At 64.0% G+C, this 57,671-nt stretch carries 48 protein-coding genes (2 of these 48 cut by a window edge); 29 read left to right on the forward strand and 19 right to left on the reverse strand.

Translation table 11 applies throughout. The features are described from left to right. Nucleotides 1-1,521: the 3' portion of an L-arabinose isomerase gene (gene araA, locus IC40_RS0110205; protein WP_042509976.1), read on the forward strand. Its footprint begins 9 nt before the window's first position; 1,521 of the gene's 1,530 nt are visible here — the last part of the coding sequence; its start codon lies off the left edge, out of view; its stop codon occupies nucleotides 1,519-1,521. A gap of 72 nt (nucleotides 1,522-1,593) precedes the next feature. Then, entirely contained in the window at nucleotides 1,594-3,339 is a 1,746-nt protein-coding gene (locus tag IC40_RS0110210; protein WP_030134612.1) for a GMC oxidoreductase, read from the forward strand. A gap of 79 nt (nucleotides 3,340-3,418) precedes the next feature. On the opposite strand, the gene IC40_RS0110215 is transcribed toward IC40_RS0110210, so the two are convergent. Then, nucleotides 3,419-4,885 carry a catalase gene (locus IC40_RS0110215; RefSeq protein WP_042509975.1) on the reverse strand — a complete coding sequence of 489 codons (1,467 nt, stop codon included), beginning with the start codon at nucleotides 4,883-4,885 and terminating at the stop codon, nucleotides 3,419-3,421. 159 nt (nucleotides 4,886-5,044) lie between these two features. Here IC40_RS0110215 and IC40_RS0110220 point away from each other — a divergent pair, with 159 nt between their 5' ends. From IC40_RS0110220 to IC40_RS26485, 5 genes are read left to right on the forward strand one after another with little or no spacing between them, the layout of a single operon-like run. Next, complete coding sequence (locus tag IC40_RS0110220; RefSeq protein ID WP_042509974.1) at nucleotides 5,045-6,319, forward strand: GTP cyclohydrolase II; 1,275 nt, start codon at nucleotides 5,045-5,047, stop codon at nucleotides 6,317-6,319. Next, nucleotides 6,316-7,512, forward strand: a complete 1,197-nt coding sequence (locus tag IC40_RS0110225; RefSeq protein WP_030134615.1) for a URC4/urg3 family protein — start codon at nucleotides 6,316-6,318, stop codon at nucleotides 7,510-7,512. The genes IC40_RS0110220 and IC40_RS0110225 overlap by 4 nt, the downstream gene beginning before the upstream one ends. 19 nt (nucleotides 7,513-7,531) lie before the next feature. After that, the gene (gene upp / locus IC40_RS0110230) at nucleotides 7,532-8,167 is read left to right on the forward strand and encodes a uracil phosphoribosyltransferase (protein WP_030134616.1); all 636 of its coding nucleotides are present in this window, start codon (nucleotides 7,532-7,534) and stop codon (nucleotides 8,165-8,167) included. Between the two features lie 16 nt (nucleotides 8,168-8,183). Beyond that, nucleotides 8,184-9,743 (forward strand): glutamine-hydrolyzing GMP synthase, encoded by a 1,560-nt coding sequence (gene guaA / locus IC40_RS0110235; protein WP_030134617.1) that lies wholly within the window; start codon nucleotides 8,184-8,186, stop codon nucleotides 9,741-9,743. Nucleotides 9,744-9,800: 57 nt separating this feature from the next. Further along, nucleotides 9,801-10,604: a hypothetical protein gene (locus tag IC40_RS26485; protein WP_138158159.1), complete on the forward strand. Its 804-nt coding sequence runs from the start codon at nucleotides 9,801-9,803 to the stop codon at nucleotides 10,602-10,604. Between the two features lies 1 nt (nucleotide 10,605). Here the strand turns inward: IC40_RS26485 and IC40_RS0110245 are convergent, their stop codons facing one another. The 5 genes from IC40_RS0110245 to IC40_RS0110265 all read right to left on the reverse strand — a co-directional run bounded on the left by IC40_RS0110245 (nucleotide 10,606) and on the right by IC40_RS0110265 (nucleotide 16,549). Then, nucleotides 10,606-11,538 (reverse strand): MerR family transcriptional regulator, encoded by a 933-nt coding sequence (locus tag IC40_RS0110245; RefSeq protein ID WP_030134619.1) that lies wholly within the window; start codon nucleotides 11,536-11,538, stop codon nucleotides 10,606-10,608. Between the two features lie 54 nt (nucleotides 11,539-11,592). After that, nucleotides 11,593-12,576 (reverse strand): alpha/beta hydrolase, encoded by a 984-nt coding sequence (locus IC40_RS0110250; protein ID WP_030134620.1) that lies wholly within the window; start codon nucleotides 12,574-12,576, stop codon nucleotides 11,593-11,595. 83 nt (nucleotides 12,577-12,659) lie between these two features. Next, entirely contained in the window at nucleotides 12,660-14,591 is a 1,932-nt protein-coding gene (locus tag IC40_RS0110255) for a DUF2339 domain-containing protein (RefSeq protein ID WP_036469679.1), read from the reverse strand. After that, complete coding sequence (locus IC40_RS0110260) at nucleotides 14,591-16,216, reverse strand: S53 family peptidase (RefSeq protein WP_030134622.1); 1,626 nt, start codon at nucleotides 16,214-16,216, stop codon at nucleotides 14,591-14,593. Before IC40_RS0110260 ends, IC40_RS0110255 begins: the two co-directional genes overlap by 1 nt. Nucleotides 16,217-16,300: 84 nt before the next feature. After that, the gene (locus IC40_RS0110265; RefSeq protein ID WP_030134623.1) at nucleotides 16,301-16,549 is read right to left on the reverse strand and encodes a hypothetical protein; all 249 of its coding nucleotides are present in this window, start codon (nucleotides 16,547-16,549) and stop codon (nucleotides 16,301-16,303) included. Nucleotides 16,550-16,839: 290 nt separating this feature from the next. Here IC40_RS0110265 and IC40_RS0110270 point away from each other — a divergent pair, with 290 nt between their 5' ends. Together IC40_RS0110270 and IC40_RS0110275 are read left to right on the forward strand one after the other, a co-directional pair. Continuing rightward, entirely contained in the window at nucleotides 16,840-17,553 is a 714-nt protein-coding gene (locus IC40_RS0110270) for a DnaE2-dependent mutagenesis accessory factor ImuA' (RefSeq protein WP_081843383.1), read from the forward strand. Between the two features lie 28 nt (nucleotides 17,554-17,581). Next, nucleotides 17,582-19,114, forward strand: coding sequence for a DNA polymerase Y family protein (locus IC40_RS0110275; RefSeq protein WP_030134625.1), 1,533 nt, complete (start codon nucleotides 17,582-17,584; stop codon nucleotides 19,112-19,114). Here the strand turns inward: IC40_RS0110275 and IC40_RS0110280 are convergent. From IC40_RS0110280 to IC40_RS0110300, 5 genes are all read right to left on the reverse strand, one after another. Beyond that, nucleotides 19,105-20,157: a nucleoside hydrolase gene (locus tag IC40_RS0110280; RefSeq protein WP_030134626.1), complete on the reverse strand. Its 1,053-nt coding sequence runs from the start codon at nucleotides 20,155-20,157 to the stop codon at nucleotides 19,105-19,107. The genes IC40_RS0110275 and IC40_RS0110280 overlap by 10 nt on opposite strands. A gap of 23 nt (nucleotides 20,158-20,180) precedes the next feature. Next, complete coding sequence (locus tag IC40_RS0110285) at nucleotides 20,181-22,175, reverse strand: SDR family oxidoreductase (RefSeq protein ID WP_191293496.1); 1,995 nt, start codon at nucleotides 22,173-22,175, stop codon at nucleotides 20,181-20,183. Nucleotides 22,176-22,474: 299 nt separating this feature from the next. Further along, nucleotides 22,475-22,963 (reverse strand): hypothetical protein, encoded by a 489-nt coding sequence (locus tag IC40_RS0110290; protein ID WP_030134628.1) that lies wholly within the window; start codon nucleotides 22,961-22,963, stop codon nucleotides 22,475-22,477. A 136-nt stretch (nucleotides 22,964-23,099) separates the two neighbouring features. Next, nucleotides 23,100-24,743: an alpha/beta hydrolase gene (locus IC40_RS0110295; protein WP_030134629.1), complete on the reverse strand. Its 1,644-nt coding sequence runs from the start codon at nucleotides 24,741-24,743 to the stop codon at nucleotides 23,100-23,102. Nucleotides 24,744-24,754: 11 nt separating this feature from the next. Further along, complete coding sequence (locus tag IC40_RS0110300) at nucleotides 24,755-25,045, reverse strand: hypothetical protein (protein WP_138158158.1); 291 nt, start codon at nucleotides 25,043-25,045, stop codon at nucleotides 24,755-24,757. Between the two features lie 317 nt (nucleotides 25,046-25,362). On the opposite strand from IC40_RS0110300, the gene IC40_RS26850 reads away from it, so the two are divergent. Together IC40_RS26850 and IC40_RS0110310 are read left to right on the forward strand one after the other, a co-directional pair. Continuing rightward, nucleotides 25,363-27,003: an exonuclease domain-containing protein gene (locus tag IC40_RS26850; RefSeq protein ID WP_051644303.1), complete on the forward strand. Its 1,641-nt coding sequence runs from the start codon at nucleotides 25,363-25,365 to the stop codon at nucleotides 27,001-27,003. A gap of 135 nt (nucleotides 27,004-27,138) precedes the next feature. Next, on the forward strand, nucleotides 27,139-29,379 hold the full coding sequence (locus tag IC40_RS0110310; RefSeq protein ID WP_081843386.1) for a KAP family P-loop NTPase fold protein: 2,241 nt from the start codon (nucleotides 27,139-27,141) through the stop codon (nucleotides 29,377-29,379). 133 nt (nucleotides 29,380-29,512) lie between these two features. Here IC40_RS0110310 and IC40_RS26855 read toward each other — a convergent pair whose 3' ends face one another. After that, nucleotides 29,513-30,616: a restriction endonuclease gene (locus IC40_RS26855; RefSeq protein ID WP_138158157.1), complete on the reverse strand. Its 1,104-nt coding sequence runs from the start codon at nucleotides 30,614-30,616 to the stop codon at nucleotides 29,513-29,515. Nucleotides 30,617-30,819: 203 nt separating this feature from the next. On the opposite strand from IC40_RS26855, the gene IC40_RS0110320 reads away from it, so the two are divergent. The 6 genes from IC40_RS0110320 to IC40_RS0110340 all read left to right on the forward strand — a co-directional run bounded on the left by IC40_RS0110320 (nucleotide 30,820) and on the right by IC40_RS0110340 (nucleotide 38,692). Beyond that, nucleotides 30,820-31,269, forward strand: coding sequence for a hypothetical protein (locus IC40_RS0110320; protein WP_138158156.1), 450 nt, complete (start codon nucleotides 30,820-30,822; stop codon nucleotides 31,267-31,269). A gap of 237 nt (nucleotides 31,270-31,506) precedes the next feature. Then, nucleotides 31,507-34,929 (forward strand): anti-phage protein Upx-like protein, encoded by a 3,423-nt coding sequence (locus IC40_RS0110325; protein WP_138158155.1) that lies wholly within the window; start codon nucleotides 31,507-31,509, stop codon nucleotides 34,927-34,929. 63 nt (nucleotides 34,930-34,992) lie between these two features. Further along, nucleotides 34,993-35,760 carry a hypothetical protein gene (locus IC40_RS27825; protein WP_138158154.1) on the forward strand — a complete coding sequence of 256 codons (768 nt, stop codon included), beginning with the start codon at nucleotides 34,993-34,995 and terminating at the stop codon, nucleotides 35,758-35,760. A 468-nt stretch (nucleotides 35,761-36,228) separates the two neighbouring features. Beyond that, on the forward strand, nucleotides 36,229-37,065 hold the full coding sequence (locus tag IC40_RS0110330) for a TIGR04255 family protein (protein ID WP_138158153.1): 837 nt from the start codon (nucleotides 36,229-36,231) through the stop codon (nucleotides 37,063-37,065). 89 nt (nucleotides 37,066-37,154) lie between these two features. Continuing rightward, nucleotides 37,155-37,814, forward strand: coding sequence for a helix-turn-helix domain-containing protein (locus IC40_RS0110335; RefSeq protein WP_138158152.1), 660 nt, complete (start codon nucleotides 37,155-37,157; stop codon nucleotides 37,812-37,814). Then, a complete protein-coding gene (locus IC40_RS0110340; RefSeq protein WP_138158151.1) occupies nucleotides 37,811-38,692 on the forward strand; it encodes a hypothetical protein in 882 nt (293 codons plus the stop codon). Before IC40_RS0110335 ends, IC40_RS0110340 begins: the two co-directional genes overlap by 4 nt. A 443-nt stretch (nucleotides 38,693-39,135) precedes the next feature. On the opposite strand, the gene IC40_RS0110350 is transcribed toward IC40_RS0110340, so the two are convergent. Both IC40_RS0110350 and IC40_RS0110355 read right to left on the reverse strand, forming a co-directional pair. Further along, a complete protein-coding gene (locus IC40_RS0110350; RefSeq protein WP_199900936.1) occupies nucleotides 39,136-40,047 on the reverse strand; it encodes a class I SAM-dependent DNA methyltransferase in 912 nt (303 codons plus the stop codon). 278 nt (nucleotides 40,048-40,325) lie between these two features. Further along, nucleotides 40,326-41,087 carry a MerR family transcriptional regulator gene (locus IC40_RS0110355; RefSeq protein WP_030134640.1) on the reverse strand — a complete coding sequence of 254 codons (762 nt, stop codon included), beginning with the start codon at nucleotides 41,085-41,087 and terminating at the stop codon, nucleotides 40,326-40,328. A gap of 179 nt (nucleotides 41,088-41,266) precedes the next feature. Here IC40_RS0110355 and IC40_RS0110360 point away from each other — a divergent pair, with 179 nt between their 5' ends. The 6 genes from IC40_RS0110360 to IC40_RS0110385 all read left to right on the forward strand — a co-directional run bounded on the left by IC40_RS0110360 (nucleotide 41,267) and on the right by IC40_RS0110385 (nucleotide 47,107). Continuing rightward, on the forward strand, nucleotides 41,267-42,313 hold the full coding sequence (locus IC40_RS0110360) for an ABC transporter substrate-binding protein (RefSeq protein WP_030134641.1): 1,047 nt from the start codon (nucleotides 41,267-41,269) through the stop codon (nucleotides 42,311-42,313). A gap of 11 nt (nucleotides 42,314-42,324) precedes the next feature. Beyond that, on the forward strand, nucleotides 42,325-43,368 hold the full coding sequence (locus IC40_RS0110365; protein WP_030134642.1) for a FecCD family ABC transporter permease: 1,044 nt from the start codon (nucleotides 42,325-42,327) through the stop codon (nucleotides 43,366-43,368). Continuing rightward, nucleotides 43,365-44,141 carry an ABC transporter ATP-binding protein gene (locus IC40_RS0110370; RefSeq protein ID WP_030134643.1) on the forward strand — a complete coding sequence of 259 codons (777 nt, stop codon included), beginning with the start codon at nucleotides 43,365-43,367 and terminating at the stop codon, nucleotides 44,139-44,141. Before IC40_RS0110365 ends, IC40_RS0110370 begins: the two co-directional genes overlap by 4 nt. Continuing rightward, nucleotides 44,138-45,397: an MFS transporter gene (locus IC40_RS0110375; RefSeq protein WP_036469690.1), complete on the forward strand. Its 1,260-nt coding sequence runs from the start codon at nucleotides 44,138-44,140 to the stop codon at nucleotides 45,395-45,397. The genes IC40_RS0110370 and IC40_RS0110375 overlap by 4 nt, the downstream gene beginning before the upstream one ends. 94 nt (nucleotides 45,398-45,491) lie before the next feature. Continuing rightward, on the forward strand, nucleotides 45,492-46,586 hold the full coding sequence (locus IC40_RS0110380) for a catalase family peroxidase (RefSeq protein WP_030134645.1): 1,095 nt from the start codon (nucleotides 45,492-45,494) through the stop codon (nucleotides 46,584-46,586). Then, nucleotides 46,583-47,107, forward strand: coding sequence for a cytochrome b (locus tag IC40_RS0110385; protein WP_081843389.1), 525 nt, complete (start codon nucleotides 46,583-46,585; stop codon nucleotides 47,105-47,107). Before IC40_RS0110380 ends, IC40_RS0110385 begins: the two co-directional genes overlap by 4 nt. Nucleotides 47,108-47,294: 187 nt before the next feature. Here IC40_RS0110385 and IC40_RS0110390 read toward each other — a convergent pair whose 3' ends face one another. Continuing rightward, the gene (locus tag IC40_RS0110390) at nucleotides 47,295-47,912 is read right to left on the reverse strand and encodes a TetR/AcrR family transcriptional regulator (protein ID WP_030134647.1); all 618 of its coding nucleotides are present in this window, start codon (nucleotides 47,910-47,912) and stop codon (nucleotides 47,295-47,297) included. A gap of 135 nt (nucleotides 47,913-48,047) precedes the next feature. Here IC40_RS0110390 and IC40_RS0110395 point away from each other — a divergent pair, with 135 nt between their 5' ends. Both IC40_RS0110395 and IC40_RS0110400 read left to right on the forward strand, forming a co-directional pair. After that, nucleotides 48,048-49,202 (forward strand): serine hydrolase domain-containing protein, encoded by a 1,155-nt coding sequence (locus IC40_RS0110395; RefSeq protein ID WP_030134648.1) that lies wholly within the window; start codon nucleotides 48,048-48,050, stop codon nucleotides 49,200-49,202. A 126-nt stretch (nucleotides 49,203-49,328) separates the two neighbouring features. Then, on the forward strand, nucleotides 49,329-49,703 hold the full coding sequence (locus IC40_RS0110400) for a DoxX family protein (RefSeq protein WP_030134649.1): 375 nt from the start codon (nucleotides 49,329-49,331) through the stop codon (nucleotides 49,701-49,703). 611 nt (nucleotides 49,704-50,314) lie between these two features. On the opposite strand, the gene IC40_RS0110405 is transcribed toward IC40_RS0110400, so the two are convergent. After that, a complete protein-coding gene (locus IC40_RS0110405; RefSeq protein ID WP_036459906.1) occupies nucleotides 50,315-51,529 on the reverse strand; it encodes a serine hydrolase domain-containing protein in 1,215 nt (404 codons plus the stop codon). Nucleotides 51,530-51,988: 459 nt separating this feature from the next. On the opposite strand from IC40_RS0110405, the gene IC40_RS0110410 reads away from it, so the two are divergent. Together IC40_RS0110410 and IC40_RS0110415 are read left to right on the forward strand one after the other, a co-directional pair. Further along, nucleotides 51,989-52,600: a TetR/AcrR family transcriptional regulator gene (locus IC40_RS0110410; protein WP_157837316.1), complete on the forward strand. Its 612-nt coding sequence runs from the start codon at nucleotides 51,989-51,991 to the stop codon at nucleotides 52,598-52,600. 89 nt (nucleotides 52,601-52,689) lie between these two features. Next, complete coding sequence (locus IC40_RS0110415; protein WP_110783499.1) at nucleotides 52,690-53,802, forward strand: hypothetical protein; 1,113 nt, start codon at nucleotides 52,690-52,692, stop codon at nucleotides 53,800-53,802. Between the two features lie 450 nt (nucleotides 53,803-54,252). Here IC40_RS0110415 and IC40_RS0110420 read toward each other — a convergent pair whose 3' ends face one another. Further along, nucleotides 54,253-54,714: a tautomerase family protein gene (locus tag IC40_RS0110420; RefSeq protein ID WP_234411672.1), complete on the reverse strand. Its 462-nt coding sequence runs from the start codon at nucleotides 54,712-54,714 to the stop codon at nucleotides 54,253-54,255. A 58-nt stretch (nucleotides 54,715-54,772) separates the two neighbouring features. Next, nucleotides 54,773-55,678, reverse strand: coding sequence for an alpha/beta hydrolase (locus IC40_RS0110425; protein WP_081843390.1), 906 nt, complete (start codon nucleotides 55,676-55,678; stop codon nucleotides 54,773-54,775). Between the two features lie 129 nt (nucleotides 55,679-55,807). Between IC40_RS0110425 and IC40_RS0110430 the strand changes: the two genes are divergently transcribed. Both IC40_RS0110430 and IC40_RS0110435 read left to right on the forward strand, forming a co-directional pair. Beyond that, complete coding sequence (locus IC40_RS0110430) at nucleotides 55,808-56,689, forward strand: MBL fold metallo-hydrolase (RefSeq protein WP_042509973.1); 882 nt, start codon at nucleotides 55,808-55,810, stop codon at nucleotides 56,687-56,689. Between the two features lie 61 nt (nucleotides 56,690-56,750). Further along, nucleotides 56,751-57,176, forward strand: coding sequence for a winged helix-turn-helix transcriptional regulator (locus tag IC40_RS0110435; protein WP_081843391.1), 426 nt, complete (start codon nucleotides 56,751-56,753; stop codon nucleotides 57,174-57,176). A gap of 114 nt (nucleotides 57,177-57,290) precedes the next feature. Here the strand turns inward: IC40_RS0110435 and IC40_RS27830 are convergent, their stop codons facing one another. Then, nucleotides 57,291-57,671 carry the 3' portion of a TetR/AcrR family transcriptional regulator gene (locus tag IC40_RS27830; protein ID WP_051644307.1) on the reverse strand. Its footprint extends 237 nt past the window's final position, so the window shows 381 of its 618 coding nt (coding positions 238-618); its start codon lies off the right edge, out of view — the gene reads right to left on this strand; the stop codon is at nucleotides 57,291-57,293.

Genomic DNA, 57,671 nt, shown 5'->3' on the forward strand with positions numbered 1-57,671 from the left:
AGCACCACGACACCGATCGCGCCCGCCAGCGTGCGGGAGATCTGGTTCGTCACCGGGAGTCAGTCACTGTACGGTCAGGAGATTCTGGACCAGGTCGCCGAGCAGTCTCGCGCGATCGCCGAGCGTCTCGATGGTTCTTCGGACATGCCGGTTCCGGTGGTATGGAAACCCGTTGTCACCACCGGCGATTCGATCTACCGCCTGCTCAGTGAGGCCAGCGCGGACGAACAGTGTGCCGGTGTCATCGCCTGGATGCACACCTTCTCACCCGCGAAGATGTGGATCCGCGGCCTCAACGCGCTGCGCCGTCCGCTCTTGCACTTCCACACCCAGTCCGGCGTCGAAATCCCCTGGGAAACCATCGATATGGATTTCATGAACCTGAACCAGGCGGCACACGGGGATCGCGAGTTCGGCTATATCCAGACGCGGCTGTCTGTCTCAAGGGCGACCATCGCGGGACATGTCACCGATCCGGACACGACGGGCCGGATCGGTTCCTGGGCGAGGGCGGCCCTGGCCGCGGCGGATCTGCGGGGTCTGCGACTGGCCAGGTTCGGTGACAACATGCGCGATGTCGCCGTGACCGAGGGTGACAAGGTGGAGGCCGAATCCAAGTTCGGCGTCTCGGTCAACTCCTACTCGATCAACGATCTGGTGGCCTCGGTCGACGCGGTGCCCGACCCCGACATCGACAAACTCGTGCAGGAGTACCAGGACCTCTACCGTGTCGCGGATGACCTGCTCCGCGGGCGGGACAGGCACGACAGTCTGCGGGAGGCCGCGCGCATCGAGATCGGGCTGCGCCAGTTCCTCGACGACGGGCATTTCGGTGCGTTCACCACCAACTTCGAGGACCTCGGCGGGTTACGTCAGCTGCCGGGTATTGCGGTCCAGCGGTTGATGGCCGACGGCTACGGGTTCGGCGCCGAAGGGGACTGGAAGACCGCCGCCATGGTGCGCGCCGTCAAGACGTTGTGCCATGGTCTGCCCGGCGGCACGTCGTTCATGGAGGACTACACCTACGACCTGACCCCCGGAGCGGAGACGATCCTGGGAGCCCACATGCTCGAGGTGTGCCCCAGCATCGCCGCAGGCACCCCGACGGTGGAGGCGCATCCGTTGGCGATCGGTGGACGCGAAGACCCGGTCCGGCTCCGGTTCACCGCGGCTCCCGGCGAGGCCGTCGTACTGGGAATCTGCGATCTGGGCGGCCGGTTCCGGCTGGTGGCCAACGATGTGCACGTCATCGAACCGCCCACACCGTTGCGGAGCCTGCCGGTCGCCTGCGCGGTCTGGGAACCCGAGCCGTCCTGGTCGACTTCCACGGAGGCGTGGCTGATGGCCGGCGGCCCCCACCACACCGTGTTGTCCACCGCGCTCCCGCGGCCGGCATTGCGGGACCTTGCGACGATTCTCGGGACCGAGCTGGTCAGCATCGATGCCGATACCGAGGCGTACGCCTTCCAGCGCGAACTCCGGTGGAACGCGGTGTACCACCATTTGGCGGACGGAATCTGACATCCACGATCTCTTTACAAGTTAGGCGTCCCTGTCTAGCTAGTTACCCGTCGGTAGGCCCATAATGGTCGGATGAAGCCTGACTATGACGTCTTGATCATCGGTTCGGGATTCGGCGGCAGCGTCAGCGCGCTGCGCCTCACCGAAAAGGGCTATCGGGTCGGGGTACTCGAAGCCGGCCGACGATTCGCCGACGAGGACTTCGCCAAGACCTCGTGGAACCTGCGCAAATTCCTTTGGGCGCCGCAGTTCGGCATGTACGGCATCCAGCGCATCCACCTGCTGCGCAACGTCATGATCCTGGCCGGCGCGGGTGTCGGCGGTGGATCGCTGAACTATGCCAACACGCTCTATGTGCCGCCGGCGCCGTTCTTCAACGACCCGCAGTGGAAGGACATCACCGACTGGCAGTCGGAGTTGATGCCGCACTACGACCAGGCCAAGCGCATGCTCGGCGTGGTCACCAACCCCACCTTCACCGACGCCGACCGGATCATGAAGGAGGTCGCCGAGGACATGGGCGTCGGGGACACCTTCGTGCCAACCCCGGTCGGAGTGTTCTTCGGTGAGAACGGTGAGAAGACACCCGGAAAGACCGTGCCCGACCCGTACTTCGGCGGGGTCGGCCCAGCCCGCACCGGTTGCATCGAGTGCGGCGAGTGCATGACAGGTTGCCGGCACGGCGCCAAGAACACCCTGCTCAAGAACTATCTCGGGTTGGCCGAGCGGGCCGGCGCGCAGGTGCATCCCCTCACCTCGGTGCGGGAGTTCTCGCAGCGTCCCGACGGCGTCTGGGAGGTGCACACCGTGCGCACCGGGGGCAAGCTGCGCCGGCGGAAGAAGACCTTCACCGCCAACCACCTCATCCTCGCGGCCGGCACATACGGCACCCAGAAGCTGCTGTTCCGGATGCGCGACAAGGGGAAACTGCCCCGCCTGTCCGACCGGCTCGGCGTGCTGACCCGTACCAACTCCGAGTCCATCGTCGGTGCCGGGCGGCTCACCGTCGGTGAGGATCTCAACCTCACCCATGGGGTGGCGATCACCTCGTCGATCCACCCGACCGCCGACACACACGTCGAACCCTGCCGGTACGGCAAGGGCTCGAATGCGATGGGTCTGCTGCAGACGCTGATGACCGATGGCACCGGGCCGGAGGGCACCGACGTGCCGCGATGGAAGCAGCTGCTCGAAACCGCGCGAAACGACCGGCGCGGCACGCTGCGCCTGCTCAACCCGCGCAAGTGGAGTGAGCGCACGATGATCGCGCTGGTCATGCAGCATCTGGACAATTCGATCACCACGTTCAGCCGCAAGACCTGGTTCGGCTACCGCATGCTCGACAGCAAGCAGGGCCACGGTCTGCCCAACCCGACCTGGATTCCCGCGGGTAACGAGGTGACCCGACGGATCGCCGAGAAGATCGACGGCGTTGCCGGCGGCACCTGGGGCGAACTGTTCAACATTCCGCTGACCGCGCACTTCCTCGGCGGCGCGGCCATCGGCGACAGCCCCGAGCATGGCGTCATCGACCCCTACCATCGGGTGTACAACTATCCGACGCTCTACGTCACCGACGGTGCGGCGATCTCGGCAAACCTCGGGGTCAACCCGTCGTTGTCGATCACCGCCCAGGCCGAGCGGGCCGCGGCGTTGTGGCCCAACAAGGGCGAGGACGACCTGCGGCCTGCCCAGGGTGAGCCCTACCAGCGACTGGACCCCATCGAGCCGGTCAAGCCCGTCGTCCCGGTCGAGGCACCCGCCGGGCTGCGGCGACTGCCCATCGAACCGGTGTCGAAGCTGTCACCTTCGGCTTAGCACCACGCACGACGGTGCGCGCAGATCGAGATCCTTGCGGGTTTCTCGATCTGAGCGCACCGTCGCGGTGGGTGGGCGGCTACTTGACTGCCGCCTCGACGCGGTCGCCCAGGTCCTTGTCGACATTGCGCCAATATTCGAACGCGCGTTGCAGCACCGGCTCGGACACCCCGTCGGACAGATGCCCGGCGATATTGGTCACCAGCCGATCGCGCGCCGCGTCATCGAGCACATCGCGCACGAGCGTCCCGGCCTGACCCCAGTCGTCGTCCTCGGCGTGCAGGCTGTACGCCGCCCGCACCATATCGCCGTCGGCATGCCAGAGCGGTTCGGCCGTGCGGGCCGGATCGGCTGCCGGACCGCCGTAGGAGTTCGGCGCATACACCGGGTCGGTGACGTTGGTGACCCGCATCGCGCCGTCCTTGGAGTAGCTGTGCACCTCGGTCTTCGGCGAGTTCACCGGGATCTGCTTGTAGTTCACCCCGAGCCGGTGCCGGTGGGCATCGGCATAGGCGAAGTCCCGCGCGAGCAGCATCTTGTCCGGACTCAATCCGGTGCCGGGCACCGCATTGTTGGGTTCGAAGGCCGCTTGCTCCATCTCCGTGTGGTAGTCGGTGACGTTGCGGTTCAGGGTCAACCTGCCGACGTCGATCAGGGGATAGTCGGAGTGTGGCCACACCTTGGTCAGGTCGAACGGGTTGAACCGATAGTCCTTGGCGTCCTCGAACGGCATGATCTGCATCTTGAGTGTCCAGCTGGGGAACTCGCCGCGTTCGATCGCATCGAACAGGTCGCGCTGGTGGGCGTCGCCGTCCTTACCGGCCATCTCGTCGCCCTCGTCCTGGGTGTAGAACTCGATGCCCTGATCGGACTTGAAATGGTATTTGACCCAGAAGATCTCGCCATCGGCGTTGATCCAGCTGTAGGTGTGGCTGGAGTACCCGTTCATGTGCCGCCAGGTGCGCGGGATACCGCGGTCACCCATCAACCAGGTCACCTGATGCGCGGATTCCGGTGACAAGGTCCAGAAGTCCCACTGCATGTCGTGGTCGCGCAGGTTGTTGGCGGCGCGCCGCTTCTGGGACCGGATGAAGTGCTGGAACTTGAGTGGATCGCGGATGAAGAACACCGGTGTGTTGTTGCCGACCATGTCGAAGTTGCCGTCTTGGGTATAGAACTTCACGGCGAACCCGCGCGGGTCGCGCCAGGTGTCCGGGCTGCCGCGCTCGCCCGCGACGGTCGAGAACCGGGCCAGCGTCTCGGTCTTCACCCCGGGTTGCAGAAACGCGGCCTTGGTGTAGGCGCTGACATCGTTGGTGACCTCGAAGTGGCCGAACGCGCCACCGCCCTTGGCATGGGGTTGGCGCTCCGGGATGCGTTCGCGGTTGAAGTTGGCCATCTGCTCGATGAGGTAGTGGTCCTGGAGCAGGATCGGTCCGTTCGGACCGATGGTCAGGGAATGCTCGTCGCTGGGTACGGGGATTCCGGCATCGGTGGTGGTGGGTTTGGGCTGGGTGTCGGTCACCGGGGTGTTCCTCTCGCGCATGGCTACAGGCGTCCGGGGCGGGTACCCCGCCCGCAGGGTATTGACACCACATCCGGGTCGGTGCCCGAATACCGTTCTCGGACTGAGATATTCGCGTACCCGGTGCGTCGGCCGTCGCGCTGATACGATGCGAGGGACAAACCAGTCTCTGGTTGCGCGATGGTGTTCTGCGAAGGAGTCGACGTGGGAACGGATCGCATCGGCGCGCGCCACATCCGGCTGACATCGCACAGCGGTGGACCGCTGGCGCCGCCTATCAGGTGGGGAGCGCCCACGGCTGCCGAACGCGGACCGATCGTCGGCACCACCGGTAACCGCGCACATCGCAACGTGATCGGCACCCACAGCGGGTCCTACGGTGTCTACCGCGCCCTGGCAGTGGCCGCCGGGGCGCTGTCCCCGCAGCACCGCGCCGACCTCACCAACACCACGCCGACCGATGTCATCGGTCCCCACCCGCAGTGGCAGAACTCCGAGGCCATCGTCAGCCTCGATCCCTGGGGTGCGGCGGTGGCCGATGTGTTCGCCGACCAGCTGGCCGCCGATCACGATATCCGGCCGACGATCGCGGTCACCAAGGCGCACGTGATGCTGCCCGAGGTCGCCGAGGCGATGCAGAAGGGCAGGCTCGTCCCGGACGGGACGGTCCTGCTCGACGGGGGTGCCGCAGTGGTGACGAAGGTGGCCGTCGAACCGGTCTGGTATCTGCCGGGAGTCGCCGCCCGGTTCGGGTGCACCGAGGCCGCGCTGCGGCGGGCGCTGTTCGAGGAGACCGGTGGGATGTATCCCGAACTGGTCACCCGTGGCGACCTGGAGGTGTTCCTTCCCCCGATCGGCGGCCAGACGGTCTACATCTTCGGCGACCCGCGACACCTCGCCGATCCGACGGTCGAGCTGACCGCCCGGGTGCATGACGAATGCAACGGCTCCGACGTGTTCGGCTCCGACATCTGCACCTGCCGGCCCTACCTCACGCACGCCATCGAGGAGTGCATCGCGGGGACGCAGCGCGGCGGGGTCGGGTTGGTCGCCTACTCGCGCAAGGAGGGCCGCGCCCTCGGTGAGGTCACCAAGTTCCTGGTCTACAACGCCCGCAAACGTCAGGAGGGCGGCGACACCGCAGACCAGTACTTCGCGCGCACCGAATGCGTTGCGGGCGTGCAGGATATGCGCTTCCAGGAGCTGATGCCCGACGTCCTGCACTGGCTGGGCATCACCCGAATCCACCGCCTGGTCTCGATGAGCAACATGAAGTACGACGCGATCACCGGATCGGGGATCAGCGTGGGGGAGCGGGTCAACATCCCCGACGAGCTGATCCCGGCCGACGCCCGTGTCGAGATCGACGCCAAGATGGCTGCCGGTTACTTCACCCCCGGCCCGGTGCCCGATGCCGACGACCTGAAGAGGACGATCGGTCGGGGGTTGGTGTGAATCCGGCGCAGACCCTGCGCAGCACCACCGAGATCCGCGCCAGGGCCCACCATCTGCTGGCCCGCGCCCGCGCCGGTGACTCCGCATGGTTCACCGTGCACGACGATGCGCTGCCCGGCGCGGCCGCCGAGGTCGCCGATCTGACCCTGCGCCGCTTTCCCGACCTTGATATCCCGTTCCACAGCCGGTGGCGGCACTTCGAGGCCGGCGGAGTGCGGCGCCGCCTGGACCTCGACGGCCTCGACCCGGTCGGACGCGCCCGCGCGATGATCGACCTGGCGGTGGTCAGCGTCCTGCTCGACGCCGGGGCGGGCCCCGACTGGCGCTATCACGAGGACGGCAGGGAGTTCAGCAGGTCCGAGGGACTGGGCGTCGCCAGCTGGCACGCATTCACTTCCGGGGTGTTCTCCTCGGAACCGGACCGGCCGCTACAGGCCGACGCGGCAGGTCTGATCGGACTGGACGCCGACGCGTTGGCCACCGCGATGCAGGTGGGCCCGACCAATCCGCTGGTCGGTTTCGACGGCAGGGTCGACGTGCTGCGCCGCCTCGGTGCGGCCCTGGCCGAGAGGCCCGACGCGTTCGGCGAGCCCGGTCGTCCCGGCGGACTGTACGACCTGTTGATCACCGATCCGGCGGCCCCGACGATCGCCGCGCACGACATCCTTGCCGTGCTGCTTGCCACACTGTCGCCGATCTGGCCCGCCGACAACACCATCGACGGCGAACCGCTCGGGGACTGTTGGCGTCACGGTGCGGTTCCCGGCCTCGGGGCGACCGCCGGCTGGATGCCCTTCCACAAACTGTCCCAATGGCTGACCTACTCGCTGCTGGAACCGTTCACCTGGGCGGGGGTGCAGGTGACCGGCATCGACGCCCTGACCGGGTTGCCGGAGTACCGCAACGGCGGGCTGTTGCTCGACACCGGTGTGTTGACGCTGCGCGATGCGGGCTGGGCATCGCAGACCTGGGCACCGGCGGATGAGTTGGTGGTCGAATGGCGGGCCCTGACCGTCGCGTTGCTCGACGAGGTGGCCGACCTGGTGCGCGCCCGGCTGGGACTCGGGGCGGACCGGCTGCCGCTGGCCTGCGTACTGGAGGGCGGAACCTGGGCCGCAGGCCGCGAGCTGGCGCAACGGTTGCGCGGCGGGCTGCCACCGTTGACCGTCAGCAGTGACGGCACCGTCTTCTGAGAATCCGAAAGGAGCGTCGATGTCCCTGCCCTCCCAGGTGCATGTGATCGACCACCCGCTGGTCACCCACAAACTGAACACCCTGCGCCAGAAGGACGTCTCCACCAACAGTTTCCGACGATTGGTCAGCGAGGTGTCGGCGCTGATGGCCTACGAGGTGTTGCGTGACATCCCGCTGCACACCGAGCAGATCGAGACGCCGCTGGAGACCATGACCGCGAGCGTGATCGACGGCAAGAAGCTGGTGTTCGTCTCCATCCTGCGCGCCGGCGGCGGAATCCTGGACGGCATGCTGAGCCTGGTACCGAGCGCCCGGGTCGGCCATATCGGCCTCTACCGTGACCCGAAGACTCACGTCGCCGTCGAGTACTACTTCAAGGTCCCCGATGACCTTCGCGAACGCGATGTCGTCGTGGTCGATCCGATGCTGGCCACCGGACACACCGCGATCGCCGCGATAGACCGGCTCAAGGAGCACAGCCCGCGTTCGGTCAAGTTCGTGTGCCTGCTCACCTGCCCGGAAGGGCTGGCCGCCCTGCACGGAGCGCACCCCGACATTCCCGTCTACACCGCGGCCATCGACCGTCAACTCGACGAACACGGCTATATCGTTCCGGGCCTCGGCGATGCCGGGGACCGGCTCTTCGGCACCTGAGCACTAGACTGTCCGGGTGGAATCAGCCTCAGTACGTCCGGTGCTTGTCATCGACTTCGGTGCGCAGTATGCCCAGCTGATCGCGCGACGGGTCCGCGAGGCGCGGGTGTTCTCCGAGGTGATCCCGCATACCGCGACCGTCGAGGAGATCAAGGCGCGCAACCCGCAGGCGATCGTGCTCTCCGGCGGGCCCGCCAGCGTCTATGCCGAGGGCGCGCCACGGTTGGACCCCGCGCTGTTCGATCTGGACCTGCCGGTCTTCGGTATCTGCTACGGCTTCCAGGCCATGGCCCAGGCGCTCGGCGGCACGGTGGCCCACACCGGCACCAGCGAGTACGGCCGCACGGAGCTCAAAGTCACTGGCGGGGAACTGCATTCCGAACTCCCCGGGATCCAGCCGGTCTGGATGAGCCACGGTGACGCCGTCACCGAGGCGCCGGAGGGATTCGACGTGGTGGCGGCCAGCTCGGGAGCTCCGGTCGCAGCCTTCGAGAATCGGGCGCGGCGGCTGGCCGGCGTCCAGTACCACCCCGAGGTGCTGCATTCGCCGCACGGACAGCAGGTCCTGAGCCGGTTCCTGCACGAATTCGCCGGAATCGGGGCCAGCTGGACTCCGGCCAATATCGCCGACCAGCTCGTGGCGCAGGTGCGTGAGCAGGTCGGCGACGGCCGCGCCATCTGTGGTCTGTCCGGTGGGGTGGACTCCGCCGTCGCCGCCGCGCTGGTGCAGCGGGCCATCGGTGACCGCTTGACCTGTGTGTTCGTCGATCACGGACTGCTGCGTTCCGGGGAGCGGGCGCAGGTGCAGCGTGATTTCGTGGCTGCCACCGGCGCCAAGCTGGTCACCGTCGACGTCGCCGACCGGTTCCTGGAGGCGTTGAGCGGGGTGACCAACCCCGAGGGCAAGCGCAAGATCATCGGCCGCGAGTTCATCAGGGCGTTCGAGGGTGCGGTCCGCGATGCGGTCGACGTATCCGGTGGCGAGGTCGACTTCCTGGTGCAGGGCACGCTCTATCCCGATGTCGTCGAGTCCGGCGGCGGCTCCGGCACCGCGAACATCAAGAGCCATCACAATGTCGGCGGACTGCCCGACGACCTGAAGTTCACCCTCGTCGAGCCGCTGCGGCTGTTGTTCAAGGACGAGGTGCGCGCGGTCGGTCGTGAGCTGGGTCTGCCCGAGGACATCGTTGCGCGGCAACCCTTCCCGGGGCCGGGACTCGGAATCCGCATCGTCGGGGAGGTGACCGCCGAGCGGCTGGACACGTTGCGACGGGCCGATGCCATCGCCCGCGAGGAGCTGACCTCGGCCGGACTGGATCATCAGATCTGGCAGTGCCCGGTGGTGCTGCTCGCCGATGTGCGGTCGGTCGGGGTGCAGGGTGACGGGCGCACCTACGGTCACCCGATCGTGTTGCGGCCGGTCTCCAGCGAGGACGCCATGACCGCGGATTGGACGCGGGTGCCCTACGAAGTGCTGGAACGCATTTCGACGCGGATCACCAACGAGGTACCCGAGGTCAACCGGGTGGTGCTCGATGTCACGAGCAAGCCGCCGGGCACCATCGAGTGGGAGTGATCGCGCTGCGCTCCTGAAACGTCCCGGCCGACGAACGGGATCTGCTAATTTGCCGTCATGGTCAATAAGTCGGTTCGTCGAGGTGTGCTCACTCTTGCCGTGTTGGCACTGCTTGGGGCCGGTTGCTCGAAGAAGGCCGCCGAGCCGACCGCCGCGCCTGCCAGTTCGGTTGCGGCGGAATCGCATTCGGGCTGCAGTACGCGCGCCACGCGTCCGGTGCAGGTGCGTGTCAAGCAACAGGAGCAGGCGCCGGAACCGGAGGCCAAACCCGAACCGCCGGACGGTGTCTACGGAGACCCGGAGGCCGCGAGCCGCTACTGGGCCCAGCAGTCCCAGGGTGATTGTGGGCTGATGGCCACCCGGATGGTCATCGGCGAGGTCAATGGCAACCCGCCCTCGGAGCGGGAGATGATCGATCTGGCGGCGGCCACACCCAGTGAGTGCAGTCCCGGCGAGCCCGTCTACGACGAGAGTTTCGATCCGAGCGACGGCGGCATCGGGCACGGCACCTGCACGACCGACCTGCTGCTTCTGCTCGATCACTTCGGGATCGAGGCCGACTACACCAACGATTCGGTCGCTTCCGAGGGCGGACTGGACACCGGGATGGACGCGCTGCTGGATTATCTCAACGATGACCGGCAGGCCATCGTGTGCGTCAACTCGAAGATCATCTGGGACACCGAGGGGGATCGGACCGGTTGTGGTCACCTGATCACCGTTGCGGCAGTGGATGTTCCGAACGATATCGTCTATCTGGGCGACAGTGGCGGTGATGACACGCGCGGCGAACAGGTCAGTACGGATGTGTTCGAGCAGGCGTGGAGCGCAGGCGACCACGAGCTGTTGGTCACCGGTTGAGCTAGTCGGATTGCTGCTCGGCCTCTTTCTCGATCAGGTCGCCGAGAATCTGGCCGACCGCCGACTCGATCGTCGACTCGATGGAGAACGAGAGCGTCGAGGAGACCGCGGAGACGGCCTGGGTGCGAAACCGTACCAGCGTGGTCAGCAGTTCCGCGATCTCGGTGTCCGGCGGCAGTGCCGCACCGGGGTTGATGCGGTGCAGCACCTCCTCGATCCCCGCCTGAACCAGGATCGCGCTGATCTGGTCCACCAGCGGGGCGATCTGCTCGTGGAGACCGATGAGCTTCTCGGGTGCCACGCCGTACTGGCGGAGCTCGTTGAACGTCTCGATCAGCTTGGGGCGCACGATGATCGCCACTTCTTCGTCCTGCGCGGTGTCGGCATCCTCGATCTTGACGATCCCGAGGTCGACCATGCGGGCGAACCCGGCATCGTCGTCGACGAGGTCACGCGCATCCGACAAGCTCATCCGTTCCGGCTTCTCGGCGGCCCAGCTGCCCGCGATCGCCGATTCCAGTCCGAGCAGCTCACCCACACCCTTGCCCTGTTCCCACGCGGAGAGCATCTCGTGCACATGGGCGATGTTGTAGCCGCGATCCAGCAGCGAGGTGATCAGCCGCAACCGGGTCAGATGGGTGTCGTTGAACAGTGCGATCCGGCCCACCCGCAGCGGTGGGTGGAGCAGCCCGCGGTCACGGTAGACCCGGATGTTTCGGGTGGTGGTTCCGGCCAGCTGAGCCAGCTCCTCGATGCGGTACTCACCAGAGGCGGCGACGCCGTGCGGTTGCACGGCGGCGTCGAAGAGTTGGGTCACCGCGTTCTCGACGACATCGCGGGAACTGCGCCGGATCTGGCGCGGCGCCCGGCGCAGTCCGAGCAGAATGGTCGAGATCGCGCCTGCGGACTGCCGCGGGGGTTTGGGCGCCGTCATGCGATCGCCGTCATGAATCGGACACCCCGCATCAGTCGAAGATACCTCCCGGCCTCAGCCGACGGCGCGGACCGCGTTTCGTTGCAGCGCCTCGGTGATGAAGGCCGTGATGATGCGCATCGCCGGTACCGCCTCGGGGGCGAGTCTCGGCAGGGCCTGGAAGACGTGCACCTGGTCGGGCCATATCTGCAGTTCGCTGGTGCCACCGGCGGCATGGATATCGGCGTGCAGGGTGCGGGCATCGGATTGCAACATCTCCGCGCCGCCGGCTTGGATCAGCGACGGTGGCATCCGCCGGCCGCCCGCGACGTCGAGAGTCAGCCGGACGTCGGCGACGTCCGCTTCGGCGCAGTACAAGTTGATCAGCCGGGCGGCGTCGGCGGCGCGGATGGCGGGATCGGCACGCAACACCTCCCGAGTGCGCGCCAATCCGAAGGTCAGGTCGACCAGTGGCGAGAGCAGCACCATGGCGGCCGGATGCGGCACGTCGGCCTGGAGCAGCATGTCGACGGTCAGGTGACCCCCTGCGGAGTCCCCGGCGATCACCATCTGGGCCGGGTCGAATCCGCCCTCGGTACACAGCCAGTCCCATCCCGCGCGCACATCGTCGGCGGCGGTGGGGAAGCGGTGTTTCGGCGCCAGTCGATAGTCGACGCAGAACACCGGCAGCCCGGTGAGTCGGGCCAGCCAGCCGGTCAGTCGCCGGTGCGTGCGCGGGGAGCACAGCGCGTAACCGCTGCCGTGCACGTAATAGATGGCTTGGTGTGCCGTGCGGTCGGCGCCCTTGGAGCCGTGCACCCATTCGCCGACCACACGCCGGCCGTCGGCCAGCCGGATGTCGACGGGCTCGGCCTCGACACCGTGCAATGACGGTCCGAAGGTGTCCATGACGCGTGCGATGATCTGCCGGGACGCCCACAGTCCCCACGCTCGTTCGGGTGGGAGAACCGCGCTGATCTGCCGCAGGGTGAGGCAGCTGATGGCTGCGGCACCGCGGGATCGCAGCGAACCGCGGGTGGGGAGAGCGTGGTCGGGCATCCGGACCTCCGTGGTGGGAACGTCCGACGAGTACACCGTCAATTGGTGACATTTGTCAATGTCACAATCTTGCGTGTGGGCGGTTACCGGGGTGGGTCGCCGCGCCAGCTGAAGCTGTTGACGTACTTGCCCATGTCCAAGGCAAGCTGCAGGTTCGCCGCCGACGGTTTGCCCGACCCGAAATCGGGGCCGAATGCGCGATATGGGCCGATGGCACCCGCGACCAACGCGAGGTCGTTCTTGACCGCGACCATGACGATGATGCGCATCCTGGCCGAGCTGCTCATTGCGCCCTGCGGCCAGTAGTCGGCGGCCATCCCGTAGCCGAGCTGGTATCCGACCATCGTGTTGGGGATCTCGTAGGCGGCCTGGGTATCGGGGAAGGTCTTGTTCACCAGATCGACCGCGATGTCCTTCGGTCCGCGTCCGGCGGCCGGTTCACTGAACAACTGCATGGTGCCGCCGTCGCCGGCCTGCAGCACCGCGGTGATCCCGTTCGGATTCTTGGTGACCCGGTAGGCCGCATTCTCGACCGGGTAGGACACCGAGAACGATCCGTCGGCGGCGGTGAACCTCGGGTTGATCTCCACCCCCCTACCCATCGGCGGGCTGCCGCAATCGGGCGGACAGGCGTAGCGGGCGGCGGGTTCGGTGATCAGTCCGGAAAGCCCGACCAGGCCCGAGGCGACCACCACGATGACGGTGCCGAGGATCAACGACACGTTGCGGAACGACGTCTTGGGCGGTTCGGTGACCGTGAAATCACCGGTGTAGAGCGAGTATCCGGGCATCAGTCCCACCACGATCTCGCCGTCGGCGGGTTTCTCCTCGAGCCTGATCGGCCGTTCCTCGCGGCGGGTCCGCCGCGAGCGGCGCGAGGATGCATGCATGGCCGCACCGCACCTGGCGCAAAACGGTGCATCCGGCACGACATGGTTGCATTCGGTGCACAGGATCGGCTCGTCGGGGCGGATCTCGTCCTGGGCTTCATTGAGAAGCGCGAGTTGCAATCCGACCCGCAGGGCGAACAACGCGAGCGCGGAGAGCGTGAGGTGGCCGGCCAATTGCAGGAACTGGGGGACGCGCGCGACGTCGACCAGGCCCAGGGACAGGTAGATGACGATGACGACGACCGCGAACAGGACGAGGATGCCGCGGACCACGCCGCGGTGCTTGGTGATCTTGCTCGGTGGCCGGGTGAACCACAGCGCGATACCGATCAACCCACCGACCGCCGCCGCGGTCAGGGGCATCGCGATACCGCGGATGCCGGCTTCGACCAGCAACCCGTCCAACGGCCGGGAACGGTTGATCATGCCGGTGCTGAACTGGGGTGCCAGCCGGGACAGGGTGGCCGCGGCGGTGAACGTGACGGCACCGAGCGCCCCGATGGCGTAGCCGTCCAAGGATTCCCGGTCACCCCGCCAGGACAGCCGGACAGCCACCGCCGGTGCCAGCATGAGCAGCATGCTGCCCAGTGGGATACCCATGCCGTCGCGCAGGATCCGCGCTCCTGCGACACCGGCCCCGAGCGGCACACCGTAGGCACGGGCCACCGCGGCGCCGGTCAGCAACACCCACCCGACGCCGAGTCCGATGCCCAGCACGACGGTGAGTATCAGCGATGACCGCGGGATATCTCGGGACACCCCGGATTCACGGATGTACAGACCGAACAGTAGCGGCAGCCCGAGGGAAGCCACCGTGATCAGTGCGGCGGGCATCCGCAGCAGGGTGGCCGCGGTGAGGGCGACGGACAACAGCACCAGTCCCATCAGGAACACCCGTCGTGCCCGTGGCGAGAGATGCGGGAACAACGAACTCGTCAGCGCGGGGGACAACAGGGATTGTCCGGGTGCCGCGCTGAAGGTGCGCGCCCGCAGCCAGTGCGGGCCTCCTCCGCCGCGGTGCTCGGCGAGCGGGACGCCGCACAAACCGCAGTATTCGCCGTCCGGTACGTCGACCCGACAGACCGGACACTCCACCATCCCCGGCGCGGGTGCGGTAGCGGTCATCAGGCCTGAACTTTCTGTGCGAGTTGGAGATTGCGGACCAGATTGTCGACATCGGGGCTGCCCAGACCGGTGACCAGGTCATAGCCGGGCCCCGCGACGTCGACGGCATTGCCGCCGAGGGTGATGTCGCGGAAGGCGGGTCGGGGCGCGCCCTCGGCGATGCGATAGAGCAGTGGGTTGATATCGCCGATCAACTGGCCGTCGTGTTCGAGCAGCCACTGGTTCATCACCGCGGTCAGCCCGGCCCAGATGGGCGCCGATTGTGAGGTGCCCCCACCGGTGACGAACTGACCGTTGAGCACGATCTTGACTCCGGTGAACGGATCGGCCACGGCGGCGACGTCGGGCGTCATCCGGCGGCCGATATCACGTTCCGGCGCAACGAGTCCGACTGCGCTGCGCTGCCAGGGCGGCAGATCGAAGAGATTCGAGACCCCGCCGCCGGTGCCCTGGGACAGCGGAACATCGAACCAGGTCTGCTCGGAGATCCATTGGCCTTGGGCATCGGTGGACAAGGTGGTGCCGCCGACACTGGTCATCTCGGGAAGTGAGGCGATCGAATCGAGGCCGATGTCCTGGGCGCTCGGTGGTGAAGACCAGTCCTGTCCGCCGCGGCATTCCATCCCGGCGAGATCACCGCTGGCATTGAAGGCGGTGGTGCCGCGCGATTGCGCCGCACGCAGTGCCGAACGCACCGGGGCCACGTCCGCGGCGGTGATCAGCTTGTCGCAACCCCAGCCGATGGAGAAACTCCAGACCGCGCCGGGGAATCGGCGGTCGGTGTCTTCGAGCATCTCGCCGATCTTGCGGTAACCGCCCCCGCCCTGGACGGTCGGATGGGCATTGACCACGACCTTGCGGGCGTCTGGAGCAATGGCGTGTGCGACTTGTAGGTCCATTGACAATTCGCCGCGTGTTTCACCGGGCATTCCGCCGATGATCTCCGGCGTGAATTGCGGCAATTCGAATGCAGAACTGAATTTGTCCAGATCGGATTGATTGAATCCGTCGAAGGCGAAGATGACAATGGTGATTCCCTTGCCGGTGAACCCGTCTGCCGCGAGATCGTCTGCGTTGTAGGTGTTCAGCAGCGCGGCCGGTGTCAGGCCCTGGGCGGGAACGTCGAGTGGGATGTGATCGGGGCGCGACATCTTGTGTGGGGTGTAGCTCAGGATGCGGCCGATCTCGGCGACCTCGTGGCGCAGGTGGTCGGGCACCAGCGGTTGCTGCGGGGAGGCATAGAACTGCTGACCGCGGCGGCCGCGGTAGTCGCGCACGGAAACATCGAAGGCGCGCTCCACGTCTCCGGGCGCGCCCGTGACGATCGCCCAGTCGTCGCCGGGGCGCCACTGGACCTCGAGGGCCCGGTCGGCAGCCCAGTCGATGAACGCGTCCGGTTCGGCATCGTCGGTGAGGCTGGCGGTGAACTCGATGTGCTGTTCACGGGCCGGCCCGAGATCGGTCGAGGCTTCCAACAGCGAGGCGTAAGGGCCGTCGATGGGGCCGTTGGTCCCGTCGTCGCCGACATGCCTACGGTCCAGGACCAGGGTCGTGCCGAGGACGAGCATGCCTGCCAAGGCCAACGCGGCCAGCGAGCGAACCGAAGAAGCAGCCCGAAAGGTCATGGTTGAAGTGTGCTCGCTAAAAGTGGGTTCTCAACGGAAAGCGGGCCCAGAAAAGATCTGGACCCGCTTTCCGTCGTGGGTGGGTCAGTCGTGGTAGTTCGGGTCGAACTGCGGGGCCGTCGGCGGCGGGGTGAAGACGGTGATGCCGGGGTTGACCGACTTCTCGGTGGGCGCCACGGTGGGCTCCGTCGTGGTGGTTGTCGTCGTGGTGGTGGTTTCTTCGGCAGGCTTGTCGCTGTCGCTGCTGCACGCGGCGGTGAAGCCGATCATCGCGAAGATGGCGGCACCACCAATCGCAGCCGAAACCTTACGACTCAGAAGCGTTGATGCCATTTCTTTCGGTCCTTTTCCTTTTCCATCGGGGTGGATCCTCGGTCGGCGCGTGGTTCGCGAAAACCGTGTGCAGCAGTCCCATTCCGTCGGGATCTGGTGGCAGAAACTGTAACGCAATGGCGGTATCGGTGCATTCCCTTACCGAGGGCTGCTCTTTTCGTGTTCACCGCAATCCCGGCCTCCTACCGGTGCGGCGGGCGGCTTGACGCTGCCGTGGGCTAGGTGTTTACTCGAGCGATCGAACAGGTGTTCGAAACCGGTGGGTTACTGATGATGCTGGAGGTGCTGCTGTGACGGTGGCGATGGACCTGGAGCAACATCGAAAACAGCGTGCTGAACAGGTAGAACAGCTTCGTCGCAGGATAGCCGAGGTCTCCGACAGGATGGGCGCCGGACCCACCGGCGCAAGGAGTGCGCAACCCTCGTCGCACCCGGAAAATAGTTTGCCAGCACCGGACGAAACGCCGCTCGGACCCGGCGCGGACACGTTGCCGGTACCGGTACTGGCGAAGGGGTCGGTGGCGGTGCTGTCCGGGGCCCGGTCGCTCGGACTGCAGTTGGTGGCCGCAGCCACCGCCGCGGGTGGGCACGTGGCCATCGTCGGGCAACCCGATATCGGTCTGCTGGCGGCGGTCGAGATGGGTGCCGACCTCAGTCGGATCGCGGTGATACCCGATCCGGGGCCGGACCCGGTGGAGGTGGCTGCGATCCTGCTCGACGGTCTGGATCTGGTGATGTTGGCATTGCACGGCCGGTCGGTGCCGATCAGCCGGGCGAGGGCGGTGACCGCACGGGCCCGACAGAAGGAGTGCACGCTCCTGATCACCGACGGGGACTGGCAGGGGGCATCGGTCCGGTTGGATGCCAGGGTGCACGGCTACGACATGGCCGCCGCGGGTCCCGACGGCCCGGTGCCGGGCCGGGGACGGATAGCCGGGGTCCGGTTGGCCACCCGAACCAGAGGGCGGATGCCCGGCCGACCTCTCCTTGCCGCGGGGGGCTGACGTGTCCAGGGTGCTGGCGCTCTGGTGCATGGATTGGCCCGCGGTCGCCGCGGCCACCGCGGCCGGACTGGGTGCCACCGACCCGGTGGCGGTGACCCTGGCCAACCGCGTCATCGCATGCTCGGCGGCGGCCAGAGCCGCCGGGGTGCGCCGCGGCCTACGCCGCCGGGAGGCTCAGGCGCGCTGTCCCCAGTTGCATGTCGCCACCGCGGATCCCGCCGGGGACGCCAGGCACTTCGAGGCGGTGACCGCCGCGGTCGATGACGTGGTGCCGCGGACCGAGGTGTTACGGCCGGGACTGCTGGTGGTGTCCATCCGCGGGGCCGCCCGCTATTTCGGTTCCGAACAGGCCGTCGCGGAACGGTTGGTCGATGCGGTGGCCGCGGTGGGTGCGGAATGTCAGACCGGTATCGCCGACCAGCTGGGCACCGCGGTCTTCGCTGCCAGGGCGGGCCGGATCGTCGAACCCGGTCAGGACGCGGCGTTTCTGTCCGCGCTGTCCATCCGACAGCTGGCCGCCGAACCGAGTCTCGCCGGCCCGGGTCGTGAGGAATTGGCAGATCTGCTGTGGCGGATGGGGATTCGGACCATCGGCCAGTTCGCCGAGCTGTCCCGGACCGATGTGACCTCCCGGTTCGGTGCCGATGCCCTGCAGGCACACCGGTTCGCCCGCGGGGAGGCCGACCGCGGCCCCTCGGGACGTGAACTGCCCGCAGATCTGGACGTGGTCATGAACTGTGACCCACCGATCGACCGGGTGGATGCCGCGGCCTTCGCCGGCCGTTCGCTGGCCGGTGAACTGCATCGCAGCCTGGAGTCTGCCGGTGTCGGCTGCACGCGGTTGGCCATCCAGGCCGTCACCGCCAACGGTGAAGAGCTGAACCGGGTCTGGCGATGCGCCGAGCCGCTGACCGAGGATGCCACCGCCGACCGGGTGCGCTGGCAGCTGGACGGCTGGCTGGCCCGACGGCATGGCGGGCAGGGGCCCACCGCGCCGATCACGGTGCTGCGTCTGCATCCGGTCGAAGTGGTCTCGGCAGGGGCGCTGCAACTTCCGCTGTGGGGGTCCTCCGGTGATGACGACCGGTTGCGGGCCCGCCGGGCATTGGTACGGGTGCAAGGTCTGCTGGGGTTGGAGGCGGTGCGGGTGCCGGTGCTCAGCGGTGGCCGGGGCCCCGCCGAGCGCATCACCTTGACCGCACTCGGCGACGAACCGGTGCCCAGGTTCGACCCCGAGCAACCCTGGCCCGGTCAACTGCCCGAACCGTCACCGGCGGTGCTGCTCGATGATCCGGTGGAAGTATTGGATGCCCACGGCGAACCGGTTCGGGTAACCAGGCGCGGGATGTTCTCCTCGTATCCGGCTCGGCTGGAATCGGCCTGCCACGGAGGGGATCTCACGTGGTGGGCCGGTCCATGGCCGGTCGACGAACGCTGGTGGGATCCGGCGAGTGCGAAATCCGGGCACACCGCCCGAGCGCAGGTGCTGACCGCACCAGGGCGGGCGATGTTGCTGTGCTACCGCCAACGCCGGTGGTACGTGGAGGGCATCTACGAGTAGCGCGCCGCGAACGGGCCGACCCGTCCGACGAAGCGGTCGAAGAATTCGACCGGATCGACCTCGACACCGATGCGGGCGTTGGGTTTCCGTCCCCAGTGTCCACGCCAGTCGACCACGGTCATCGCCCTGGTGAGGGTGCCGGTCAGCTCGACATCGACGGTCGCTTCGCGGCAACGGACCAGATCCGGATCCAGCGCGACCGCGGCTGCCAGCGGATCGTGCAGATGCGCCAGATACCCCTCACCCTGGTCGAAGTGGAATTCGAAGTAGAACCGCATGGCATCTTCGAGAACCCGGATCACCGGATTGGCCGCCCTCGACCGCGTACCCCGGTCATCCAGGACACTCAACGGTGTCGAGGGTGCACCGGCCGCGGCGGATAGTCTGGCCAGGATCGACGGCGTCATCGCGATGTACTCGGTGATGTTGAGACCCAACACGGTCGGTAGATGCGTCGGGGTGCTCAGCCCCCAGGCGGCACTCCACACCGCGAACACCTCGGCGGCGGCCTCCGGGTCGACATGGGTGTTCCACTCGGCCACCGGGGTGGTGTTACCGCGGTAATCGAAGGCGCCACCCATGATCACCAGCCGACGCAACAACCGGGGGAGTGCGGGCTCCAACCGCATCGCCAGCGCCAGATTCGTCAACGGTCCGGTGGCCAGACCGATGAGCTCACCGGGATGGGCGCGGGCCGCCTTCACCCAGGCGTGCGCGGCGTCATACGCGGTGAGCACCCGGTCACCGGCAGGCAACGTGGCGTATCCCAGGCCTTCGGGGCCATGGGTGTCCTCGCAGGTCCGCACCGGGATGCTCAGCGGACCCGCCGCCCCCGTGGACACCGGGATATCCGCGGCATCGAACAGATCCAACAGTCGCAGGTTGTTGCTGCTGACCTGCTCGACCGGGACATTGCCTGCCGTCGAGGCGATACCGACCAGCTCCGCGTCGGGGCTGGCCAGCAGATAGGCCAGCGCCATCGCATCGTCCACGCCGGTATCGACATCGGCGAACACCGGCTGACGCGTCTGGGGCCCTGTCACGTCACCACAGTAGGTGCGGCCCGTTACCAGTGCACACCCGGAATCGCTCGGACCGCGCGCTTGACCGGGCGCGGCATCCGCACGGCGGGCACAGCGCGCGCCGGGCGCCGGGGATGACGCTGCGGGACCGCGGTCTCGTCCTCGGGCGCCTGTCCGCGGGCCGCCGCGGAATCCGGGTAACCCAGATAGAGCTGATGCAGCACGCGCCTCGACAGCCGAGGCGTGAAGTAGGTGCCCAGATCGGCGAGTGTGCCCAACGGGGTGTCGATGCGCGACGGTTTCTCGATCAGCCCGCGCACCACCATCGCCGCGGCGTGCTCGGCGGTGATGGGCGGCACCGGATTGAGCCGGCGCGACGGCGCGATCATCGGGGTCCGCACCAAAGGCATGTGAATATTGGTGAAAGTGATGTGATCAGAGAGTGTTTCGGTGCCGACCACTTCGGAGAACGCATCGAGGGCCGCCTTGGTCGGCAGGTAGGCGCTGTACTTGGGACTGTTGGCCTGCACGCCGGCACTGGACACGTTGACCACATGTCCGAACCGCCGTTCCCGCCAATGCGGCAGCAGCGCAAGCACCATCCGCACCGCACCGAAATAGTTGACCGCCATCACCCGCTCGTAATCGTGCAGCCGGTCGGTCGAGGCCGACACCGACCGCCGGATCGACCGGCCGGCGTTGTTCACCAGGTAGTCGACGTGGCCGAAGCGCCCGAGGATGTCCTTGATCGTGTGCTCCACCGAGCCGGAATCGGTGACGTCGCAGGTGAATGCGTGGGCGTCCCCTCCCTCGGCGCGGATCTCGGTGATCAGTTCGTCGAGAGCATCGGCGTTGCGGGCCAACGCGAAGACCGTGGCACCGCGGCGGGCGACGGCGACGGCCGACGCACGCCCGATACCGCTGGACGCACCGGTGATCACGACATGCCTGCCGACCAACGGGCCTTGCGGGTCATCGCGACGGGCACGGTCCGGGTCGAGATTCTGTGCCCAGTAGCGCCACAACTTCGCTGCGTACGAGGCGAATTCGGGCACCTCGATGCCGGTCCCCGCGAGTGCGGATGTGGTGCGGTCGGCGACGAACGTCGGTGCGAGATCGACGACATCGAGGATCTCGGCGGGCACCCCCAGTTGGGTGGCCGCCATATTGCGCACGATCTTGGCGCGACCGGTCGCCTTGAGGACGGGGGACACCGCGGCCCCGGGCAGTGAACCGACCAGCGGTGGCAACCCGGCGGCCTTGGCAACACCACGGTAGATACCGCGCAGTCCAATGGTTTTCGGAGCCGTCAGATGGAACGTGCGGCCGTCGCCGTCGGCGATGTGCATCAGGTGGACCATGGCGTCGACCACGAAGTCGACCGGGACGATGTTCGTCCGGCCGGTATCGGGCAGCACCATCGGGGTGAACCCCGGCAGCACAGCGAGTTTGGCCAGGATGGGGAAGAAGTAGTACGGCCCGTCGACCTTGTCCATCTCGCCGGTGCGGGAGTCGCCGACCACCACCGCCGGGCGGTAGATCCTCGCCCGCAGTCCGGGTTCGGCGCGCACCAATGCCTCGGCCTCGAACTTGGTCTGGTGATACGGGGTGGGCAGATACTGGCCGACGTCGAAATCGTCCTCGGTGTACTCGCCGACGAAATCGCCGGCCACCGCGATCGAGGACACGTGGTGCAGGGTCGCTGCCCATTCGCGGGCCGCCGCGATGACCGCGCGGGTGCCCTCGACATTGGCGGCCCGCTGGATGCCCTCGGGTGCGGTCATGTCATAGATCGCGGCGCAGTGCACGACATGGTCGACCGGGTCGACCTGGGCGCCGTCCAGACCCAGATCGGGTGCTGTCAGGTCGCCGACCAGCGCATTCACCCCCTTACCCCACCCCGCGGTAAGCCTTTCGAAGCGGTGCAGCGATCCGCGTCGCACGAGCACGGAGACCCGTGCGTCGGGATCTCGTGCCAGGAGGCGGGTGATGACCCGGCTGCCGATAAACCCGGTACCGCCGGTAACGACATAATGCATGTCGGTCATAGTCGTCTGCCTGGCGACGTACGTCAACAGTGGGGTTCAAAACCGGCGTCATCGGTGCTTCCAGGCGATCGCCGAGGGCACGATCGCAGGCCAGGCAACGGACAGGGTTCCCACCACCGGGCAACGCGCATCGCCGTCACTATTCGGGACCGCTTGCGGCACAACCGAGGTGCGAAGAGTTTCTTGAGCGGGGACGGTGGAGAGACTGATTCGGGTAGCGGAGGTAGGTTCCTGCGGACCGGCGACATGAACTTGAACCAGGTCGCAGTGCTCCGTTCAACCGGTGAAGTTCAGTTCTGCGGATTCTGAGCGATCACCGGAGGATTGCGGGGTATGTCCGCACGCAGGTTTCCGGGATAGCAGGGCGAGGTCCCGATGAGCAGCGGGGCCGCGCCGGCGTTGTTCCTGGCCTCAAGGTGCAGGACGTAACCGTCCGGGGTGTAGCCGAACCGGTTGGGTTTCTCGAACCCATCACGTTCGATGACTTGCCATCCCCACTGTTCCCAAGTGGTACCGGTCTGGGCGATGATCTGGTTGAAGTCTGCTCCCGGCGGAAGCTTCAGATCCCGCCAGTCCTCCACGTGGACCGGGGCTTCGGGGCCCGAGGGGTCGTCCTCGCAGTACTTGTCCATTCGGCCGATGCGGTACCGCGAGCCATCCAGAGTCGTCCCTGCGGGAAGCGTGTTGGCTGTTTCCTGCAGCAACTGCAAGACGGTGTCCTGGGCTTCCTGCTGGCTGGTCGGGATCTTCGGGTTCGGCACGGTGGGAGTGGCCTCCATCGGACCTCCTGGGATCGTGGTGACACCGGACGGCGACGCCGGTCCGAGGGGCGGTGCAGAGTCCTGCGGCGACGTTGAGCATGAGGCAACCACGCCGGTCGCGAGAACGATTGCTGCGATACGTATCTTCATAGATTCATGGACTCGGTGGGGTGACGTCGGTTTGACCAGCAATAATTTTACCCATGTTCAGTAGTGCGGGATTGCCGTCGGACCAGTAGCTGCTGTGCGCGTCGACTGATGGCAGGCCGAAAGGCCACGATTTGCCGGGTGCCGCTTCGAAGGGGATGGCGCCGAATTTGCCGGATGTCGGGTCGGGTCCCAGGGTGAGGCCTGTGGCGAGGGTGATGATGTCCTTCTCGGCGCGGGTGGCGAACACGTTGGCATCGGCAGGCAGATTCAGGTCGCCAGCGTTTCCTGCCAGGATTCCCGGGCTGCCGACTGCGACGACGTTGTTAGCGTCCAGGTAGCCGTCCAATCCGGCTGCGCCCATCAATGTTGAACCGTAGCTGTGTCCGATGACCGTGTTTGTGGATGGCCCGGCTGCGCCATCGTGTGAGGCGCGAAGTCCGGATTGGAAGTCCTGTAGTGCGTCGGCGCCGCCGTGGGCGTGGCTTGGCGATGCGGCCTGCATGAGGTTCATTGGTCGGTCGTAGTCCATCCATGTGGTCACGGATACGTCTTCGATGTCGAGATTCGGATCGGCGGCCAGTGTCGCCTGCAGCATGGCCTCGGACTTCTCGGTACTGAACTCCAGGCGCGACAGGTCTTGGCCGGTGCCGGGGACAAAGGTCGCGTGCCGTATCGCCTCATCGGGATTGTTGATCGACACAGCGGCATGGCCCTCCTCATCGAGGATGCCGAGGTATCGCTTGAGTCCGTCTGGCGATTCAAGGGCCTTGTGGACCTGATCGTATTGCTGGTCCACCTTGATGGCGTCATCGAGACGCTGCCTCCACTCCCGATAAGGCTTAGGCGGGTTCGGATTCGCCGTCGTGGGTGGGCCGGACGCCCACTCGGGATGCTCGCCAGCTATCCGGTCGACCTCGGTCTGCGCTGACTGTGACAACTCGTCGAGGTGGACACGGTTGTACTGGTCTTTGTCCTCGAAGGGCATTCCGGGATGGTTGCCGATGAACGGGTCTCGCGCGTAGAGCCAGTCCTTCTGCTCGTCGCTGAGTTGGTCCCAGGCTTCGCGAAACTCCTGCGGATCCTCCGGCAGTGGCTTGGTCAAGATATCCTGCGTGGCTGGATCATTGGTGTGCGGACCTTCAGGAATGGGTGCCGCACCTGTCGCCATCGCGATAGCGCGCGCCAATTCCTGGTCGACCCCGGCTGCCTCTGCCAGAAGTGCCGTCAAGCGCGCCTGCAATGCCTCGCGGGTGCTCTCGGCAGCCAGCATCTCAATCATGTTGGTTTGCAATGCCGGACCGGGCAGCACCTTGTTGCCGATCGGATCGATTTCAAAGCCCGCGCTCGTAGCATCAGCGCGCAGCTGCGCCAGACTCGCTTTGACTGCGTCGATCTCGTCGGCGGCTTTGCGTGCGGCTTGTGCTACGGCGATCGCTTCGTTGCCGTGCGCGTCCAGGTCTTTGCGTGTCTGGCCGATCGACTCTTTGGCAGCCTCGGAGGCTTCACCACCCCACGTCCCAAAGGCCGGCAGTTCGGCGATCCCGTTGGACGCCTCCGCAGCGGCTTCAGCACGACTACGCGCGGCGTTGAAGACTTCGCGGACGTCACCGGCATCCCAGCGGTCGATGTCCTCAACGGAAACAGTCACTGGCTTGCTTACTAGAGGCCCATGTCCTCAGGACGGATCCGGTTGCCGGCCGACTCCACGGCGGCGGCCGCGTTCTCGTCGGCGTTGACATACGCCGTGGCGCCGCTGCGCAGGCCGCTGCTATCGCTGATCATCCGACTCACCATGGCAGTGCTGTCGGCTTGCCACTTCGTCACGGCGGCGCCAAGGACGGTCGCTGCCCCAGCAGGCACACCCTTCTGGGCACCTTCGATCCGAGCGTCGGCCGCCGCGTGCTTAGCGCGGACACTGTCGGCGTGCACATCGACTGTTGCTGCCGACACGTGGAGGTCCTCAGGAACAACCCGTACCTCAGACATTCGGCCCCCCTCAACGATCTGTGCAACTGGCCCGACATCAGTTTAGTAAGTGCAGAACGCCCGCCGGTGCACCAATTTCTGCTGGAATCTCGCATTCCATGGGATCCAAGGTGGCTTCTTCTTGTCGGCAGCCCAGTGGCCGCGTAGGCAGGTAGCGCTACCCGCGACCGGGCCCTGCCAGGTGGGAAAGCGCTACAGAATGCGCTGCCGAAACGACCATCAATGGCACCGCTCGTCTCTAAGCTGCGGTGTGCGGAACCAACGGGGGAGGAGCTGCTGCTATGGGGAATGCAAGTCCGGGGTGGTACCACGACCCGTGGAATCAAGCAGAACTGCGATGGTGGACCGGCGACGAATGGACGGGCTGGACCCACTCTGCAACGCAGAGCGCCGAGAATCCCAACGCCCTGTCCGCGAGCGCCCGGCAGATCGAGCGAGGGATCGCTGATGTCCTGACCAGCGCTGATCGCATTGCCGTCATCGATGTGGAGACCACAGGTTTGTACCGTGCCGACCGCGTCGTCGAGATCGCCATCGTGACCATGGACGCAACCGGATCGGTTATCGACGAATTCGACACCCTGATCAACCCGGGCCGCGACCCCGGCCCGACTTGGATCCACGGCGTCACCGCCTCCATGCTCACCGAAGCTCCGAGCTTCGACGACGTCGCCCATCACCTCGCAGTCCGGTTGCACGGCGCCGTCGTCGTCGCCCACAACCTGCGATTCGATACGCGCATGATCAGCAACGAACTCGCGCGGGCCGGCATCGACATCGACTGGGGCTATGGCCTGGACACCCTGCACGCCACTGGCTGCAAACTCGCGGTCGCCTGCGCCGAATACGACATCCCGATCAACAATGCGCATCGAGCCCTAGTCGACGCCCGCGCCACCGGCCAACTCCTGTTCGCCGTCGCGGACGCGTTCAGCACACCCTGCTCGCCGGTCTCAGCGACCCCGCTGCACCGAACCCAACCGCGGCGCATCCTCACCCGGGACGGATTTACCGCCGTCACCCTCGACGTTCCCTACCTCGCCGAACTCGCCCGCGGAGTACACGCAGACGCCGACGTCGCGCCGTACGTGACCCTGCTCGACCGTGCCGTGAGCGATCTGCAACTAACGAGCGAAGAGAGAGTCGCGCTCACTGAACTGGCCCACGAACTCGGCCTTGATGACCGGCAGCGGGAACGTGCACACCGAGAATTCCTCAACGGCCTCATCGATGCAGCGCTGGAAGACTCGGTCATTACCGATGCCGAGCTCGACCAATTGTGCCGCGTGGCAGCGCTACTCGATCTCGACGCCAAGCTCGTCACCCGACGTACGAACCCGTACCGAATCGCCGAATCCACCCTCACCCTGGAAGCCGGATTGAAGGTGTGCTTCACCGGCGCAGCGCTCGACGAACTCGGCAGCCCGATCGACCGTGACGCCACCATTCATCCAGAGGCCCGTGCACACGGACTCCAAACGCACGACTCACTTACCAAGTCGTGTGGATTGCTCATCGCCGCCGATACCGCATCCGAGTCCACCAAAGTGGATACTGCCCGCCGATTCGGCGTACCAGTGGCATCGTTCGCTGATTACCGTCACGCTCTCGCAACCGGAAACCCACTGCGGGTGACGAACATTGGCAATCCCGGCATTGCGCAAGTTTGCGGTACATGCGGAGACTCCTGGATGGCAGCGCGCCGATCCAGTGCACCCTTGTGTGCACCATGCCGAAGCAGTCGATCGACGAGTAAGGCGCAGTCGCGGAACACATCGGTGCCGAAACCGCCCGCGCCACCGGCGATCGAAACCCTGGTCTGCGCTGACTGTATGAGTAGTTGGGAACGGACCCGCACGCGAGGGCGGCGACCAACTCGTTGCCCGGATTGCGCGCCCAGTCGTGCTGGTGTGAAGGTCTGATGGGCACGCGGGGCAACATTAGATGGCGTCGACCGTGTGGGGTCGGTACCTGGCGGTCGTGCGAAGGAAACCGACATTTCGAGATGGGTCATGATTGTTCTCGTGGCGCGCCCCGTTCGTAGAGATGATTAGGTTATGGCCTCTGATGAGTTTAGATTCGATCCGCGTCGCAACATGGACAACGCGATACGCGAACCCCATCAAGATCGTCTCGGCCGTAAACGATTCGCTAGACGCTTAGCACAACGTATCGCCTCCGGTGGGCGACATTCGAGCATGGTCTACAGCCTGGCTGGCCCTTGGGGTTCGGGAAAAACCTCGGTGCTGAATATGGTCTCGCATTTTCTGGAGCAGGACAGTGGCGGCGACTGGGCAGTCGTGGATTTTGTGCCCTGGGCCGCAAATGATGTCTCCGCGATTACTGACGAGTTCTTTCAGGCCATCGCGGCAGCGATGCCGCGGAATACCAAAAAGGGCCGAAAGGCTGCCGGCCAACTCCTAGCGATGGCGCCGGTAGCAGCTGCAGCCGCGAAAGCAGCAGCTAAATCAGCCATCGAAAGCAAGCTTGGCGAGGGCGCTGTCAAGAATGTCGCGGATGCCATTGCGGAATCCCTGGCTGACCGAGCAGGCGATGTCACGTTCGAGATGGACCCGTTCCAAGAGCGCTTTGAAAAGCTGTCCGCGACGATTCAGAAAGCCGGAGTCAACGTCCTGGTAGTTGTCGATGACATAGATCGACTGCAGCCCGACGAACTGTTAAGCGTACTTAAAGCCGTGCGACTGCTAGGCCGCTTCGACCGCGTTCACTACCTCTTATCGTTTGATGCCGAAACTGTGCTGGATGTATTGGCGCAGTCCGACCTTGCTAAAGGAATGCGCACTCGCGCCAACCAGTACATGGAAAAGATCGTCCAGTATCCATTTGTCTTACCTCCGCTTCAAGACTCGTACTTTGTCGGCGAATTTGCTCTTGCGCTAGAGGCGGTCGCCGAGCTTCACGGCCTCTCGCGAAGTTACCCAGGAACAGGCCAAAACGACCCACTAGTACGCCTCGCCGACCTCGTTGCAGGAGCTGAAGACAACACCTTGACGCTTAGGGCTGTGTACCGCCTCGCAAGCCAAGTTGACATGCTGCTCACGCTGGTGGGCTCCGAGGAAGATCACGGTGACCCGATCTCGGCTGCGGAGATCGATTTCGACGATGCAGTCTTGATTACGCACCTTCGCCTCCGTTTTGAGGGCTTGTATCGGAAGCTCCCTGCCTGGAGCAAAGAACTCACAGGCGAGCCTCCGGCTATGTTCTATCTCGGCTCAAACAACCGGGAACTGACCAGGGACGAATGGGTCGACCGTATAACCACCGAAATGACAGCGGCCGGGGACACACCTCCGGGGGCAAACGCACAGGGTGTGGCCAGCTTGATGACCGCGATGTTCCCGAGGGTGGGCGCCACGTTTCTGATGGAGGGAGACAACCGGCCCGCACGTATTCACAACCGCGACTACTTCGATCGCTATTTCCTTTTTGATGTCCCTGCGAACGACATTCGCGATGCTCGCGTGCGACGAGAGATCCTCCAGATCGCGAAAACAGGAGCGCTGCCTTCTGATTCATTGATCGTTCAGCATCTCGACGACTTCTCGCGCAACGGTGTGATGAGGCGGAAGGTCCTTGCAAATATCAGCCTGTTCTCAGACGCGACCTCCATCAACGCGGCATCAGCAGCGCATCAACTTATGAGAAAATTGACCGATGCGGATTGGGACCTCGCGGGGTGGGGCTTTATCATCTATGCGATGCTCGCCCAGGCAATCACGAAGGCAGATTCGCAAAAGGACGCTTCGGGATTAGTGGACAAGTTCGTTGACGACTTCGGTGTTTGGGCCGGCGCATCGGTATTGCTACGACCGTGGGAGGCCTCACCCGGCATCGATCGGAGTGTGGTCCTGGCGGCTTGCGACAACCTTCGGGATCAAGTCGTCGCTATCTGCAAGCGTGACCTCGAGAGCGACGTCTGGGCTGCGGGCGACGCAACATTGCAGACCGTGCTGTCCTTCTACAACTACCTCGACGCGGCAGCGCTGGAACAAGTCCGCGCTGTAGCTCAGAGCCTGATCGCTACAGGTGTGAAGCCCCATGAGCTCGCTGGAAGATTTATCACGATCGACCAGTCCGGCAGTCGGATCCAATACGGACACGGGAGCTATCTGAAGTGGTTCTCCACCATTGTTCCAGACGAACAGTGGGATCTAGATAACATCCCGGAGTTCGACGACGAGCAGGTTTCGGACACAGATCCGAGTCTCGAAAACCGGATCAAATTGGCCGCCAACGAGTTACGTCGCTTCCTCGAAGGAAGGTCCGTTCTCACCTAGGGGTGTGCGGGCGGTCCGGGTTCGCACCCGAACACTACGACTTTCTGGTCCCGAACGGCACCTGGACCAAGGAGACTGCGCGACCTTGGGGCGACACATCTGGAGATTATCGGTCGCAGTCGGTAGCAGTTGGTTACACCAGCGAAGGACCTTGGCCCGGAGTCCGCATCACTTGGAGCCAGTGCGTGATCGCGGCTTGGTCAGCTGAGTCAATCGAATAGCCGCGTGCTGCGATCGTGCTTTCTGCGCCAGGAGAGATCGAGTTGGTCGTTGCCACCATTCCCCGAGTTGCGCCCTCCGCCTGCACATCAGCCCATAGTGCTTTGACCACGGCCTTCTCGATCTTCGCCCGCTGGCGCTTGCACTGCACTATCAAGAGCGGAGGGCCGTCCACTTCAGCTTCCGACGGCCATATTCGTAGGTCGACACCGTCGTCATTTGAACCGGGCCCAAGTTCAACTGCATACCCCTGCCGATGCAGATACTCCGCGACGAGTCTTTCAAACTGTCGCCAATGAATGCGAGGTAACTCGTCGATGTTGGCGAACAAGAAGTCGATGAATCGCTGGTCGAAGAACTGACCGGACCTGGTGGCGCAGTCGGCTCGGTCGAATAGATCGCTCAGGGCGGCTATGGATGCTGCCTGACGATTCTCGCAACGCAGCCATGGATCGGTATGTTGCTCCGCGCGCAACGCCGCAAGCAACAGCTTGGTCGCCCGTACGAGTGATCCGCCCCCTGTGGAAAGCGCGGCGCCACCAACTCGGGCGAAATCGAGATCGTCGAGCCTGGCATTGAGGACAAAAAGATCGGTCCTCGCTACTGTTGCTGGTCCACGGACGGACATAGGCCAATTCTCGACACCGTCGTCTACAAGCACGCACTCCTGGTGGGTCTCATACTTCGATGCAGTTCCCTGTGCGTGGACCTCTTTATGAATGAGGTTGTGAGCGGCCACGTAAAGGTCGGTGTCTTGGGCAAGTTGCGTCCAGGCTGTAACTCTCGGCGCCTGGCCGAAGTCACACCAGCGGCTGCCGCAATCTAATAGCGCGGAATACAGCGCCAGTTTGTACTGCGATGGTGTCACGCGCGCAAACCCAGCTGGCGCAGCATCGCCAACACCACGTCCCAGATATTGGTCGATTTGATCGTCGGTCAACGCGAGACCTGCACGAATACCGACAAGCTCGGCGAGACCTTGTCGGAAGGCTCGCCACGGCGCATGTATCCCGCTCACAGCCGGAGTCTAAGGTCGGTACAGCGCGGCTTCGGCCGGCATCCTGTTAGCCGCAGCCAGTTTGCCGACGGATAGTTTTGTCATCCGGCGCACGCATGACGTAGCCCGTAACGGTGGACGTCATGACGACAATGGCGGGCATCGACCCTTTCGTGTCCGCGCGACGCGTTGGCGACCGGTCCTTGGGTTGGCAAGATGACAGCATGACGATTCCGCAGGTATGGGTGTCAACGACAACTCCGGATATCAACTACGACGGCCATGCGCCCGGGCAGCAATGGGAACTGGTGGGCTCTATCAGCAGCCGTGATGAATCGGATTTTTACACTTACATCCAGGTCGAGCTTGGACTTGGAAGCTCTGGCCGTGGCAGGCCTGAGTTCTATCTCGATGGTGATCCCGAGGCGGCCTGGGTTCAGGCTCAGGATCGAACTCCGTTCTGGATTGCGATCGACCCCTGGGGTGATGCGCGCGCAGCCATGCACCGCGTCGAGCCAACATATTTCATCGCCAGAGCGCAGATTGGGTATCTTGCGCGCCGTGCGCCTGAAACACAGGTAGGCCTGACGACGAAAGTCGTAAAGGTGCCGATTCAATTGAAGCGCGATGAAGGCCAATTGTTCGCAAAATGGGTACAGTCCGACACTGATTAGAACCGCGGAACGAAGTCGCTTAGATCATGTCTCGTGCGGGACGCGTTAGCGCAGCTGAAAACACGCGGCGAAAATCTACGGCCTGGACAACGCGGTACAGACCTGACAGATGTCGCTGGGTTCCCGCCAAAAGTCCAGTATCTTGCGAGGCGTGAGCAGCAACGGCCGGTCGTCGTGAGGCAGCAGATGTTCCCAGGTAGGACCGAAGGCCTAGCCAAAGTTGTCGCGATCCAGCTTGTGGCTGACAACCTGCACTATCTTCGAGTCCTCAATCTACTGACGGCGCACACACTGCGGCAGTCAGCACTCAGTGACGTCACCTCCGCCATCGCAGCGTTCGAGTCGATGTCCGGCGACGCGATTGCGGATACTAGCGATACCTACACTGCGTTCCCTATCGTGGAAGTGCCGTTCTATGAGCGCACATACACGGTGCTGCAGGGACTTACGGAAGATTCAGGCACTGTCATCCGGCACCTTCTTCCCTCGATCTTTGGCAGGTACCAACACCGATTCCCGGACACGTTCGTGCGGAATGTACGGGCAGCCACACGCCTCCTATTAGGGATGAGCGAACGCGCCGCGTTATTCGCCGGCCTCGAACTGTTTGAGAACGTGCCTCCGGAAAGCGGGCTCGTTCTGCCCGACCAGGAGCATCTAACGGCACTGGCGGAAGCCCTAGTGGTATTCGAATCCGACCTCTTCAGCGGTCTGCCAGGCGCCAAGGTTGCCTACCTGCAATCGAGTTTCTTTGCAGAACTGGAGACGCTGCCCGAGTGGAATGGCCGCGACGTCGACGAAGATCTCATTAGGAGGCCTTTCGTTCGCACAGGTGGGGGAAAAGTGCTGATCGCGGCACCGCACGAACTGATGTTGACCCTCCGAGACGCCATCGTCCGTGAAGCGACCGCCCACGAGTGTCATCCGTTGTTGCAAACAGCCTTGACTGCCCACGCTAAGAGATTAACGGGGCAGTTGTGCGACACACTGTTTGATGACACGCCAACGGCCAGTTCATCTCTAGGCCACACCATCTTGACTGGCGCACTTGACATCGACAAAACGCTAGAAATCCGGACCCATGTCCCAAGCCTGCGACCGTCAACGACGAGCGTGTTCGGCGACGTCCTGAGCCTGGCACCGCCGCCTGTCGAAGCTGGCCGGGATGAGCGCAAATTGCTGATCGACGTGATATGGCCATTGGGTCGCGACTGTCACATACTCACCCCCAATGAACCGCGACGCCTCTGCACAACGTTCGACGATCTCGAAACAATCCTGAAAGCGTCAGGTCATCAACAGTTGAGCCTCTGGTACTTCGCAGATGCGCTGGATCGCCTCGGGGACAGTGCCGAGACAATGCTCCACGGTGGGCTCGCCGATCTCTACGCCTACTACCGCGAGGGTAACGAGTCGTTCTACGCCGGCGACGATGTCCCCCCACCCACTGCACTGATCGTTGACTCAAGCGACGGCGACGTCTTGCGGCAGGAACATGAGAGACGGCACCGCCGGACATTCGTGAACATCGGAAACGTGGTTCACGAGTCCAATCTATGCCATGGCGAGTCGACCTCAGTCCGGGAGGTTCTCGCCTTGCCCCGCATCATCTTTTCAGCAGACTTCCCAGACTTCGTCGTCTGGATCGAGCTCGACGTGCCGTCACCAACAGATGCAGTCCGACTCCATTCGATCGCAGAAGCCTTTGCCTACTGGAGTTTTCATATCTACCGCGAACAACCAGGTCTGTTCTCAGCTTGGGAGCACGAAGTTCAAATCATGCTTGTCGAGACCGAATGGGACGGCGAAACGGACAGGCGCTGGATACGGCAGCGGGCTGCCATTGAGGGGAAAGACCTCACCTTCGAATTCCGGTCACCAACCCACTCCGACAAGGCAGCATCACCAAATGCGGTTGACCGAGAGCTACTTGCCGAGTTCCTCTCGGTGCTCAGAAGGGAGAATGGATCCGGGCAATCAGATAACCAGCCTGATCGGCTACTAGACATCCTGGCACCGCCCGGGGAACGCCGGATGATTCATGTCCTCCGGTCTGACGGCGACCCGATCGCCTGGCCAGGCGGCCTACCCTCAGCGCGGACCGTGGCCAAGCCACTCGTCGGCCACATTCTCGACGAGCTCGGCGCCCATCTCCGCCTGAATTGTAATCGCCCCGTCGGCGATATCCCTGTCGACGAACGGACTCGCGTCCTCAACGACGAGGTGGTTGTGTTCCTGCGCGACAGGCTGGCGCGGACGCTCGCTGAGTGCAACACCCGTCAACTTCTCCACCACTTAATCCGCGCGAACGAAGCACTTTTGTATCAACAACACACAGAACGCATCCAATACCCAGCACGGCTCGCTTGCTTCGGGCACGAGGCCCATGAAGTCCGCGAACTTGCACAGCGAATCAGTGAAATGACTACCGCGGCAGTATCATCGAGGTTTCTTATCGAATACTGCGCAACTCTTCAACCGACTGCAGGCAAGACTGCGACGAACGAGCATTACGACACAGTTCTTGCCATTGCGTCGGAGATAGTGCACAAAGGGTTCCTATCAGACGCTATCCATGCGGGCTTGTCCAACGCCGACCTGATGATCTTGGCTTCAGGGAGACTCGGTATCAGTCGCGACACCGACCGATGGGTGGCCGCCCTTCAAGGTTTACTTAGTGCCAACGCCCAATCGGCGCTGGATGACGCGACGAGGTCGGATAACCACGACACAAGCGACGACGACACCACGTCGGACTTGCCGACAGCGGATGGCCTCGCGACAATCGAGTGGGGCTTCTCGTTCTCCGAGATCACGCTATTTTCTCGTGAGTTGGTCACCATGTCTCTTGAGTCTGATCAACAAGACGTGGGAACCCTGATGGTAAGTGATGTGCACCAACGTCTATCGTCGACGCACACATGGTCTGACGAGAAAATATCGGCATTGCTTACTGAACTCACACTCACACGTGAAACCGACTTCTGGTCCCTGGGGCCCGAAGTATTTCCCTGGCGGTACAACAGAACCCACTCCTACTTGCGACGACCGCTCATCGTCTACACCGAAAACGGCAAGGACTTCGTAACTTTCGGCTACAGGAACCTACTCCGAACATCCTTCGAGATGCACGGACAGTACCTATCGGGTCGCCTGAAGGCACAGAGCTCAGAGATGAAGGCCGCCCTGAGCGTGGCCAAAGACCGCAAAGGAAACCGTTTTGAGGAGCGAGTCGTAGCAAACCTGCGCGTGTGGTGTTCAAACGTGCGTCGCAGAGTCCGGCGCTTCGGCCGGCACGATCTGCGAAAGATTAACGGCCGAAACCTCGGCGATATTGATGTCGTTGCCTTCGAAGCGGACACGGCAACGCTGTTCTTGATCGAAGCGAAGGCCCTCTTGGTGGCCCGCACCCCACGTGAGATGGCGAACGAGTTCGCAGCGCTCATCGAGGGACCCACCTCTGCTGCAGAACGCCTCCGCCTGCGTTCCGAATGGGTGACTGAAAATCTCGAAGACGTGCTGACAGAGTTGAGGATCCGAGCAGCAGCAGTGACTGTTCAGCCCTTGATCGTCATCGACACCGACCTCCTGTCCAAGAGGCTTGACTGCCCGTACCCAGTAGTCACCGCAGCGAGCCTGCAGGAGCCCTTCCGTGCCTAGAAACCCCAAGCGACCAAATGAAACGCCGACGGCCCAGACTCTGACCTGCGGACGGTCGAACAGGTGACACCAACCGCTGCAGGATGGGGAAACTTCGCAGCAGTCATCGAAGAGCTAGCTGACCGTATCTCGGATCCCGACGACTTCAGAGTCCTGCCGGGGTCTGCAATGGCAGGAGATGACCGCGCCGCCTATCCCTTCCCTGTAAGTGAAGCGGTCCGGCACATCATCAATGCCACAGTTGACCAACTCCATGGTCTAAAGGTTGCTGTCCACGATGCTCCGCAACAGCACCTCGCGGTCGGTTCCACACTGGCGCGAGCTGCTCTAGAGAACGCGGCGTCTGGGCTTTGGATTATCGGGCCAGATAGGCGGGACCGCCGTATAGAGCGTGTATTGCGCTGGCATGCAAGAAACTACCGTGATTTTGAGCTGTTTCTGAACAGCGCTGAACGTGATACCAGCGCCGAACTCGAGCGTAATGGTGCTGCTCTGCAACAAATCCGGTCCGTGGCGATGGCAAGAGGTATCAACCCCGACGTCGCGGCGAGCGGATTCAAAGTGACAACCCCACTCACCGGGTGCTCCGAGTTCACCGCAACGCCCGTCTACCGAGATTGGCAACTCGCTTCAGGCTTTGCCCATGGGCGCCCGTGGGCGTATCACGGCTTCTTAGAGCGGGAAACCCTTCAGACCTACAGCAGTCCGACCTACAAGCTGAGACCGCGTGAGGGCTTGACCAGCTATCTAGCGATGCGGTCGGCGGGTCTGCTCGTTGAGTTACTTCGTGTACGGGAGGACCGGTCGCGGGGAATCGATCCGCTGCAGTGAGCCGTTGGCGGCGGCAGGGCCGGGTCAAAAGTAGCCGTGTACGTCGGGTTATCTCGCGTCGGCGCGGGGTAGGCGTACCCACCAGCAAGGTCGACAGGACGGTTCTCGGCGTGCCAGCGGCAGGGGCGTCCGGGTTCTGGCGATCATTGACAAGCGCCCAATCGGTGGTCTGCACTCGGGGTGGCTATCGTCCCCCGAAGTCCGTCAGCGACCCACGGGAGTAGCGGCAAAGGTCAGGCGAGGTAGCGGGGCTCTCGTAGCACATGCGAGCAGTTCCGCGGTGACTCAGGCTGTCGATGGCGGGCGCGGCGTGGCGAACTGCATCGTAGACCGCCTCAGCAACCGGATCCTGAGCACGAAACCACCCACGGCCCGGTATGGACTGCATCTCCCCGATCCTGTCCTTGACCATAGCGCATACAATTGTCGGCAGGTGCACCTAAGGTGCATCTCTATGGACGGGACAGTATGACTATCGATCCACACACTCTTCGCCCAGCTGAGGACGTTCCATTGGGAGGCCTGCCCTCCGCAGATCCAGCCCTGCTCGGAAACGCTCCGCTCGAAGTAGCAGTGATCGAGGTCCGCTACACGGCCCGCGTCGGCGAAATCACGCCGGAGGTCGCCTTGGCGTTTCGGGACGACCTCGTCGAGAACACCGGAGTGGACTTCCCAAGCATTCAACCCACCGTTCAGCAGCAGATGAGGATCGACTTCGGGGCGAATGGCGTATCTCAGGTAGCAGCGGAATCGAGCGGGTGGCAAATCGTCTCCGCCGACGGCGCCCACGTCACGCTCATGCCCGACATCCTGATCATGCAGATCAACCGCTACGAGCGGTGGCGCACCAGCATGAAGGCTCCGTTGACCGTTCTGGTCGAATCCCTCGGTCGGCTAGTCAAGCCATCGTTGGTGCATCGCATCGGTCTGCGATACGTCGACCGCTTCCACGACAGTGGGTTCAAGTCCGTTGAAGCATGGCGTGGCCGGATCGACGACACTCTTTTGGGCCCCGTGCTCAACCCGGTCTTCGGCAGCAGCGTCCGAGGCGCTCAGCAGCAAGTCGAGATCCGGCTCGACGATCATCACGGCGCGCTACTTCGGCATGGTCCAGTACGCGATGAGTCGGGAAAGTGCGTGCAATATTTGCTGGATACGGACGTGTTCCGCCACTCCTCATTCACGTTCGACGTTCGCGAGGTCATCATCTCAGCGGAGCGCCTGAACCGCACTGCGTTGTCGCTTTTCCAGGCGTCAGTCACCGATACCTATCTGAAAGAGCTTCGGGAAGGGGGTGAGGAATGACGATCATGGAGCAGCAGCCGACCGGCTCCCGAGTGCTCCGGTCACCGTCTCAAGTCCGGGCACATAAGGACCTGTACCCAGCGCCATGTATGGATGACTTCTGGTCCAGCACATTTGTGGAGGTTAGTTCATCATCGCGGTTGCGGGACCTCGTCGCGCACTTCTCCGGGGCCCTCGATCCTTGCGGATGGGATCAGGTTCATGTCGCAGTCTATAAAAGCCTCGATGGTCACACGAACCTCCCAGACTCAGCGCTGTGGTTGACGGCCCCTTATACGTTTATCGACACGGTGCTGCCCGCCGAGCAGCGGGTCGATGAGACAGCTGACGTTCTCGATGCCTTCGAGCGAGTCCGAGCCGAGCTCGGCCTGACCCAGAAGGAGATGTTCGAGGCTACTGGTATCAACAAGCGGACATTCCACTCATGGGCGGAAAAGCCCGCCGGAAGCCGGCCCCGCGTCGCCAGCTTGGGCCGACTGTGGGAATTGGTGGACGCGGCTGACGACCTCCGCGGCACGTTGGACCAACCGCTGAAGAGGTGGCTGCGTGGCGACAAGAAGCGAACCGCTGCACTCGTCGACGGCCGTTTCGATGACCTTGTAGATCTGGCGGTGGACCGGACGCCATTCCCGCGGCGCGAGATCGGCACTTCGGTGCATGAGGGGATCGCCGATGACGTTGAGACACCGATCATCCGGACCGGTGTCCCGGTTGCAACCGAGTACGTCGAGGACGGGTTTGCCCGGTGAGTATTGATAGGCTCCTGCCGGAATCGTGGCCTTCGGAAACGCTCACCGCGCTGGAGCGGTGGCGCCAGGGGCACCTTCTTCCAATCGACCGTGGCGCTTGGATCGTTCCTGCGTGGGTAGATGACTCCGTGACGGGAGAACCCTCCGCTCACGGGGCGACGGGGGAGGTGCGTGCGCGCTCGGCGGCGTTAAGCGACACGGGCTTTGCAGCGGTTGTATCCCAGACTTGCGACATTGCCGGAGGCCCTGGAAGGCGCCATCCGCTTGTGCAGACCTGCCCAGTCCGCGACATCTCCGTATTTCCGCCGGACAAAATTGAGCAGATCAAGAATCTTGAAATCACCGACTACGTATGGCTTAGCGAGCCTCCAGTTGCCGGGGCAGCATGGGCAGTGGACCTGCGTGCGACCGTCCCGGTCAGCAAGGGGCTGCTCGCAGTGCAGGAACCGATTATTGGTTTCGCTTCAATCGAGCACGAGCTCATCCTTGGGCAGCGTCTTGCTAGCAAACTTGCCCGGCCTGCAGTGCATGACGCGTTGGCGGGCCCAGTGTTTGAGGCTCTACGAAAGTTGATTTCGAAGGCAAAGAAGTCGCACGACTGGTGCGATGAAGTAGAACAGCTCCGGTTAGAGGTCGTTGAGGGCAGCACACTATACCCAAAGCGTGTAAGACTCCTCGTGCTTACAGACCACCCCTTCCAGCCATTTGAAAAGAAGCCGCTTCGCGACGAATGGAAATCTCATCGCAAGCTGCTGAATACAGCCGGGATCAATTGGGAGCCAATCCATTTCCTCACCGTCGATAAGTGCCCCGTACGGCTATACCGAGCCTCGGTGCCCATCGAGGCACCGACGCTGGAGCGGGGCAGGTTCTCGTAGGTGAAGACTTGTCTCCAACGGTCGCCTCGGTTGGTCAGATCCGATGGAAACCCCGAGTACGAGCACTTCTGGGAAACGTCAATATCACGCAGATATAGGGACGACTTCCCTGTCGTCTGAAGGGCCTATTAGCAACTGTCGTTACTCGCGCCAACGCGTCGGGGTCGGGTCAGTGGATGTCACGTGACGATGCTGGGTGAGGGGCCTACCGCAGAGATCCGGATGTAGCAGCCAGCGATGTCAGCTGTGGTCGAGGAAATGACACAAATCTGAGACAGTTTGCAGTGACACGATGTGAGACAAATCTGAGTCGCCGCAGGTCACTCACTAGGCCATATGACAGTGGATCTGAGAATCTACATCAACAGTGGGGTGGAGATCGACTCCGTGTTCAGTCAGCAGCTCGTTCGAAGGATTGAGGCTGACAAGGTCTCAGCCGCTCCTTAAGGCCAAACCGTCCGTGCGAGCCAGATGGTGCGCCGCCCGCACGTGGGGTCTTCGACAGCGTGGGCGATGGGCGTGAAGCCGTTGTCGGCGAGCAGAGTGCGGTACTCGGCCGGGTCGAGGCTGGCGTGGTAAAGCGGTTCGCCTCGGTAATTGCCGATCTGCACGCCAGCTGATGGACCGGTGTTGAACATGAGCGCTGGACCAGGCGCTGCGTGTTGTGCAAAAATCGCGAACATGTGCCGTTGATGATGTGGCGAGAGATGAAACAGGCTGTCCCATGCGATGATTCCACCGTATCGGCCGTTGAGGTCCAGCGATCGCATATCGGCGATATCCCATCGATGGTCCGGGAAACGCTTCCTGGTCATCGTGATCATCTCGCTGGATGAGTCGACCCCGTGAAGCAGGCATCCCTGGTCGATCAGGTACTGGCTTATCGGCACTGCTGTCCCGCAGCCCACGTCGAGGACGGTGCGACGCTGAGCCGGTAGGCACGCCACGAATCGGTCCAGCCACGTGCGTTCGACCAGCCGGTCACCCCGGTCGCGCGCCCACGCCTCCGCGTGACTTTCGTACAGCTCGATCACCTGATCAGCGTCGGGATGCTCGTCTACCACACTGACCAGTATGGCCGGCTCGCGCCCATGCTCCGGCTGATCGGCTGGCGAAAAACCGCCAGATGGCGGATCGCGGGATCGGCACCCACGAGGCGACGATCGGCTGGTGACAACATGGTTCGACAAACCACCCATTACCGCACTCAGGACGCGCCATGCGTCCAGAGGCGGCCATATCAGTAGCGTCGGCGCGGCGCCGGTTCGGACACGGGTAAGTCGGCTGCTGGCCGTCGTCACCGTCGCGTGCGGGCTGCTGGCGTCCACTGCCGGAATGGCCAATGCAGAAGACATAAAGCCGAATCCGAGTTCCCCAGTTGCGGGACCGGTGGCCAAGGACGGTGTCCGCACCGCGAAGCCGGGAATCACCAACGGCGGAACGTCGAAAATTCGCGTAGCCGACTCCGGGAAGCCGGTGCTCCCGGTTGGCGGTGTGGTGCGGGAATCGCAGCGCGCGGTCCCTTCCATCAAGGGTGGCTCAGGGGCCTTCAGACCTGGCCCGTTCCGCCGGAGCCCAGCGCTCGGGAAATGGTAGAGAAGCGAGGCTGGGTTCCGGCACGCACCACGTTTGCTCAGCCCCCGGCGCGGTCTGCGTTCGCGTGGATGGCGTCGCGGCAGTACGCCGCCAAGCCCGGCAGGCCGAACGATTGGTCGTAGGTGGCAACGTAATTCGGGTCACTGACGTACTGATCGCCGAGATTGCGGTGGAAGGCCGGCGGGCAGTCGTAGAACCAGCGATTCACGTGGAGCCGGTGTTGCTCGGCGGCATCCATCGCTTCGTTCGAGTCTGCGGCGAGGCCGGCGCGGAAGGCGTCGGCCAATGTTTTCTCGACGGCCGTTCCTTCTGCCTTGATCTGAACCCATTCGGCCTTGCCGTAAGTCTTGGCGCGACGCTGTGATTCCTGCCACTGCGGGGTCTGGCCCCACTTCTGCTCGGCCTCGGCCTGGTAGTCGTCGAAGCCATCGCCGAACAGGTCGCGCATGTCATCGTCGGTCATGGGGGTATTCGTCATCGCTTTCTCCAATGCATGATCGATTGCCTTGATGAGGTCCCTCATCTCGTCGAGTTGGGACATGACGCGCTCGCGCTGCCGTTTCAGGTGGCTGAACTCGTTGCCGTCGGCCAACAGTCGAGCGATCTCGTCCAAGGACAGCCCGAGCCGGCGGTAGACGATGACCTGGGACAAGCGGGTCAGGTCACCCGGCGCATAGACCCGGTATCCCGAGGCTGTGCGCCGGGCCGGGGTCAACAACCCGATCCGGTCATAGTGGTGAAGCGTGCGGACCGTGATCCCGAACCGCTCCGCGACCTCACCGACGGTGAGTTCGTCCATCTGCACCTCCTGCGTCACGACCACGAGCTTGGCGCCTCACGTCGCGTAAGGGTCAAGTCTTCCGGGCCACCTGTGCCGCGCAACGCATGGCGCGGAGCAGCCGGGCGGACCGGTAAGGTAAGCCTTCGTTCAGAAGGGCCGGCGGGGCGGTCCGAATCGAGTCGAGACAGGGGATATCCGTGTCGTTGTACACCCGCGCGCTCAGTTTCTTCGCGGTCGCGCTGTTGACCGCAGGCGCGGCCACCGCGTGTGGCGCGTCGGAGACGGTGGAGAAGACGTCCGCCGACGCATCTGGTGAGGGACGCACCACCTACCCCCTGACAGTCGAGAACTGTGGGATGACGCAAACGTTCGACGCCATACCGTCGCGGGTCGTGTCGCTGGACCAGGGGTCGACGGAATTGCTCCTTTCGCTGGGGTTGGCCGATCGACTGGTGGGCACGGCCTCGTGGACCGACCCGGTGCTGGAGAATCTCGCGGAGGCGAATGCCGGAGTCACCCGGCTGGCCGACAACGCCCCCACCTATGAGGCGGTCATGGGCACCAACCCGGATTTCGTCACCGCGTCGTTCGGGCGCCACCTCAAGGAGCAGGGCGGCGTCGCAACCCGGGAACGTTTCGCCGAGACCGACATCGATACCTACCTGTCGCCCACCGATTGCGAAGGGGGAGTATCCATCAACGGCGGAGGTAAGCGCTCGACGCCCCTGACCATGGACTCGCTCTACCAGGAGATCACCGAGCTGGCCGCCGTCTTCGACGTGCCGAGTCGCGGTGAGCGGTTGGTTGACGAGCTCAAACAGCGGGTTGCCGATGCCGTCGCCAAAGCGGCGGACTCGAACCGGACGGTCGCGTTTTGGTTCGCCGACACCAAGACCCCTTATATCGGCGGTGGCATGGGGGCGACGAACCTGATCGCGCAGACGGTCGGCGCGCAGAATCCGTTCCGGGACATCAAGGATGACTGGAGCCCACTGACGTGGACATCGTTGGTGGAGCGCAACCCCCAGGTACTCGTTCTCGGCGACCTCGCCCGCAATCGCTTCCCCGGCGACCGCCTCGCTGACAAGAAACAGTTCCTCGCCACGGATCCGGTCACCGCCGTGCTCCCGGCCGTCGCCGGTGAGCAGTACGTCGCGTTGCATGGCGCCGAGATGAATCCGTCGATCCGCATCGTCGACGGCATCGAGAAGCTGGCCGGCTGGCTCGCGGCAAACCCGCAGTAGCCCTCCGTACCATGGACTTTCGTACCCTTGTCGATCGTCGACCCGGCCTGGCGACAACCGCATTGCTCATCCTCGGCGCGGGCCTGCTGCTCTTCTCGATGCTGGCCGCCGTCTCCCTTGGCGGGGAGGGGATCAGCCTTGTCAATATTCGGGACATCCTGGGCAACCACCTCCGGCTGACCGATATCGACGTCATGGCCTATAAGGACGTGATCGTCTGGCAAGACAGGGTGCCTCGCACGGTGGTCGCTGCCGCCGTCGGCGCCGGGCTGGCCATCTGCGGCGTGATCCTGCAGTCGCTGCTGCGTAATCCGCTCGCCGACCCCTTCCTGCTCGGCATCTCGTCGGGAGCATCCACCGGCGCCGTCGTGATCGGGATCCTCGGCCTCGGCGGTTCGGTCATCGGCCTCTCGGGCGGCGCTTTCGTCGGGGCGCTGGTGTCATTCGGTACCGTGCTGCTGCTGGCCCAACTCGCCGGCGGTAGTACCGACCGGGTCATCCTTGCCGGCATCGCGATGACGCAATTGTTCTCTGCACTCACGTCATTCGTGATCTTCGCCTTTGCCGACTCCGACGAGACCCGCGGAGTGCTCTTCTGGCTGCTCGGATCCCTCGAGGGTGTCCGCTGGGACGATGCCTGGTTGACCGCAGCGGTCACCGTGGTGGGCCTCGCGTGCTGTTGGGCCGCGGCGAGAGCGTTGGACGCGTTCAGCTTCGGTGACGAGGTCGCCGCATCGCTGGGGATCTCGGTGACGCAGGTGCGCGGTGGTCTTCTGGTGCTGACGGCGGTGGTCACCGCCGCATTGGTCAGCGTCGCCGGCGCGGTCGGATTCGTCGGACTGGTGCTTCCGCACGCGGCCCGGTTTCTGGTCGGACCGGGACATACGCGTCTCGTACCTGTCAGCGCGCTGCTGGGGGCGATCTTCCTGGTCTGGGTGGATGCCCTGTCGCGGGTGGCGTTCCACCCCACACCGCTTCCGCTGGGCGTCGGTACGGCACTGATCGGTGTTCCCGCCTTCGTGGCGATCATGTTCTCCCGAAAGGGCCGAGCATGACGCTGCACGCAGACCGGGTGAGCTGGGACCGCGGCGGCACCCTCGTCGTGGATGGGGTCAGCGTGCGCCCGGAGCAGGGGCACACGGTGGGATTACTCGGGCCCAACGGTTCGGGCAAGTCGTCGCTGCTGCGGTTGCTCTCCGGATATGTGACCCCGACCTCCGGTGTGGTCGAACTCGACGGACAGGACATCGCGGGCCTGCGTCGCCGCACGGTCGCCCGCCGGGTTGCGGTGGTGGCACAGCAGGTCGACACCGATGTCGACCTGACCATCGGTGCGATCGTCCGGTTGGGCAGGCTGCCGCATCGGGGCACCTTCGGTGCCGACCGGGCGGTTGATGACGCGGCCGTCGCCGCCGCATTGGCGCAGACGGGTCTTACCGAGATGGCGGATCGGCTGTGGCACAAGCTTTCCGGCGGTGAGAGGCAACGTGTGCAGATCGCCCGGGCCCTGGCCCAGGAGCCCCGCGAACTGCTGCTCGACGAGCCGACCAACCACCTCGACATCCACCATCAGCTCGAGTTGATGTCCCTGATCGCCCGGTTGCCGGTCACCTCCATCGTCGCGATCCACGATCTCAACCTCGCGGCGATGTTCTGCGACCACCTCATGGTGCTGCAGAACGGTCGTGTCGTCGCGGCGGGCACCCCGCGAGAAGTGCTGACCGCCGAACTCATCGGCGAGGTGTATCGAGTCCGTGCCCATGTCATCCAGACCCCGACGGGATTGAACATCCAGTTCCTGCCGAATGACCACGGCGTATCGGAATGACCGGTGCCGCCGCACGGCGAACGGGTTTGATCGGGGAGTTCGTCCGAGCGAGCCCGGCGGTCCGGTTGCTCGTTCTTACCCAACTCGCCTTCAACGTCGGATTCTTCATGGTGTTGCCTTACCTGTCGGTGCACCTCAGTTCCGATCTCGGACAGGCCACCGCCGTGGTGGGGGTGGTGCTCGGATTGCGGACCGCTTCCCAGCAGGGCATGTTCTTCATCGGTGGCGCGATCGCCGATCGCATCGGCACCAAACCGGCCACGCTGACCGGTTGCGCGATCCGGGTGGCGGGCCTGCTCACGCTGGGCCTGAGCACATCACTGACCGGTGCCGCGATCGGTGCGGTTCTCACCGGGTTTGCGGCCGCCCTGTTCTCACCGGCAGTCGAGGCGGCGCTGGCGCGCGCCTCGGCAGCACCCGACGATCCCGACCGCGTGTCGACGTCCCGGTTGGATGCGTTCGCGCTGTTCAACGCGTTCGGGCAGATCGGCGCTTTCACCGGTCCGCTCATCGGCGCACTGCTCCTCGACGTGAATTTCGCGACCGTTGCGGTGACCGGCGCGGTGGTGTTCGTCGTGATCGGTTTGGCGCATCTGCGCTGGCTGCCCGACGAACGCCCATCACCGATAGATCGGGCCGTCCTGCACGGTTTCGCCAGCATCATCCGAAACCGCGCGTTCCTCTGGTTCGCCACCGTATTGGCCGTACAACTGGTCGCCTACAACCAGCTCTACCTGCTCTTGCCACTCGAACTCGACCGCGGGTGGGGTGATCAGCAGCCCCTGGGTGTTCTGCTGGCGTTGTCCTCGGTCGTCGTGGTCGTCGCACAACTGAGGGTCGCGGCCTGGACGAGCCGCCGTCCGGTCGGTCGCGCGCTGCGGACCGGCCTGCTCCTGACCGCGGTCGGGGCCCTGTCGGCGGGCGCCGCGGCAGCGGTCGGTGGACCTCCCGCCGTAATGGCCGGGACCGCGGCCTTCGTGCTGTTTATGGCACTGGGCCAGATGATCATCTCTCCCGCCGCGCGTGCCGCGATCCCGGGCTTCGCGGGGGAACAGCATCTGGGGTCCTACTACGGGATGTACGCATCCATCGGCGGAATCCTGGTGTTGCCCGCCTCGGCGGCGCTCGGCGCCGTCGTCGACGCGGTACCCGATACCGGGGCGGGCCGCGCAGCACCATGGTTGGCAACGGCGCTGGTGCTGACAGTGGCCGCCACCCTCGTACAGCGGATAACCGGTCGCCCATCGGCGCCCTGATTGTGCGCGGTCCGGCAATCGGTAGTGCTAGCCGGTAAAACCCGTGACCGCCAGCGGCAGTGACACACGCACATCGAGTTGGGAGAATTCGGTGATGGGGAGCAGCGCGCACGATCCGCTCTTTCGTTGGCGTGACAATCCGGTCACCCGACGATCGCTGTTGGCCGGGCTCGGCGCCGTCGGCGTCTTCGCCGCGGTCGATCTCGGCAGTATCGCGGTGGCGAAGGGTTGGATCGGTCGGGGTGCCTCGCTCACCCGGCAGTCGTTCATCGACGGTTTTGTCTCGGTGTACGGCAGGCACCCCGGATTCCGCCGCAACCATGCGAAGGGCCTCGCACTGACCGGCTATTTCGACAGCAACGGTCGCGGTGCGGAATTGTCCACAGCGCAAGTGTTCACGGCCGGACGTACCCCGGTTGTCGGCAGGTTTTCCCTCGCGGGCGGTAATCCGTTCGGTGCCGACACCCCGGGTGCCGCCCGCGGCCTGGGCCTCGCCTTCGGTTTTCCCGGGGGTGAGCAGTGGCGTACCGCGATGCTGAACACCGCCGTGTTCCCGGACAATTCGCCGCAGGGCTTCTACGACCGGCTTCTCGCGTCGAAACCGCAGCCCGACACCGGCAAGCCCGATCCCGAGGCCATGAAGCGGTTCTACGCGGCACATCCCGAGACCGTGGCCGCCACCGCGGTCAACAAGCAGAACCCGCCGACCACAGGCTTCGCCGACAGCATCTTCTTCAGCCTGAACGCCTTCATGTTCGTCGATGCCGCGGGGAAGCGCACACCGGTGCGTTGGTCACTACATCCTGACCAATCCGCGCTACCGCCCGGGCGCGGGGACAACGGACTGTTCGATGCGGCCGCGCGACAGCTCCGGTCGGGGCCCCTGCGCTGGCGGCTGTTGCTGATCATCGGTGAGCCCGGTGATCCGACCGACGATGCCACCCTGCCCTGGCCCGCCGAACGCCGGTCCATCGAGGCAGGCACGGTCACGCTCACCGGCGCATCGACCGAGGCGCCGGGCAACGCCCGCGATGTGAACTTCGATCCGTTGGTGCTGCCGGACGGTATCGAACCATCCGATGACCCGCTGCTGAGTGCACGATCGGCGGTATACGCCGCCTCCTACCGCGCCCGTGCCGGTGAGGCGTATTCGACCCCGGCCGTCGTCGTCACGGCGGACCGACCGTGAGCGCGCCCGTGCGACACCGGTTGCGCACCCGGGTTCTGCACTGGGTGACAGCGGTTCTCGTGTTCGCCACCCTGTTGATCGGTTTCGCCATGACGGCCCTGCTCGGCCCGTACTCGGCGTTGCTGGCCGTGCACATGACGCTGGGTGCGGTGATCCTGGTGATCGTCGCGGCGCGCATCGCGAACCGGTTCACCCACCGGGCGCCGGCACTGCCGAACACGGTGCCTCCGGCGGAACGGGTGCTGGTGTTCGGTTCGGAGATCGCGATGTACATGGTGCTCGTCTGCCAACCGCTCGTCGGTTGGGCGATGGTATCTGCATCCGGTCGCCCGGTCGTGCTGTTCGGCAGCTGGCGTCTGCCGAGAATCGCGCCATTCGACGCCGATCTGTATTCGATTCTGCGACAGACTCATTCCGTGCTGGCCTATACGCTGGTGGTGTTGATCGCCGCGCATGTCAGCGCGGTACTGTTGCACACGCTGACGCTGCGCGACGGAATGCTGAAGCGGATGACGTTCTAGGCGTCATGCCGGGATACCGCTCGGCTTCGAAGCGTCGACAAAACTGTCGAGGGACTGCCCCTCAGTTTGGTTGACTCGTTGATGTGCTCTGGGGTATCTCCATCGTCTTGACGAGTGCAGTGGTGTGACACACAGGTGGTGTGTCGTGTTGCATGAAGGTCAATCCGATCGAGTCGGCGGAGGGTTGTCAGTGACCGCTCGACTGTGTCCGCTGTGTCCTTTGGTGGAGCAGGGGGAGGGCGAGCTCGAACGCTCGGTCGGCCCGGGCGCGGTCTCCCGAGATGAGCAGGTCGAGCTGAAGCCCGCGGATCTGGGCGAGGAGGAGGGTCGCCAGGGCTGACGCGTCTTCGGGTGTCCACCCATCCCGCTTGAGCCACCCGGCGATGAAATCGACGTCGTCGAGTATCGGTCGCCGCAGTTCACTCGCGTCGCTGGACTGCCACCCTTTGCCTGCGACAATTTCGAACAAGAGCAGGAACTGCCGCTGCGCCTTCGGCTCACACAGCCGCCGCCACGTGATCCTCAGCAGTTGTGCTGTCGACCCGGCTGTGTCGAGTTCGCTGTCGGCGTATACCTGTGCGAACAGATCGGCGCGGACCTTGTCTACGACGGCGTTGATGAGCTCGTCTTTGGACGAGAAGTGGCGCAGCAGGGTCGCATGAGTTACCCCCAACGCCTGGGCTACCGGGCGCAGCGACAGGTTTGCGATGCCGTGGTCGAGGACGTATTCGGTTGCGGCGTCGAGCAACTCCGGCCTCCGGTGTTGAAACCGAAGGGTCCGTCCGTCCACACGCTCGGTCGTCATCAGCTGTTGTCCTCACTTCGGATGCCGTGGTCAACTTAGCGTACCATTCGGTTGTCGTAACCGAGTGGTACTGCTACTTTCGGCTACGCCGAGGCCGGAGCCGCCGCATCGGTCCAGAATCTTGAAGGGACGACGATGACTGATCAGACGTTTATGGGCATCGCTGATATGAAACTGTTCAGCGGTGTGCCTCAGCACGAAAACTTCTCCCGCATCAAGGATCTACTGCCGACCCGAGCAATGGCTCCCTCATCGGCACCCAATGTCTGGCCGCAGGGTGATGCCATCACCCTGCCTGAGACCTACTCCTTCGACGGCGAATCGAGGTCGACCGAGCAGTTCCTCATCGACACCGATACCGCAGCACTGCTCGTCCTGATCGACGGTGTCGTGCGTCACGAGCGATACCTGTTGACCGGGGGTCCCGGCGTTCAGTGGTTGGCCATGTCGGTGACGAAGAGTTTTGTCTCCGCGCTTGTTGGCATCGCGCTCGCCGAGGGGCATATCGCGAGCATCGATGACGCGATCAGTGACTACGTGCCGGTGCGCCCCGGTTCGGCATACGACGGCGTCTCCATCCGGCATGTTCTGCAGATGTCCTCTGGCGCTCGGTGGAACGAAAGTTACAGCGACCCGGCCTCTGACAGCTCCCGACTTGCGGCAGTGTTGGCCGGATTCGGCACATTCGACGATTTCGTCGCCACCGCAGTCGCAGAGACCGAGCCGGGCAGCGTTTGCCGCTACAACTCCACCGACACTCAGGCGCTGGGCGCTCTGGTAACTCGGTCGACCGGTCGGCTCCTCAGCGAGTACATGCAGGAAAAGCTCTGTGAACCGCTCGGTATGGAGTCCCCTGCCCAGTGGATCGTGGACTCCGCAGGTATGGAAATGGCCTTCGGCGGCTTGAACATGACCGCACGGGATTTCGCCCGATTTGGTGAACTCTATCGCAACGGCGGCCTTTGGCAGGGCAGGCAGATCATCCCGGCGGATTGGGTGCGTGACTCTGTGACCATCGCGGCTCCGCACCTGGCGCCGGGACGGCCGCTGGTAGGCCCACAGGCCCTCGATATGGGCTACGGCTATCAATGGTGGCTCCCAGTCGGAGACCGTGGTGATTACACTGCGATCGGCGCATACAACCAGTTCGTCTTCGTCGACCCTGCCAGCCGTACAACCATCGTGAAGCTTTCTGCCAACCGCAGATTCGGGATGTCCGAACTCGAGTCCGACAGTCGTGTCAACGAGAACGTGGCGCTGCTCCGCGGAATCGCTGCACACCTCCACTGACAACGAAGGCACAGGGCTCTACTCGCTGATGCGCCCAGCGGCACCGGGCCCCGCCGGGATCACCATGACCGCTGCCGGTCACGCTAACGGTCAGTTCTTCAAAACTCTTCATAGATAGGGCAATTGATGAATATCGTGCTCTGGAGCCTGCAGGCACTGCTCGCCGCAGTCTTCTTCGGCGCAGGCCGGACGAAGATCGCCAAACCAAAAGAGGAACTCGTCGCCCCGATGGGCGAATGGGTCAACTCGTTTCCTGCACCGGGACTCAAGTTCCTCGGCCTGGTCGAGGTTCTCGGCGCCGTCGGACTGATCGTTCCGCCGCTCGTAGGAGTTGCCCCTGTGCTCAGCCCGCTGGCGGCCGTGGGCATCGTCGCAATCATGGTCGGTGCCATCGTGGCCCACGCGAGAGACTCAGCGGGGGCCAAGATCGCCATGAACATCGTCCTGGGTGTGCTCGCAGCCGTCGTCGCGTGGGGACGCTTCGGACCGTACGCGTTCTGACGGGGGACTACTTGCCCTTCTCTTTCACGGCGCTGGTGCTGAATCCGTCGAGCGGAGAACGCAATCGGGCCGTCCTGTCGGAACCGAGACCTAGGCCCGCGGTCAGGGGTCAGAGCGGTCGCTCTCGTGCAGCTGTGACATTCCCGCGATCACCCATGCCAGTTGCAGTTCGAAGGCGGTTCGGCTGCGGTCGTCGGCCAGGCCGGCATCGGCGACGGCATTTCGCAGGGGGAGCCCGATGTCGATTCGCTATTACAGGCTGACGAGGGAGCCGAGGCATCGAGGGCTGGCCCAGGCACAACACGCCCAGTGCCGATATCGACAGCACCGCTGAGGTAGCTCAGAATCCCGCATTGCTCAAAACCGCGGCGCGCCTCTTGTATACCGTGTGGTTGTCGTGACAACATCGATCCAGTTTGGCGTCAGGCCGCTTTGTCCGAGTTGATGTCGCCGGTGGGTTGAATCGTTCGAGATGCCTTCGAGGCAGTGCAGGCTGGCTCACTGCAGATTCCGCGCTACACACACCTTATGGACACTTCCTGTTGGCAGACACCGGCAAGGTCCATAAGCTGCACATGCGCCACGAGTGCGTCACGCTGCTAGAGCTGTCATCAGCAGGCCGCCTCGGCAATGGCCCGCACAAACGCCACGTTCTCCATGTCGCGGTTCGCGCTTTCCGCAGTGCTCGTCCCGTAGTGGCGGTTAGCCGAGAGCTTGACGACAGTGGTCGCGGTGTCCGGGTTCACGTACACCATTTGGTTGTAGACGCCGATGGCGCTGTAGTCGCCGCGGTTTCCGGCCGGGATCCACCACTGATAGCCGTAGCCCAGGTCCACTGCGTGGTCACCGATGATTGGTCGACCGGGTTGGCAGATCGACGAGTTGACGGTGGTGGAGGCACGGACCCATTCGCGCGGCACGATCTGTTGGCCATGCCAGCTACCGCCGTTTCGGTACAGTTCGCCGATGCGCGCGAAATCGCGCGCGGTGAGATTGAGCCCCGCGTAAGACATCTCAGTGCCCAACAAGTCCGTCGCCCAGAATCCGGGCGACTCGAACCCGAGCGGTTCGACGAGTTTGTCGGTCATGTAATCGGCGACGCTGCGCCCGGTCGCACATGCGATGAGTGCACCCAGCACCTGGGTCTCACCAGAGTTGTACCGGCACACCGAGTCCGGTGGGTTCTCTCGCGACATCCTGGCGACGAAACCGTTCAGCCCACCGCGGCGGCCCATCATGGCTTGGGTCAGGTGGTGGACATCGGAGTCCGGATCGTTGTAATCCTCGTTCCACCGCGCGCCGGAGGACATCTGCAGCACCGTGCGGATCGCCACACCGTCATAGGCGGAGCCGGCCTCGACGGGTACGTAATCGCTGATGGCATCGTCGATTCCGGCGATGTGCCCGTCGGCTACCGCGATCCCCACGAGTGCGGAGATGAAGCTCTTGGCCACTGACATCGACAGCCAGTGGACTGTGGGCCCGCCGGTGAGCAGGTATCGCTCATGGCGCAGTTGGCCGTCGACCAGCACCAGCAACGCAACGGTGTCGGTGTCGGTGAGGAACTTCTCGGTGGATCGGGGCGAACCGTCGAAGGTGTAGGTCTCGGGCAGCGCCAACCGTGGTCCCTCAGGCCACGGGAGTGGTCGACTCGAGGCTGGCATCCTCCGTACCGGCGCGAGATCGTCGATTCGGGCGAAATTCTCGTGCTGTGTCGCTCCGGTGAACAGGCCCACCTCGGCCATCGATGCCGGTCGCCGCGGACTGGCGACCTTGCGGGCGAGGTAGCGCAACGTGAAGCCCACAGCAGGGCGTGATGGCGGCATGACGGCGACTCCTCAGAGTGTCGGATACTTTCTAAACCATATGGTACTCGTACCATCTGGACCTAATAAATCGGCCGCAGGTTCTTGCGGCACGGGGGCCGACGTGTCGTCAGCACTATCCCCGCTGCTGCGGCCAGTAAACGACCGGTACCAGAGCTGAGCGCTGCGGCGGGAAGTGGGAGCAGCTCGTCGGTGCCGGCCGAGACGCATTGCCACTGCCGGATGTCATGGCGCGCAAGCAGACCGCCCGCCTTCTGCACGCGACAATCGGCGGGCCCCGGCCGACGAACTCGCCGAGAGCCTCTTTGACCTCGTGTGCGACGCGGCTCCTTGCGGACTCGCTGAGGCCGGTTCGGCGCCGACCTGAACCCTGTGATCCAAGTCCCGGGGGAGTGATGGATGAACGGCCACGCTGCGAGCCTTTCGATGAGGTTGCTGCACCGGATCTATCCTTTGACGATGACGACACAGCCTCGGCGCACCCAACAGGATAGGGTCGAAGAATCGTCGAGGCGCCTCGCTGAGGCTGCAGTCGCGTTGATCGCCGAACAAGGCTACGGAGCAACGACAGCGCAGCAGATTGGGCTTCGCGCAGGTTATAGCCGCGACATGGTGCGGGTCCGGTTCGGTACTAAGGAAGCGCTGGTCGACTCCATCTTGAAAACCCTCTACGAGGATCGGTTCACCGCTGCTCCGGCCGAAGGCGCGAGTGGAGCCGAACTGTTGCTTCAGTCCATTCGAGAACTTCGTGAATTCGCCATCGCCGATCCGGTGCTGCTGCGCGCGATGTTCGTCTTGTACTTCGAGGCGATCCAAGCCGATGACTTGCTGCGCAAGCGAGTGACGGAGTGGCTTGACACGTCCACGCGGAGCTTCCTGTCCGCTATACGGATTGGGCAGGCGGACGGAACAATCGACCGGGATCTGCCGGCCATAGAACTCAGCACGGAGTTGCTCTCCACACTCATCGGCTACGCGTACCTGTGGATCGTCAATCCTGCCGCGTTCGACCTCGCCGGCGCTCTCGATGCCTGGCTGACCAAGCTTGCACGGACCCTTCGGTCCTCCTGAGATCCGGCCGCTTTCCGGTAGGGGTGTTCCGCTCGTCACATGCCTGATATATTTGGTCGTGTACACACAAATAAGTTAGGTGGACCGCCGTGAAGAGTCGTCGTCGTGTAATTGTCTGGGGCCCCGGTGAAGTCGGCACCGCCGCCATTGCCGGCGTGCTGGCCGATGACCGTCTGGAGCTGGTCGGGGTGAAGGTCTTCAGCCCCGGCAAGGAGGGGCGCGACGCGGGGGAGCTTGCCGGAGTCGGTCCGTGCGGTGTGCTCGCCACCCGATCTACCGAAGATCTCTTGGCCTTGGACGCCGACGTAGTTCTGCTGACGTGTGCCGCGTCGGCGATCGTCGGGGGACTCGATGACGATGTCATCGCGATGTTGCTCTCGGGAAAGAACGTCATCGCAACGGTCGCGTATCACAATGTGGCGCGGTCGAATTGGGCGTCCGCGCACCGACCGGCGCCGGCGAAACTACAGGAAGCGGCGGTACGCGGAGGGGCATCGCTGTTCGGTGCCGGAGTTCACCCGTCTTATATGACCGAGCGCGTAGCGATGACGCTGGCCGCTGGCCTGGGAACGGTCGATCATGTGCGCGTTGTCGAGGCGCTCGATTTCTCCGCCGCGCCGGCCGATATGTGGGGCGGGCTAGAGGCCATCGGCTTCGGCGGTGCACCGGAATCACTCGGCGACGACAACATGCTTGCTCGCTTCGGCGATATGTATTACGCGGACCTTGTGGCCAATCTGGCCTTCGGTATCCGTGGCGCCGGTAACGATGACATACGCACCGAGACCCGGCTTGTGGGGCGCCCGGTCGCCGAGCGATTGCAGCTACCGCAGATAACCGTGGAACCGGGATGCGTCGGCGCACTGCATCTGACGACCGACGCATTCGTCGGAGGCGACCTCGTTGCCACCAACGAAGAAGTATGGTTCCTGGGCGCCCCCAATGCTTTCCGAGGCGAGGATCTTCCTTTCGAGGGTTGGAAGCAGGGACTGATCGGTTACACCATCGAGGTTCGAAACAGCAGCACACGACTCAGGAGCCAGATCGAGTACGAGATCTTGAGTCCGGTCAATCCCGTGACGCAGATGTCGGTGCGTTCCCTCATCGACGCCATCGGCCCGGTGTGCCAGGCCCAGCCAGGAGTCCTCATCGACGACGTCAGTCACCAGGTGCGCCTTGATCCACGACTTGGTGCGGTCTGAAAATCTGCCAGATTCAGCAGCTCAGATCTGATGCCTACTGCGAGATGGGCCCTTGCGTGATTATCTGGTGGGCACGTGTCGATCGCCGATCAGGCTCATGGAGAACATCGATCCGCCGTGCGCGGCGCGGTGGATACTCCACGACTCGCGGTTCAAGAGGGTCAGTCGACTTCTCCGCGGAAGCGGTTATCCACTGCTGTCAGCGTTCGCTCCTTCCTGAGAGTTGAGGAGAGGGCGAGCTCTGGCGGCAGGCGCTCAGGACGTGTTACATGGTTGTTGCCCACGTGGGCGAACCGTTCTGTGTTTGGAACGTACTGTGGCGGTTTCAATGCGGGGTCTCGGCCGCAGACTGATGCAGTTACGGGTGGAGCGAGGTTCTGCGCCTGAGCGCAGATCAATTCATCTCGAATCCACGCAGAGTTGAGAGTCTGTGTCGTCGGATCGCCGTGCTTACGGTTCGCTCAAGGGTGCGGATGCAAAGCCGTCACGGAACCATCGTTGTTCTTCGTCGGAACCCGCCGGCGGCGGGACGAGTCCCTGGATGCTCCAGAACTCCAGAGGTGTTTCATCACCGTGGATCTCCCAATCCAAACCGCGATCGCGGACCCACGGCGAGATCGCCTTGTTCACGATCTGCATCCACGGGGCGAATTGCTCCACCGGCATCCTGCGGGCGATGTGGTCTATCCATATCCGCACGAAACGGTCGTTGGGTTTCCCGCCGACGAAAAACGAACCCGGCTCCATCTCGTGGAAGGCGACGCTCACGTAGAAGCTCGGCAGATTCACATACTTGACATACAGTTCGGAGATCGTCGTGGCGAACTCCTCCCTGTCGTCTGCTGTGTAAACGTCTTTCGGGCAGTAGATGTGCCACAGAGGCATGGGCGGTTTTCCCTTCGTTGTGGTCATGTTCGGCCACACACGCCTGTGCGCGGGTGGCCGGGAGGTTGTCCAGATCTACCGGTCTCTACACGAGATGCTCAAGAAACCAGTCGCGTGCAGGAGGTCCGGTAACGGCGAAATACTTGTCATAGGTGTCGAAGTGGCCTCCAGGATGGCTCACCAGCTTCTTGGGCTCGCCCGCTTCGGCGAACACCTCACGCTGAACATCCGGGAAGGTGCAGTCATCGTTCTCGCCGATGATCATCAGTAGCGGCTTCGGCGACACGTACGGGATCCAACCCGCAGGTTCGAATTCCAGTAGATGCTCGACGGACCTCAAGGTCACGAAATTGGGCCACGCGGCGTTGGCCTCCAGTGCGGCGATGTACTCCATGAAGGCTTCATTCGTTGGTACCGGCAGAGCACTGAGTCGATCCGGCTCAGTGGTGAACAAGGGCACGACGTCTGGGGCGCCGCCAGCGATACGATTCACACGATCATCAAGCGAGCGGTCGCGGATCTCGCTGATCTGTGCAGTGGTGAACAGTTTCGTTCCGTTGCGGTGACCGCTGACATTCGGGATCTGGGCCACCACCACCCTCACCCGGGGATCGATGGCAGCCAAGACGATTGCCAATCCGCCAGCGAAGCTCGATCCCCACACCCCGAGCCCCGCGGCCTCGTCGAATTTGTCCTGCTGCAGAGCGAAAGTCATCGCATCGCGCCAATCAGACATCTGCTGGTAGGGGTCTACCTCCTGGCGCGGTGTGCCGTCTGAGATCCCGAAGCCTCGATGGTCGTAGAGCAGGACGCTGAACCCGGCTTCGGCGAACAGTTCGGCGTAATGCTCGATCAGATGTTGAACTCCGCCGAAACCATGCGCCATGACAATTCCCGGGAATGATCCGGACTCCGTTGGGCAGTATGTGCGCCCACGAAGCAACGTTCCGTCCTCGGTAGCGAACTCGACGTCCAACTTCTGAATTGCCACGGTCCTCCTAGCTGTTCCCCGTGGAGATGACGGTAGAGCATTCTGATCTTAATGCGCAACCAGTTGCAAGACACATTCAGTCAGAGCTAACGTCGGGTCGTTCAGGTCCAGAGGAAGAGGAGTTCGGCAATGCATCCGACACGCGCGGTTGATCATTCGGTTCACGGGCAGGAGAACTCGCCGATCAACGCGACGGTGTTCACCGGTCGCTGGCCTGAGCTGAGGATCGGCGGCACCTTCTCCCCGACGACAGCGACACTGCTCACCGGGCCGACGGAGGCCGTACTCGTCGACGCCGTCTTCCTGAGGGAGGACGTCGAGGCCCTGGGCAACCTCATCGCCGATACGGGCAAGAAACTCACGACGATCTATGTAACGCATGGGCATGCCGACCACTACTTCGGGATCGGCGAACTGCTGAAACAGTTCCCCGAGGCTCGGGCTGTCGCACTTCCCAACGTCATCACCTGGATCCAGGAAAATGTGGACATGCAGACGTCGCAGTGGGACCTGCTCTTCGGCGATAAGACAGTGAAGTGCGACGTGATCCCGGAACCTCTCGAGTCACTAGAACTCAAGATCGACGACGTTGTCGCCAACGTCATCGAGGTCGAACAGGCCGACATCAACCCCACCAGCATCGTGCACATTCCCGAGACCGGTGTGGTCGTGGCCGGTGACGCCGTCTACAACGAAATTCACCCGATGCTCGGGTTATCTTCGCCCGAAGAGTGGCGGAAGTGGATCGCTACGATCGATCTCGTCGAGTCTCTTGATCCGACGATGATCGTTGCCGGGCACAAGCGACCAGACTCGGACGACCGCGCGGTGCGGACGATGCTCGATACGACGCGTGCCTACATCGAGGACTTTGCGGCCGCATACGAGCAGTCCGCGTCTGCTGAGGAGTTGATCGCGATCATGGAGCGTAAGTATCCCGGTCATGGCAATCGCTGGACTCTTGAATTCTCCGCAACCCAGGCTCTGTCTCAGCGTGCAGGTGAAAACTGACATGACCTCGGGGATAGAGTGACGGGAGAGACGCCGTCGGAATTTCGCTCGGAGGGAGAGCATGGCCGCAGTGCAGCTGGGACGTTCGGACTGTCCCATCAATCTCACGGTCGAGGTTCTTGGGGACAAGTGGTCCCTTATTGTGTTGCGCGACATAATGTTCGCCAACCGACGCTACTTCCGGGAGCTGCTGGATCAATCAGAAGAGGGAATCGCGTCGAATGTTCTCTCGACGCGACTGCAACAGTTGACCGAACACGGCTTGCTGACTCGTGCCCCCGATCCCAGTCACCGCCAGAAGGTTCTGTACAGCCTCACCGAGCCGGCGATTCAATTGGTGCCCTTGCTCGTCCAGTTGGGTGTCTGGGGCAGTAAGCACACCAGTGCCAACCCAGGGATCTCGCGGAAGTTCGTGGCGTTGAATCGTAGCGGCCCTGACGCGTGGAACCGTCTCATGGACTCGCTGCGATCCGAGCATCTCTCCTGATTGCATTCAATGCTGGCGAGGATTCTGGTCACCGGGTTCGGGCGTGACGTCTATGCCGCAGTCAGCGCCAACGCCGCGACGGGGCACACCTCGCCTCCTGCGGTCCGCGGATACCTACCCGGGCCGGACGGCAAGCCAGAGCAGGTGACCCAGCGTGGCGGAGAAGGCCTCGTCGCCGGCGGGGTCACCGTGGGCCAGTTGATCCAGGATGGATGCGCGGGTGGTGACCAACATGAGCCGCCCCAGCTGGGTGGGGTCGAGCGCATCGGAGATGTTGCCCGCCCGCTGTTCGGCCGAGATCCGTGCGGCCATCTGGGAGACGTATTCGCGTACAAGGGTCTCCATTCCGGCGGCTGCGTCTGGATCCCGGTCGGCAATGTCGAACACCGCCAGCCAGGCGACGCGGTGTTCGCGGCCCTGCGCCATCAATGTGCGCACGATATCCACCATGTCCTCGGGGCCGCCCCAGGTGGGTTCGCCCCACCATCGGTCGGC

The organism is Mycolicibacterium neoaurum ATCC 25795 (genome assembly GCF_000691525.1).
In the GTDB taxonomy this organism is placed as follows: domain Bacteria; phylum Actinomycetota; class Actinomycetes; order Mycobacteriales; family Mycobacteriaceae; genus Mycobacterium; species Mycobacterium neoaurum.

Coding starts and splice junctions, on each gene's coding strand:
- IC40_RS0110350 (WP_199900936.1), bottom strand. CDS start 40,047: ATGTCTTCTGCATTGGCCATTCCGGCAGTGGACGCCAGCAGCCCGCAC.
- IC40_RS0110260 (WP_030134622.1), bottom strand. CDS start 16,216: ATGACCTTTCGGGCTGCTTCTTCGGTTCGCTCGCTGGCCGCGTTGGCC.
- IC40_RS0110330 (WP_138158153.1), top strand. CDS start 36,229: ATGACTATCGATCCACACACTCTTCGCCCAGCTGAGGACGTTCCATTG.
- IC40_RS0110275 (WP_030134625.1), top strand. CDS start 17,582: ATGGATTGGCCCGCGGTCGCCGCGGCCACCGCGGCCGGACTGGGTGCC.
- IC40_RS0110435 (WP_081843391.1), top strand. CDS start 56,751: ATGGCCGCAGTGCAGCTGGGACGTTCGGACTGTCCCATCAATCTCACG.
- IC40_RS0110410 (WP_157837316.1), top strand. CDS start 51,989: ATGACGACACAGCCTCGGCGCACCCAACAGGATAGGGTCGAAGAATCG.
- IC40_RS0110370 (WP_030134643.1), top strand. CDS start 43,365: ATGACGCTGCACGCAGACCGGGTGAGCTGGGACCGCGGCGGCACCCTC.
- IC40_RS0110420 (WP_234411672.1), bottom strand. CDS start 54,714: ATGACCACAACGAAGGGAAAACCGCCCATGCCTCTGTGGCACATCTAC.
- IC40_RS0110355 (WP_030134640.1), bottom strand. CDS start 41,087: ATGGACGAACTCACCGTCGGTGAGGTCGCGGAGCGGTTCGGGATCACG.
- IC40_RS0110220 (WP_042509974.1), top strand. CDS start 5,045: ATGGTGTTCTGCGAAGGAGTCGACGTGGGAACGGATCGCATCGGCGCG.
- IC40_RS0110335 (WP_138158152.1), top strand. CDS start 37,155: ATGGATGACTTCTGGTCCAGCACATTTGTGGAGGTTAGTTCATCATCG.
- IC40_RS0110380 (WP_030134645.1), top strand. CDS start 45,492: ATGGGGAGCAGCGCGCACGATCCGCTCTTTCGTTGGCGTGACAATCCG.
- IC40_RS0110400 (WP_030134649.1), top strand. CDS start 49,329: ATGAATATCGTGCTCTGGAGCCTGCAGGCACTGCTCGCCGCAGTCTTC.
- IC40_RS0110375 (WP_036469690.1), top strand. CDS start 44,138: ATGACCGGTGCCGCCGCACGGCGAACGGGTTTGATCGGGGAGTTCGTC.
- IC40_RS0110210 (WP_030134612.1), top strand. CDS start 1,594: ATGAAGCCTGACTATGACGTCTTGATCATCGGTTCGGGATTCGGCGGC.
- IC40_RS0110405 (WP_036459906.1), bottom strand. CDS start 51,529: ATGCCGCCATCACGCCCTGCTGTGGGCTTCACGTTGCGCTACCTCGCC.
- IC40_RS0110255 (WP_036469679.1), bottom strand. CDS start 14,591: ATGACCGCTACCGCACCCGCGCCGGGGATGGTGGAGTGTCCGGTCTGT.
- IC40_RS0110285 (WP_191293496.1), bottom strand. CDS start 22,175: ATGCATTATGTCGTTACCGGCGGTACCGGGTTTATCGGCAGCCGGGTC.
- IC40_RS0110310 (WP_081843386.1), top strand. CDS start 27,139: ATGGCCTCTGATGAGTTTAGATTCGATCCGCGTCGCAACATGGACAAC.
- IC40_RS0110265 (WP_030134623.1), bottom strand. CDS start 16,549: ATGGCATCAACGCTTCTGAGTCGTAAGGTTTCGGCTGCGATTGGTGGT.
- IC40_RS0110320 (WP_138158156.1), top strand. CDS start 30,820: ATGACGATTCCGCAGGTATGGGTGTCAACGACAACTCCGGATATCAAC.
- IC40_RS0110290 (WP_030134628.1), bottom strand. CDS start 22,963: ATGGAGGCCACTCCCACCGTGCCGAACCCGAAGATCCCGACCAGCCAG.
- IC40_RS26850 (WP_051644303.1), top strand. CDS start 25,363: ATGGGGAATGCAAGTCCGGGGTGGTACCACGACCCGTGGAATCAAGCA.
- IC40_RS0110215 (WP_042509975.1), bottom strand. CDS start 4,885: ATGCGCGAGAGGAACACCCCGGTGACCGACACCCAGCCCAAACCCACC.
- upp (WP_030134616.1), top strand. CDS start 7,532: ATGTCCCTGCCCTCCCAGGTGCATGTGATCGACCACCCGCTGGTCACC.
- IC40_RS0110395 (WP_030134648.1), top strand. CDS start 48,048: ATGACTGATCAGACGTTTATGGGCATCGCTGATATGAAACTGTTCAGC.
- IC40_RS0110365 (WP_030134642.1), top strand. CDS start 42,325: ATGGACTTTCGTACCCTTGTCGATCGTCGACCCGGCCTGGCGACAACC.
- IC40_RS0110390 (WP_030134647.1), bottom strand. CDS start 47,912: ATGACGACCGAGCGTGTGGACGGACGGACCCTTCGGTTTCAACACCGG.
- IC40_RS0110430 (WP_042509973.1), top strand. CDS start 55,808: ATGCATCCGACACGCGCGGTTGATCATTCGGTTCACGGGCAGGAGAAC.
- IC40_RS26485 (WP_138158159.1), top strand. CDS start 9,801: ATGGTCAATAAGTCGGTTCGTCGAGGTGTGCTCACTCTTGCCGTGTTG.
- IC40_RS0110245 (WP_030134619.1), bottom strand. CDS start 11,538: ATGACGGCGCCCAAACCCCCGCGGCAGTCCGCAGGCGCGATCTCGACC.
- IC40_RS0110250 (WP_030134620.1), bottom strand. CDS start 12,576: ATGCCCGACCACGCTCTCCCCACCCGCGGTTCGCTGCGATCCCGCGGT.